The sequence below is a fragment of the Streptomyces sp. NPDC058295 genome (assembly GCF_042880655.1).
In the GTDB taxonomy this organism is placed as follows: Bacteria; Actinomycetota; Actinomycetes; order Streptomycetales; family Streptomycetaceae; genus Streptomyces; species Streptomyces coriariae.
In genome coordinates, this window is record NZ_JBHVYO010000022.1 from 1 (window position 1) to 56,739 (window position 56,739).

Annotated in this window: 47 protein-coding genes and 3 pseudogenes (1 of these 50 only partly in view); 14 read left to right on the forward strand and 36 right to left on the reverse strand. The window is 72.8% G+C overall.

From position 1 onward, the window contains the following. Window positions 1–168: 168 nt before the first annotated feature. The 8 genes from ACFVYS_RS23510 to ACFVYS_RS23545 form a co-directional block, all read right to left on the reverse strand. Window positions 169–636 carry a PhzA/PhzB family protein gene (locus ACFVYS_RS23510; RefSeq protein ID WP_389504854.1) on the reverse strand — a complete coding sequence of 156 codons (468 nt, stop codon included), beginning with the start codon at window positions 634–636 and terminating at the stop codon, window positions 169–171. Between the two features lie 158 nt (window positions 637–794). After that, window positions 795–1,487: a phenazine biosynthesis FMN-dependent oxidase PhzG gene (phzG, locus tag ACFVYS_RS23515; RefSeq protein ID WP_389504856.1), complete on the reverse strand. Its 693-nt coding sequence runs from the start codon at window positions 1,485–1,487 to the stop codon at window positions 795–797. Then, on the reverse strand, window positions 1,480–2,319 hold the full coding sequence (locus ACFVYS_RS23520) for a PhzF family phenazine biosynthesis protein (protein WP_389504858.1): 840 nt from the start codon (window positions 2,317–2,319) through the stop codon (window positions 1,480–1,482). The genes phzG and ACFVYS_RS23520 overlap by 8 nt, the downstream gene beginning before the upstream one ends. 96 nt (window positions 2,320–2,415) lie before the next feature. Next, window positions 2,416–4,335, reverse strand: a complete 1,920-nt coding sequence (locus tag ACFVYS_RS23525; protein ID WP_389504860.1) for a chorismate-binding protein — start codon at window positions 4,333–4,335, stop codon at window positions 2,416–2,418. Continuing rightward, on the reverse strand, window positions 4,332–4,955 hold the full coding sequence (locus tag ACFVYS_RS23530; protein WP_389504862.1) for an isochorismatase family protein: 624 nt from the start codon (window positions 4,953–4,955) through the stop codon (window positions 4,332–4,334). Before ACFVYS_RS23530 ends, ACFVYS_RS23525 begins: the two co-directional genes overlap by 4 nt. A 37-nt stretch (window positions 4,956–4,992) precedes the next feature. After that, entirely contained in the window at window positions 4,993–6,168 is a 1,176-nt protein-coding gene (locus ACFVYS_RS23535) for a 3-deoxy-7-phosphoheptulonate synthase (protein ID WP_389504864.1), read from the reverse strand. A gap of 45 nt (window positions 6,169–6,213) precedes the next feature. After that, window positions 6,214–6,702 (reverse strand): PhzA/PhzB family protein, encoded by a 489-nt coding sequence (locus tag ACFVYS_RS23540; RefSeq protein WP_389504866.1) that lies wholly within the window; start codon window positions 6,700–6,702, stop codon window positions 6,214–6,216. A 552-nt stretch (window positions 6,703–7,254) separates the two neighbouring features. Then, on the reverse strand, window positions 7,255–8,334 hold the full coding sequence (locus ACFVYS_RS23545; RefSeq protein WP_389504868.1) for a polyprenyl synthetase family protein: 1,080 nt from the start codon (window positions 8,332–8,334) through the stop codon (window positions 7,255–7,257). A gap of 583 nt (window positions 8,335–8,917) precedes the next feature. Here ACFVYS_RS23545 and ACFVYS_RS23550 point away from each other — a divergent pair. Next, window positions 8,918–9,679, forward strand: coding sequence for a sigma factor-like helix-turn-helix DNA-binding protein (locus tag ACFVYS_RS23550; RefSeq protein ID WP_389504870.1), 762 nt, complete (start codon window positions 8,918–8,920; stop codon window positions 9,677–9,679). 50 nt (window positions 9,680–9,729) lie between these two features. Here the strand turns inward: ACFVYS_RS23550 and ACFVYS_RS23555 are convergent, their stop codons facing one another. The 7 genes from ACFVYS_RS23555 to ACFVYS_RS23585 form a co-directional block, all read right to left on the reverse strand. Then, window positions 9,730–9,870 carry a hypothetical protein gene (locus ACFVYS_RS23555; protein WP_389504872.1) on the reverse strand — a complete coding sequence of 47 codons (141 nt, stop codon included), beginning with the start codon at window positions 9,868–9,870 and terminating at the stop codon, window positions 9,730–9,732. A 16-nt stretch (window positions 9,871–9,886) separates the two neighbouring features. Next, complete coding sequence (metF, locus tag ACFVYS_RS23560) at window positions 9,887–10,810, reverse strand: methylenetetrahydrofolate reductase [NAD(P)H] (protein ID WP_389504874.1); 924 nt, start codon at window positions 10,808–10,810, stop codon at window positions 9,887–9,889. Further along, a complete protein-coding gene (locus ACFVYS_RS23565; protein WP_389504876.1) occupies window positions 10,807–10,998 on the reverse strand; it encodes a hypothetical protein in 192 nt (63 codons plus the stop codon). The genes metF and ACFVYS_RS23565 overlap by 4 nt, the downstream gene beginning before the upstream one ends. Before the next feature lie 210 nt (window positions 10,999–11,208). Then, the gene (locus ACFVYS_RS23570) at window positions 11,209–12,030 is read right to left on the reverse strand and encodes a BTAD domain-containing putative transcriptional regulator (protein WP_389504878.1); all 822 of its coding nucleotides are present in this window, start codon (window positions 12,028–12,030) and stop codon (window positions 11,209–11,211) included. 353 nt (window positions 12,031–12,383) lie between these two features. After that, window positions 12,384–13,217 (reverse strand): BTAD domain-containing putative transcriptional regulator, encoded by an 834-nt coding sequence (locus tag ACFVYS_RS23575; protein WP_389504880.1) that lies wholly within the window; start codon window positions 13,215–13,217, stop codon window positions 12,384–12,386. Between the two features lie 286 nt (window positions 13,218–13,503). Next, entirely contained in the window at window positions 13,504–14,169 is a 666-nt protein-coding gene (locus ACFVYS_RS23580; protein ID WP_389504882.1) for a ScbR family autoregulator-binding transcription factor, read from the reverse strand. A gap of 852 nt (window positions 14,170–15,021) precedes the next feature. Continuing rightward, window positions 15,022–15,234, reverse strand: coding sequence for an acyl-CoA carboxylase subunit epsilon (locus ACFVYS_RS23585; RefSeq protein ID WP_389504884.1), 213 nt, complete (start codon window positions 15,232–15,234; stop codon window positions 15,022–15,024). A gap of 188 nt (window positions 15,235–15,422) precedes the next feature. Between ACFVYS_RS23585 and ACFVYS_RS23590 the strand changes: the two genes are divergently transcribed. Next, on the forward strand, window positions 15,423–15,899 hold the full coding sequence (locus ACFVYS_RS23590; RefSeq protein WP_389504886.1) for a carboxymuconolactone decarboxylase family protein: 477 nt from the start codon (window positions 15,423–15,425) through the stop codon (window positions 15,897–15,899). A gap of 312 nt (window positions 15,900–16,211) precedes the next feature. On the opposite strand, the gene ACFVYS_RS23595 is transcribed toward ACFVYS_RS23590, so the two are convergent. The 3 genes from ACFVYS_RS23595 to ACFVYS_RS23605 form a co-directional block, all read right to left on the reverse strand. After that, complete coding sequence (locus ACFVYS_RS23595) at window positions 16,212–16,568, reverse strand: DUF3099 domain-containing protein (RefSeq protein WP_389504888.1); 357 nt, start codon at window positions 16,566–16,568, stop codon at window positions 16,212–16,214. A gap of 186 nt (window positions 16,569–16,754) precedes the next feature. Beyond that, window positions 16,755–18,545: a cytochrome b N-terminal domain-containing protein gene (locus ACFVYS_RS23600; protein WP_389504890.1), complete on the reverse strand. Its 1,791-nt coding sequence runs from the start codon at window positions 18,543–18,545 to the stop codon at window positions 16,755–16,757. 457 nt (window positions 18,546–19,002) lie between these two features. After that, entirely contained in the window at window positions 19,003–20,547 is a 1,545-nt protein-coding gene (locus ACFVYS_RS23605; RefSeq protein ID WP_389504892.1) for an FAD-dependent oxidoreductase, read from the reverse strand. 1,364 nt (window positions 20,548–21,911) lie between these two features. On the opposite strand from ACFVYS_RS23605, the gene ACFVYS_RS23610 reads away from it, so the two are divergent. Both ACFVYS_RS23610 and ACFVYS_RS23615 read left to right on the forward strand, forming a co-directional pair. Next, window positions 21,912–22,541 (forward strand): hypothetical protein, encoded by a 630-nt coding sequence (locus tag ACFVYS_RS23610; protein ID WP_389504894.1) that lies wholly within the window; start codon window positions 21,912–21,914, stop codon window positions 22,539–22,541. Continuing rightward, window positions 22,538–22,720, forward strand: a complete 183-nt coding sequence (locus tag ACFVYS_RS23615) for a hypothetical protein (RefSeq protein WP_389504896.1) — start codon at window positions 22,538–22,540, stop codon at window positions 22,718–22,720. The genes ACFVYS_RS23610 and ACFVYS_RS23615 overlap by 4 nt, the downstream gene beginning before the upstream one ends. 636 nt (window positions 22,721–23,356) lie before the next feature. On the opposite strand, the gene ACFVYS_RS23620 is transcribed toward ACFVYS_RS23615, so the two are convergent. From ACFVYS_RS23620 to ACFVYS_RS23635, 4 genes are all read right to left on the reverse strand, one after another. Continuing rightward, entirely contained in the window at window positions 23,357–25,411 is a 2,055-nt protein-coding gene (locus ACFVYS_RS23620) for an FAD/NAD(P)-binding protein (protein ID WP_389504897.1), read from the reverse strand. Between the two features lie 77 nt (window positions 25,412–25,488). Continuing rightward, on the reverse strand, window positions 25,489–26,466 hold the full coding sequence (locus ACFVYS_RS23625; protein ID WP_389504899.1) for a 3-oxoacyl-ACP synthase III family protein: 978 nt from the start codon (window positions 26,464–26,466) through the stop codon (window positions 25,489–25,491). Window positions 26,467–27,962: 1,496 nt separating this feature from the next. After that, window positions 27,963–28,232, reverse strand: a complete 270-nt coding sequence (locus ACFVYS_RS23630; RefSeq protein ID WP_389504900.1) for a hypothetical protein — start codon at window positions 28,230–28,232, stop codon at window positions 27,963–27,965. 752 nt (window positions 28,233–28,984) lie between these two features. Next, on the reverse strand, window positions 28,985–29,821 hold the full coding sequence (locus ACFVYS_RS23635) for a BTAD domain-containing putative transcriptional regulator (protein ID WP_389505066.1): 837 nt from the start codon (window positions 29,819–29,821) through the stop codon (window positions 28,985–28,987). Between the two features lie 1,935 nt (window positions 29,822–31,756). Here ACFVYS_RS23635 and ACFVYS_RS23640 point away from each other — a divergent pair. Then, the gene (locus ACFVYS_RS23640; protein ID WP_389504902.1) at window positions 31,757–32,701 is read left to right on the forward strand and encodes a ScbA/BarX family gamma-butyrolactone biosynthesis protein; all 945 of its coding nucleotides are present in this window, start codon (window positions 31,757–31,759) and stop codon (window positions 32,699–32,701) included. Between the two features lie 693 nt (window positions 32,702–33,394). Here the strand turns inward: ACFVYS_RS23640 and ACFVYS_RS23645 are convergent. Beyond that, a complete protein-coding gene (locus ACFVYS_RS23645) occupies window positions 33,395–34,282 on the reverse strand; it encodes an NAD(P)H-binding protein (protein WP_389504904.1) in 888 nt (295 codons plus the stop codon). A gap of 304 nt (window positions 34,283–34,586) precedes the next feature. Here ACFVYS_RS23645 and ACFVYS_RS23650 point away from each other — a divergent pair, with 304 nt between their 5' ends. Beyond that, a complete protein-coding gene (locus ACFVYS_RS23650; RefSeq protein ID WP_389504906.1) occupies window positions 34,587–35,258 on the forward strand; it encodes a ScbR family autoregulator-binding transcription factor in 672 nt (223 codons plus the stop codon). A 295-nt stretch (window positions 35,259–35,553) separates the two neighbouring features. On the opposite strand, the gene ACFVYS_RS23655 is transcribed toward ACFVYS_RS23650, so the two are convergent. Beyond that, the gene (locus ACFVYS_RS23655) at window positions 35,554–36,834 is read right to left on the reverse strand and encodes an FAD-dependent monooxygenase (protein ID WP_389504908.1); all 1,281 of its coding nucleotides are present in this window, start codon (window positions 36,832–36,834) and stop codon (window positions 35,554–35,556) included. 67 nt (window positions 36,835–36,901) lie between these two features. Between ACFVYS_RS23655 and ACFVYS_RS23660 the strand changes: the two genes are divergently transcribed. Further along, on the forward strand, window positions 36,902–37,138 hold the full coding sequence (locus tag ACFVYS_RS23660; RefSeq protein ID WP_389504910.1) for a hypothetical protein: 237 nt from the start codon (window positions 36,902–36,904) through the stop codon (window positions 37,136–37,138). A 16-nt stretch (window positions 37,139–37,154) separates the two neighbouring features. Here the strand turns inward: ACFVYS_RS23660 and ACFVYS_RS23665 are convergent, their stop codons facing one another. The 3 genes and pseudogenes from ACFVYS_RS23665 to ACFVYS_RS23675 all read right to left on the reverse strand — a co-directional run bounded on the left by ACFVYS_RS23665 (window position 37,155) and on the right by ACFVYS_RS23675 (window position 38,995). After that, a complete protein-coding gene (locus tag ACFVYS_RS23665; RefSeq protein WP_389504912.1) occupies window positions 37,155–37,502 on the reverse strand; it encodes a helix-turn-helix domain-containing protein in 348 nt (115 codons plus the stop codon). Window positions 37,503–37,985: 483 nt separating this feature from the next. Continuing rightward, window positions 37,986–38,456: pseudogene (locus ACFVYS_RS23670) on the reverse strand (transposase); the annotation flags it as partial. 158 nt (window positions 38,457–38,614) lie between these two features. Continuing rightward, window positions 38,615–38,995 (reverse strand): hypothetical protein, encoded by a 381-nt coding sequence (locus tag ACFVYS_RS23675; RefSeq protein WP_389504914.1) that lies wholly within the window; start codon window positions 38,993–38,995, stop codon window positions 38,615–38,617. Here ACFVYS_RS23675 and ACFVYS_RS23680 point away from each other — a divergent pair. The 4 genes from ACFVYS_RS23680 (at window position 38,994) to ACFVYS_RS23695 (ending at window position 40,963) form a co-directional block, all read left to right on the forward strand. Further along, entirely contained in the window at window positions 38,994–39,203 is a 210-nt protein-coding gene (locus ACFVYS_RS23680) for a DUF6207 family protein (RefSeq protein ID WP_389504916.1), read from the forward strand. The genes ACFVYS_RS23675 and ACFVYS_RS23680 overlap by 2 nt on opposite strands. A gap of 145 nt (window positions 39,204–39,348) precedes the next feature. After that, entirely contained in the window at window positions 39,349–39,858 is a 510-nt protein-coding gene (locus ACFVYS_RS23685) for a hypothetical protein (RefSeq protein ID WP_389504918.1), read from the forward strand. Window positions 39,859–40,095: 237 nt separating this feature from the next. Next, window positions 40,096–40,338, forward strand: a complete 243-nt coding sequence (locus ACFVYS_RS23690; protein WP_389504920.1) for a hypothetical protein — start codon at window positions 40,096–40,098, stop codon at window positions 40,336–40,338. 340 nt (window positions 40,339–40,678) lie between these two features. Continuing rightward, the gene (locus tag ACFVYS_RS23695; protein ID WP_389504922.1) at window positions 40,679–40,963 is read left to right on the forward strand and encodes an ANTAR domain-containing protein; all 285 of its coding nucleotides are present in this window, start codon (window positions 40,679–40,681) and stop codon (window positions 40,961–40,963) included. A gap of 21 nt (window positions 40,964–40,984) precedes the next feature. Here the strand turns inward: ACFVYS_RS23695 and ACFVYS_RS23700 are convergent, their stop codons facing one another. From ACFVYS_RS23700 to ACFVYS_RS23710, 3 genes are read right to left on the reverse strand one after another with little or no spacing between them, the layout of a single operon-like run. Continuing rightward, window positions 40,985–41,374 carry an ATP-binding protein gene (locus tag ACFVYS_RS23700; RefSeq protein WP_389505067.1) on the reverse strand — a complete coding sequence of 130 codons (390 nt, stop codon included), beginning with the start codon at window positions 41,372–41,374 and terminating at the stop codon, window positions 40,985–40,987. Window positions 41,375–41,387: 13 nt separating this feature from the next. After that, window positions 41,388–41,933 (reverse strand): hypothetical protein, encoded by a 546-nt coding sequence (locus ACFVYS_RS23705; protein WP_389504923.1) that lies wholly within the window; start codon window positions 41,931–41,933, stop codon window positions 41,388–41,390. After that, window positions 41,926–42,567 carry a hypothetical protein gene (locus tag ACFVYS_RS23710; protein WP_389504925.1) on the reverse strand — a complete coding sequence of 214 codons (642 nt, stop codon included), beginning with the start codon at window positions 42,565–42,567 and terminating at the stop codon, window positions 41,926–41,928. Before ACFVYS_RS23710 ends, ACFVYS_RS23705 begins: the two co-directional genes overlap by 8 nt. 180 nt (window positions 42,568–42,747) lie before the next feature. On the opposite strand from ACFVYS_RS23710, the gene ACFVYS_RS23715 reads away from it, so the two are divergent. Then, on the forward strand, window positions 42,748–43,860 hold the full coding sequence (locus ACFVYS_RS23715; RefSeq protein ID WP_389504926.1) for a sensor histidine kinase: 1,113 nt from the start codon (window positions 42,748–42,750) through the stop codon (window positions 43,858–43,860). After that, window positions 43,857–44,531, forward strand: a complete 675-nt coding sequence (locus tag ACFVYS_RS23720; protein WP_389504928.1) for a response regulator — start codon at window positions 43,857–43,859, stop codon at window positions 44,529–44,531. The genes ACFVYS_RS23715 and ACFVYS_RS23720 overlap by 4 nt, the downstream gene beginning before the upstream one ends. Before the next feature lie 312 nt (window positions 44,532–44,843). On the opposite strand, the pseudogene ACFVYS_RS23725 reads toward ACFVYS_RS23720, so the two are convergent. Beyond that, window positions 44,844–45,004 (reverse strand): annotated as a pseudogene (locus ACFVYS_RS23725) (IS6 family transposase); the annotation flags it as partial. Between the two features lie 25 nt (window positions 45,005–45,029). Here ACFVYS_RS23725 and ACFVYS_RS23730 point away from each other — a divergent pair. Beyond that, window positions 45,030–45,386, forward strand: a pseudogene (locus ACFVYS_RS23730) (transposase); the annotation flags it as partial. 278 nt (window positions 45,387–45,664) lie between these two features. On the opposite strand, the gene ACFVYS_RS23735 reads toward ACFVYS_RS23730, so the two are convergent. The 5 genes from ACFVYS_RS23735 to ACFVYS_RS23755 all read right to left on the reverse strand — a co-directional run. Next, window positions 45,665–46,081, reverse strand: coding sequence for a nuclear transport factor 2 family protein (locus tag ACFVYS_RS23735; protein ID WP_389504929.1), 417 nt, complete (start codon window positions 46,079–46,081; stop codon window positions 45,665–45,667). Further along, a complete protein-coding gene (locus ACFVYS_RS23740) occupies window positions 46,078–47,262 on the reverse strand; it encodes an FAD-dependent monooxygenase (RefSeq protein WP_389504931.1) in 1,185 nt (394 codons plus the stop codon). Before ACFVYS_RS23740 ends, ACFVYS_RS23735 begins: the two co-directional genes overlap by 4 nt. 19 nt (window positions 47,263–47,281) lie before the next feature. Beyond that, window positions 47,282–54,697 carry an amino acid adenylation domain-containing protein gene (locus ACFVYS_RS23745; protein ID WP_389504933.1) on the reverse strand — a complete coding sequence of 2,472 codons (7,416 nt, stop codon included), beginning with the start codon at window positions 54,695–54,697 and terminating at the stop codon, window positions 47,282–47,284. A gap of 67 nt (window positions 54,698–54,764) precedes the next feature. Next, window positions 54,765–56,141 (reverse strand): condensation domain-containing protein, encoded by a 1,377-nt coding sequence (locus tag ACFVYS_RS23750; RefSeq protein WP_389504935.1) that lies wholly within the window; start codon window positions 56,139–56,141, stop codon window positions 54,765–54,767. 23 nt (window positions 56,142–56,164) lie between these two features. Then, window positions 56,165–56,739, reverse strand: partial view of a class I SAM-dependent methyltransferase gene (locus tag ACFVYS_RS23755; RefSeq protein WP_389504937.1) — the 3' portion only. 568 nt of this gene lie beyond the right edge of the window; the window shows 575 of its 1,143 coding nt (coding positions 569–1,143); its start codon lies beyond the right edge, outside the window; the stop codon is at window positions 56,165–56,167.

Here is a 56,739-nt window from a genome sequence, read left to right on the forward strand (position 1 = left end):
CGCGGTGACGGGCCGCGGCCGGCCGGGCCGTTCCCGCCCGGGGCCGGGGCCGGTGGCGCACGGCCGCTTCGCGCCGGCGGCCCGCCCGCCCCGGGCACGGTCGTGCCGGGGTGGGCGGGCCGGTGACGGCGGGGGCGGCGGGCCGGTGGTGCGGTGGTGCGGTGCGTGTCAGGAGGAGGGGATCCAGTCCCGCCGGATGTGCGGGGTCGGGATGCCGAGGGACTTCATGTGTTCGAGGGGGTTGGTGTACTCGCGGCTGGCGGCGATCTGCCCGTCGCGCAGGGTGAAGCCGTGGACGAAGTGGTTGCGGTAGCGGCCTTCGGGATAGCCGGGGAAGCGGATCGTTCCCTCGCCCTCGCACTCGGCCCAGATGACGCAGGGGTCCTGGGTCTCGTAGATGCGGGTGCCGGACCACTGCCAGTCGGGCAGCACCTGCAGGGACAGCTCGCCGTGCCGTTTGAGGTTCTCGCGGCCCGTGACGACGATGGGCCGGCCGATGTCGGTGTAGAAGAGGGCCGCGGTGCCGTCCTCGGTGTAGAGGGTGTAGCGGCTCAGCCGGGCTTCGGCGCCGGTGCGCAGGTACTGCTGCACGGCCCGCAGGTTGCGGGCCCGCAGGTCGTGGTGGTCGGTGAACACCGGCGGGCCGGCGGCGGTCTGGGGTGCGGTCGGCGAGGTGATGGTCTCTCCCGGGAGTGCGCAGGGACAGCGGTCGCAGGGGTACGCGGTGCACGGTGCGGGCGCGAGTGCGGGTGCGGGTGCGGGTGCGGGTGCGGGTGCGGGTGCGGGCGGGGGGGTCAGGGCTGCAGGCGGCTGGTCTGCCAGCCGGTGCCGGTGCGCTCGTAGCGCAGCCGTTCGTGCAGCCGGTCGGTGCCGTTGGCCCAGAACTCCACGCTGTCGGGTTCGAGCCGGTAGCCCGCGAACGTCGCGGGCCGCGGCAGCGGCCGCTGCGGTTCGCCCAGTTCGAGGGCCCTGGCCCGCAGCCGGGCGAAGTGGTCGAGGCCGTCCAGCGGGGTGCTCTGGCGCGAGGCGGTCGTCATCGCGTGCGTGAAGACGGGCCGCGCGGACCACAGGGACTCCGCCTCGGTGTCGGGCAGCCGGGTGACGGGTCCGGCCAGGGTGATCTGCTGGCTGGTCTCGCGCCAGTACAGGACGCCGGAGGCCCAGGCGTTCTCGGCGAGTTCGCGGCCCTTGCGGCTGTCGGCGTGGGTGATGAACACGATCCCGGCGCCGGTCGCCTCGGTGAGGGCGACGATCCGCGAGGAGGTGCGCCCCCGTGCGTCGGCGGTGGCCAGGGCCAGGGCGCGGGGCTCGCGCACCCCGTGGGCGGCGGCGGCGCCGAGCCACGCGGACAGCAGGCCCATCGGTTCGTCCGGCGGGGTGCGGAATTCGGGGAAGGCCACGTCGACGGTGGCGGTGAGGGTCTCGGAACGGGTGGTGGCGGCGCGGGCGGCCACCGCCGTGCCGTGGGCCGGGTGGGCATCAGACATGGAGCACTCCTTCGATCGTGATCACACCGGGGCCCGCGACCTCGACGGAGGTGACGTTCTCGCCCTCGCCGTGGACCAGTGCGCCCATGGGAGAGGGGCGGCCGATCTCGACGCCCTGGGTGATCTCTATGCGCTGCCCGTAGGCGATGAGGCCGTGCCGGGCGAGATGGATGGCGATGGGCCCGGCGGCGGAGCCGGTGGCCGCGTCCTCGACGACCCCGTAGGCGGGCGAGAACATGCGGTTGCGCCAGGACCGGCCCTGCCCGGCCCAGCAGTTGGTCGCCATGTCGGGGAAGCGGGCCAGGGCGCGGTGGTCGGGGTCCAGCTTGGACAGCGCCTCGACGCTGTCCAGGCCGACCAGGACGTGCCGGGGGCCGTTGCGGTAGATCTCCACCGGCAGTGTCGAGGCGCTGATGCCGAGTGCCTCGAGGAGTTCGTCGGTGCGTTCGAAGGGCTCCCACACGGGCACCGGCTGGCGCATGCTCGCCGAGACGGCCCTGCCGTCGGCGCGCTGCAGGGTGAAGGGGATGACGCCCATGGCGGTCTCGATGCGCAGCCGTTCGGCGTCGGTGCGGGCGCCGAGCGCGAGGGCGGTTCCCAGCAGGGGGTGCCCGGCGAAGGGCAGTTCGTTGACGGGGGTGAAGATCCGCACGTGGGCGTCGTTGCCGTCGTGCTGCGGGCGGAGCACGAACGTGGTCTCCGACAGGTTCATCTCCCGTGCGATGCGCTGCATCTGTTCGGCGCTCAGGTCGTCGGCCTCGAAGAAGACCGCCACCGGGTTGCCGGTGAGGGGCTCGTGGGCGAACGCGTCGACGACGACGTACGTGTGCATCTGTGTCTCCCGCTCGTGGTGGTGTCGTCGGGTGCCGGGCCGGCGGTCGGGGGCGGCCGCCGGCCCGGCGGTCCGGGGGTGGAACGGCCCGGGGCCTCAGGTCGGGCCGGCGGTGCCGGCCGGTGCGAGCAGCCGGGCCAGGCGGTCGCCCATGATGCGCGGGCCGTGCCGGGTCAGCACGGACTCCGGGTGGAACTGCACGGAGGCGAAGCCGGGGCCGCTCAGGGCGTGCACCTCCCCCGTGGCCGGGTCCCTGCTGACCTGGACGGTTCCCACGCCGTCCGCGGTGAAGGCGTCGTCGCCGGCGAGGAGCGTGAACGTGTTGTAGAAGCCGACGCGTTCGGCTGTGCCGAACAGGTCGATCTGTTTCTGCACGCCCTGGTTGGGCACCGTCCTGCGGCGCAGCTGCAGGCCCAGGCGCAGGCCGAGGACCTGGTGGCTGAGGCAGACGGCGAGGAAGGGGCGGTGTTCGCGCAGCAGGGTGTCGACGGCCTCGTGCAGGTGGCGCATCTTGGGGTGGGCGCTTGCCTGCGGGTCGCCCGGCCCGGGTCCCATCACGACCAGGTCGTGTCCTTCGAAGGCGTACGGTTCGTCGAAGCGGCGGACCGTCACCCGCAGTCCCAGGGCGCGCAGTTGCTGGTCCAGCATGGAGGTGAAGGTGTCCTCGGCGTCCACGACGAGGACGCTGCGTCCGGCCAGTTCCGGGCGGGCGGCGGTGGGTGCCCCGGTGCCGGCGATCCAGAAGTCGGCGATGGAGGCGTTGCGCAGGTCGAGGGCCTGGCGTACGACGGGGTGGGCGGCGAAGTGCTGTGTCTGCGCTCCGGCGCCGAGGGCCGAGACGAGGACGGCGGCCTTGGCGCGGGTCTCCTCGGCCTCGGAGGCGGGGTCGGAGTGGCGCACGATGGTGGCGCCCACGCCGATGGCGATGCGTCCGCGGGTGCTGATGTCGGCGGTGCGGATGAGGATCGCGGAGTCCATGACGCGCTCGCCGTCGGCGTCGCGGCCGATCAGTGCGGCCGCGCCGCTGTAGTAGCCGCGTCCGCCGGGTTCGTACTGGGTGATGATGCGGCAGGCGCTCTCCAGCGGGCTGCCGGTGACGGTGGGCGCGAACATCGTCTCGTGCAGGATGTCGCGTACGTCGCGGTCGGTGCGTCCCTCGATGAAGTACTCGGTGTGGGCGACCTTGGCCATTTCCTTCAGGTAGGGGCCCACGACCCGGCCGCCGTCGGGGCAGATGCGGGCCATCATCTTGAGTTCCTCGTCGAGGACCATGTACAGCTCGTCGGTCTCCTTGCGGTCGCCCAGGAATTCCAGGACGCCCGTGAGGGTGGGGCCGGAGGGCGGGTAGCGGTAGGTGCCGCTGATGGGGTTCATGACCGCGGTGCCGCCCTGGAGGCTGATGTGCCGTTCGGGTGAGGCGCCGACGAGGGTGCGGGTGCCGGTGTGGATGAGGAACGTCCAGTGGGCGCCGGATTCACGCTGCAGGAGGCGGCGGAACAGTGCGGGGGCGCTGCGGGGCCCGTAGTCGGTGATGTCGGCGAGGAAGGTGCGCCTGATGACGAAGTTCGCGCCTTCGCCGGTGCCGATCATCTCCTTGACGACGCGGCGCACGATGTCCTCGTAGGCGGTGTCGTCGACGTCGAAGTCGGCGCCGGCCAGCGGGGTCGGCACGTCGGGGATGCGGGCCAGCGCCTCGTGCAGCGGCAGCCGCTGCTGGCCGGTGACGGTCATCGCCACCAGCGGGGTGCCGTCGTCGGCGCAGGCGAAGCCCCGTTCGGTCAGCTGCCGGTAGGGCACGACGACGAGTACCTCGTGGTGTGCGCCGGTGCCGTCCTGGGGGCGGGCGGGCAGCGGGATGTCGGCCAGGGTGGCGGGCCGGGTGACGTCGCCGGTCAGCACCTCCACGGTGTCGGGGCCGCTCGCGCCGGGCCGGTGCAGCAGCGCGTACGGCTGTCCCGGTGTGTTCAGGGCCCGGGCGAGGAGGTCGTCGGTGTTCGCGGGCGGGCCGTAGGTCATGCGAACACCTCTTTCGCGGTGACGACGCGGGCGCAGCGCTCGGCGGCGTAGGTGAGGGCGGAGCGGTGGTACTCCTGCGAGAAGTCGGCGGTGGCGTCCGCGACGAAGAAGGGCTGGATGTCGTGGCTGAAGGCCTCGACGGCGGTGGCCAGGACACCGACGTGGGCGTACACGCCGCACAGGACGAGCTGGTCGCGGCCCGCGGCCCGCATCCGCTGGAGCAGGTCGGTGCGGAAGAAGGCGCTGTAGCGCCATTTGGTGAGCAGCCAGTCGTGTGCGGCCGGGGCGAGGGCGTCGGTGACCTGGCGGTCCTCGGGCGAGGTCCGCATGCCGGGGCCCCAGAAGTCCTTGAGCAGCCCGCGCTGCTGTTCGCTCATGCCGCCGGGCTGGGCGGTGTAGGCGACCGGGACGCCAAGGCCGGCGCAGCGTTCGCGCAGCTGTGCCGCGTTGCGGACCAGGTCGTGGCGCAGGGTGTCGGGCAGCGGCTTGAGGAAGTAGCGCTGCATGTCGTGGACGAGGAGGACCGAGCGGTCGGCGTCGGCCTTCCAGGACACGGCGGCCGGCGGCAGGTCGCCCTCGGCGGGAAGCGGGTAGGCGGAGATGGGGGGTATGCCGGTCATGGCTTGGGGTTCCTGTCCTGCTCGGTGCGTCGGGTGCTCAGGCGGTCCAGGACGCGATCACGGACATGGCCTGCCGCGGGGTGAGGCGGGGGTCGCACAGGGAGGTGTAGCGCTCGCCGACCGAGGCGAGTGCGGCTTCGGTGTCGGCGCACTCGGTGACGTCGTCGGGGGTGGTCTCCAGGTGCAGGCCGCCGGGGATGCCGCCCGCGTCGCGCACGGCGCTGACGAAGCGGGAGACCTCGAGCGCGACGGTGTCGACGAGTCGGGTCTTGTGGCCGCTCGGCGCGGTGACGGTGTTGCCGTGCATGGGGTCGGTGAGCCAGATGGCCGGGTGGCCCGCGGTGCGCAGGGCTTCGACCAGGCGCGGCAGCCGGTCGGCGACGGCGTCGGCTCCCATCCGTGCGATCAGGGTGAGTTTGCCCGGGTCGCGCCAGGGGTCGAGGCGTTCGCACAGGGCCAGCAGTTCGTCGGGTTCCATGGTGGGGCCGACCTTGCACGCCACCGGGTTGGCGACCTGGGAGAGCATGGCGACGTGGGCGCCGTCGACCTCGCGGGTGCGTTCGCCGATCCACGGCCAGTGGGTCGAGCCGAGGAAGAGCCGTCCCTGCTCGTCGGTGCGGAGCATGGGCACCTCGTAGTCGAGGAGCAGTGCTTCGTGGCTGGTCCACACCAGGGGGCTCACGACGTCGCGGCCGGCGCCGCGTTCGCGCCAGCCCAGGTGGCCGACGACGTCGCTGGCGGCCATGTAGCCGGTGAGGATGCGCAGCGGGTCGGCCCGGCGGCTCTCGGCGTCGGGTTCGGGGCCGTTGACCATGTGTCCGCGGAACGTGGGCAGTTCGGTGCCGCCGACGGTCTCGGTGGGCTTGGAGCGGGGTTTGGCGAACTGCCCGGCGATGCGTCCGGCGCGCAGGACGGGCTTGCCGGTGATCAGGCCGAGGGCCCCGGCGAGCAGGTCGAGCACCGCGGCCTTGCGGGCGACGTCGTGGGGGCGGCATTCCTGCGGGTGCTCGGCGCAGTCCCCGGACTGCACCACCAGGGCCTGGCCGTGGGCGACGGTGCCGAGCAGGGTGCGCAGGGTGGCCACGTCGTCGGGCTGTACGAGGGTGGGGCGCGCGGTGAGTGCCTCGCCCACCCGGCTCAGTTGGAGAAGATCGCTCCATTCGGGCTGCTGCAGCGCCCCGCGGACGCGAATATCGCGGATGACGTCCTTCATGCCGTACTCCGATCCAGCGGTGGCGTCGTGCCCGGGCGGGCCTCGTCAGGTGGGGATTCCCGTGCGCTTGATCTCGGGGACGGCGATGCCCAGGGCCCGCAGCTGCTGGAACGGATTCATGAACTCGCGCTGGCGTTTGATCTTGCCGTTCTCGAACTCGAACGAGTGCAGGAAGTGGTTTTCGTAGTAGCCCTCCGGATAGTCCCCGAAGCGGATCTTTCCGTGGCCGTCGCACTCCACCCAGAAGTGGTCGGGGTCGTCCGTCTCGAAGATCCGGACGTTGTACCACTCCCAGTCGGGGAAGCACTTCAGGGACCAGACGGCGTGTTCGGCGAGCCGGTCGCGGCCGTGGGTGGCGACGGGGGCGCCGGTGTCGGTGGTCCACAGGCCGCCGATGCCGTCCTCGGTGAACAGTTCGTGGCGGCGCAGCCGGTCCTGGCCCCTGGTGTTCATGTACTGCTCGACGACGGCGCGGTTGCTGCGGCGCAGTGCGCTCGCGTCGGTGACTGCGCGGGTGTCCACGGATTCGGACACGATGACCCCCTGGGTGTCTCGGGAAACGGGATGAACGCGAAAGCTGTCCGGGCGGCCGGAAGGAACGCCGGCAAGGTGGCGGGCGGGCGTGCGCGTCGGGGCGCGGCGGCCACGGGCCGCGGCGGTGGGGCCGGCGGACGGCGGCGCGCACCCGTTGCGCGTACGGGTGGTGCGCCCCGGGCCCGGTGGCGGCGTCGGTCCGCCGGGGCGGGGCGTGCGTGACGGCGGCGGCCGGCTTCGTCGCGGCTGTCACGCGGGAGTTCGCCGGTGGCGTCCCGCCCGTCACGTAGGTGCGCGGCCCGCGCACGGGCGGCGGTGCCGGGATGCGGGGGGCCGGTGCCGGAAGGGGCGGTGGTGCGGGCCGGCCCGCACGGGCCGGCGGGCGGGACGTCGGCTCACTGCCGCACACACGGTCTCATATGTGTTTTGGGCAGGAAATACGTGCACTCATAGTGACACGGAGGAAACGTGCGGGCCAGAGCGCCCCGAGGTGACCTGGGTCACTCCAACTGCCTTGTGCGGTACGGGAGTTGAGGGGAGCGGGCATGGCGGTCACGAGGTTCGCTGGGTCGCGCTGACCGCCATGGCGGTCAGCTGCTCCTTGGCGTGGTCGGTGGCGCCGCTCGCCCGCAGCACGGCCAGGGCCCGGTCGGTGCGCCGGGTGATGTCGCGTTCGACGTGGTCGACCGCTCCCACGTCGGTGATGACCGCGCGCATCGCGGTGAGTTCGTCGTCGGTGAGCTGGGTGCCGATCCTGGCCCGCAGGAACTTCGCCGCGTCGGGGTCCTGTGCGTCGGCGAACTGCAGCGCGGCGGCGAACAGCACGGTGCGCTTGCCCTGGACCAGGTCGCCGCCGGACGGCTTGCCGGTCTCCTCGGCGGCGCCGAACACGCCCAGGAGGTCGTCGCGCAGCTGGAAGGCGACGCCGATGTCGTGCCCGAAGGCGCGGTAGGCGGCGACGAGGGCATCGTCCGCGCCGGCGATCGCGGCACCGATGTGCAGCGGGCGCTCCACCGTGTAGGAGGCCGTCTTGTAGGTGTTGACCCGCAGCGGTGTGTCGAGGTCCTCGGCGCCCGCGGCCTCGGCCGTCACATCGAGGAGCTGGCCGCACAGCACCTCGGTGCGCAGGGCCGACCACACCGGCGCGACCCGCGCCTGGGCCGGCGCCGGCAGCCCGCCGGTGCGGATCAGGTCGTCGGCCCAGCCCTGGGCGAGGTCTCCGGCCAGGATCGCGGTCCCGGTGCCGAACAGCTCCGCGTCACCGTTCCAGCAGCGGTCGCGGTGCCGGCCGGCGAACAGCACGTGCGCGGCGGGGGCGCCGCGGCGGGTCAGGGAGGCGTCGATGACGTCGTCGTGGATCAGGGCGGAAGCGTGGAACAGCTCCAGCGCGGCGCCGGTGCGCACCACCGCCTCGGCGGTGGCACCGTCCGGGTCGCCGCCGGCGCCGAGCCAGCCCAGCCAGACGAAGGCCGGGCGCACGCGCTTGCCGCCGCGCAGTACGTAGCTCTCCAGCTCGGCGACCACCTCGGCGCAGGCCGGGCCGATCGCCGCGGCCTCGTCCCGGCGGGCGGCGAAGAACCGGCGAAGCGCGTCCTCGACGGCCTTCCCGGGGCTGGTTCGGGTGCTGGTCATGGAGTCAACTTCCCTGGTCGTCTGCGGAGCCGGACGGCGGCATCCGGCCCTTCGGCCAGGCACTGCCGCTTGCCGTACGGCTGGAGTCGGTGCTGCTTCTCGCCGGCCGCCGTCGGGCCGGCGCCGTGGCGGGACCTGCCGTCACAAGACCTCGTTGCGCGATGCCCGCCGGAGCCTTCCGCTCTGCGGGGGCCGGCCCGGGGGCGGCGTGGCCGCCGAACGCCCGTGCGGCCGGGCCGGCAGGTCCGTGCCGTTCATGGGCCTGCGCGTACGGCTCCGAGTATCGAAGAGGGGACTCAAGGTCCGGTCGAGTTCCGGCGAGGCGCGTGCCGTGCCCCGACGGTGCTGGAACCGCGCTGCAGACGGACTCGAACTTCCGCCGCGGGCACGGGACCCGGAGACCGGCCGCTCCTAGGATGCGCCGTGAGCCCCCGCCCGCCGGCGGGCCGTTCACCGGCGGGCGTTCACCGTCCCGCCGCCCGCCGCCCGCCGCCCGCCGGGCCGATTCGCCACAGGCCGTTCGCCGTCCCGTCGTTCGCCGTCCTTATCGTCCGCTGTCCCGTCCCGTCCCGAGGAGCCTTGGGTGAGCAGAGCCGAGGAGTTCGCGAGGCTGCGGCCCCTGCTGTTCGCGATCGCCTACCGGATCGCGGGTGACACGCCGGCGGCCCGGCACGCGGTGCAGGCCTGCCGGCTTGCCTGGATGGCCGCCCCGGCGCGGCCCGTACCGGCCGAGGCCCACCTGGCGGCCGAGGTCACCCGGATCGCGGTCGGGGCCCTGCACGCGGCACGCGCCGCGCGCGGGGAACCCGTGAGCCCGCTCCTGGCCGCCGGCCAGGCGGACCCGGACCGGCCGGCGGACCTGGCGGACGCGCTGTCGCTGTCGGCGCTGATGGTGCTGGAGCGGCTGTCCCCGCTCGAACGCGCCGTCTTCGTGCTGCGCGAGGCGTTCGGGTGCGGCGATACGCAGATCGCGGCGGCGCTGGGCTGTTCCGTGCCGGCGTGCCGTCAGCTCCTCGCGTCCGTCGCGGTGATCAGCGACGGCGGGCGGGCGCCGCTGCCCTGGCCCACCTGCGTGGCGGGCGACGGGAACGTCGCCGCGCTGGTCGCGGCGATCGTCCCGCCGCTGGTGCGGGTCGGTGTCACGGTGCGCTGGTGCCAGGTCGGCGGGCGGCCCGGCTGGGTCCTGCGCGACCGGCACGGCGCTCTCCTGCACACCCTGCTGCCCGAGATCCGCGACGGGCGGATGCACCGCCTGCACCTGGTCGTCCATCCCGGCACGGCCGCGCACGACGGTCCGGCCAACCGGTCCTGCACCCTCCCGCGCCGGGCCGGCCGCGCCCACTGAGCGGCGCCGCGGGGCGCGGCCGTGCCGGGTGACGGCGGCGGCCGGTGCGTTCAGTCGATGCCGCGTACGACGTGGGGTTCGGCCAGGTCGTCCTCGTCGACGCCGGCGAGCCGCAGCGGCGGGACGGCGGCCGGGGTGAGGTCCGTTCCCTCACCGGCGGGCCTGCCGTCCTCCTGCGTGATGTCGTGCACCCGGTGCCTCCCGCTCTCAGCCGGCCGGTGACGTGGAGCGGTGCCGCGCGAGGGCCGGCCGGGCGCGGTGCTCCTCCCCCAGGGCCCGGTGGATCTCGGGCGCCGCCGTCGACCGGTTGAGCGTGATGTAGTGCAGTCCGGGGGCGCCCTCGGCCAGGAGCCGCCGGGCCATGGCGGTGGCGTACTCGACGCCGATGCGGTGCCCCTGCGCGCTGTCGTGGCGCGCGGCGTGCAGGCGGTGTGCCAGTTCCTCGGGGAAGGCGGCGCCGCTGAGTTCGGCGAAGCGGCCGATCTGGCGGGCGTCGGTGGCCGGCATGATCTCCGGGATGATCGGGATGTCGCAGCCGGCGGCGGTCACCCGGTCGCGCAGCCGCAGATAGTCCTCGACGTGGAAGAACATCTGGGTGATGGCGTAGTCGGCGCCGGCCCGGCACTTGGCGACGAAGTGCCGGATGTCGCTGTCCCAGTCGGGCGAGCGCGGATGACGCTCGGGGAACGCCGCGACCCCGATGCTGAAATCGCCCAGCTCCCTTACCAGGCGGACCAGTTCGTGGGCGTGGGTGAAGCCGTCGGGATGCGCGCTCCACGGTGCGTTCGGGTCGCCGGGCGGGTCGCCGCGCAGGACGAGGACATCGCGCACGCCGGCGTCGGCGTACTGGCCGATGATCTGGCGCAGCTGCGCCACCGAGTGCCCGACGGCGGTGAGATGGGCGACGGGGCGCAGTGTCGTCTCGGCCACGATCCGTTTGGTCACCTCGACGGTGCGTTCCCTGGAGGAGCCGCCCGCGCCGTAGGTGACCGAGACGAAGTCCGGTGCCAGCCGCTCGACCTGACGGATCGCCTGCCACAGGGTGCGCATCCCGGCGTCCGTCTTCGGCGGGAAGAACTCGAAGGAGACCGTGGGCGCCTGCCGGGCGAGAGCCTCGCGCAGCGCCGTCACGGCCGGCCTCCGAGGCCGCTACCGGTACCGGCCGGGGCGGGCGCCCGGCCGGGCGCGTGTCCGGGCGCGTGTCCGGGCGCGTGTCCGGGCACGTGTCCGGGCGCGCCGGGCAGCAGCAGGCGGGCGGGCCGCCGGGGCCCGGCCGGTAAGGGGCCGGTGGTGAGGGAGCCGGTCACCGCGATGCGCACAGGAACTCCTTCGGTCGCTCGGGCGCTCCCACGATGCAGGACACCGAACGAGACGCGCTCGAAGCGCACCGGAACGGGCGTGGAAGGGCGGGCGCCCCGCGTCCCCGAAACGGGGGCGCGATGGCCGGCGACGGCGCGGCGCGGGCGCGTGCCGTACCCCGTGTCCCCGTGTCCCCGTGTCCGGGTCATGACCGGCCGGCCGGCGGGGCGTCAGGCGGCGTAGCGGTCGAAGGTGGAGCCGCGGCGGGGCCCTGCGGCCACGTCGAGCGCCGGGTCGACGGCGAGCATCGCCTGGTGCATGCGCTGCAGCTGCGGCGCGGGCTCCACCCCGAGCTCCTCGACCAGGCGGGTGCGCACCCTGCGGTAGACGTCCAGGGCGGAGGCCTGCCGCCCGGACCGGTACAGGGTCAGCATCGCCTGGGCGTGCAGTCCCTCATGGTGGGGGTGGCGGGCGATCAGCTCGGTGAGTTCGACGAGGAGTTCGGTGTGCCGGCCCAGCCGCAGATCGGCGTCGATGCGCCGCTCGACGGTCACCAGGCGGGACTCCTCCAGCCGCATCGCCTCGATCTGCAGGACCGGCCCGAGCCTGACGTCCACCAGCGCGGGCCCGCGCCACAGGGCCAGTGCCTGGCGGAAGCAGCGGGCGGCCCGTTCGTCCTCGCCCCGGTCGAAGGCCTGCTGCCCTTCTGCGACGAGCAGCTCGTAGACGTTCACGTCCACGGACTCGGCCGGGACCTGCAGCAGGTATCCGCCGTGTCCGGTGGCCAGTACGTGCTTCTCCGCGCCCGGCGTACCGGGGCCCAGCGCGGCACCGATGCAGCGGCGCAGCTGCATGATGTACGTCTGGAGCGTGGTCATCGCGCTCGGCGGCAGGTCGGCCCTCCAGACCTCCTCCATGAGTGTCGAGACCGGCATGACGCGGCCGCAGTACAGCGCGAGCAGCGCGAACACCTGCCGGGGCTTTCCCGCGGTCGGGACGATCGTCTTGCCGTCCACTGCGGCACGCAGCGGCCCCAGAACCTGAATCTCCATGACTTCCTCCGATCGTCGCCAGCCCCATGGCGGAAAGTCGTCAGGGCACTGGCACGCTAGCCACGCTCATGCGGAATTGCGGATTCCTGTAGTGGTATTCGAGCGGGGCTCAGCAAGGAGCCGCACAAAGGCAAAGAAGTGCAACAGCGGAGCGAAAGCGACGGTAAAGCCTGCTGTACCGGGGCGGGGTGGGGAATTTTTCCGGCCCGGCCCGAGAACGGCTTCACCCGGACGGGATCACGGACCGCGTCCCGGCCGCGATACGCGGTCCGCGGGAAGACGCCGGGAACGAAAAGAGACGCGGCAACATGCGGTAAATCCGCATATTGCCGCGCCGGGTCCGGACGCCGGGTTCAGCTGCGCACCAGGCGGGACTGACGGCCGCCGGCGGTGCGGGCGGGCCCGGTCTCGGGGCCGGCCATGAGGATCATCTGCTGCACCCGGCGCAGCACGGCGGACGGCTCGAGTCCCAGTTCGCGCACGAGCGTGACCCGGATGCGCTGGTACGCCTCCAGGGCCTCGCCGCGCCGTCCGGAGCGGTGCAGGGCCAGCATGTACTGCCCGTGCAGGTTCTCGTGGGTGGGATAGCGGTTGACCAGGACGGTGAGTTCGACGAGCAGGTCACGGTGGCGGCCCAGCCGCAGTTCCGCCTCGATGCGCTGGTCGAGTGCGCACAGCCGCATCTCCTCGAGGCGCCTGGCCTCCATCTCGAGCTGCGGCCCGGCCTGCACATCGGCGAACGCGGGCCCGGTCCACAGGGCCAGCGCCTCCCCCAGGTGGCGCGCCGCGCCCTGGAAGTCGCCGGCGCGCATCGCCCGGTAGCCGACACCCGTCAGGCGCTCCAGCTCCCGTACGTCGAGGGTGCCGCCGGCACTGTCGAGCAGATAGCCGCCGGGCTGGGTGACCAGGACCTCCTTGGCGGTCCTGGCCGCCCCGTCGCCCTCGCGCCCCTTGCCCAGGGCCGCCGTGATGAGTTCGCGCAGCTGGAGCACGTAGGTCTGGAGAATGGTGCGGGCGGTGCGCGGCGGGCGGTCGCCCCACAGTTCCTCGGTCAGCGACGCCACGGGCACCACCCGGCCGGCGTGGAGTGCGAGCAGGGCGAGCAGCTGCCTCGGCTTCGGTGCGGTGGGCATCACGGCGGCACCGTTCAGTGTGATCTCGAAGGTGCCCATTAACCGGATGTTCACGTGGTCTCCCCCAGTCTCGTGCCCAAGTGCTCCGGATTTCTTGCGAGCATCAACAGACGGCACCCCGGGAAACAAGCACCTCAAAAAACAGGGCGACCGGTCTGTTGCTATTAAAGCACACACCTGTGCCCATCAACGAATGATTCATACACGCAATTCCGCGGGCCGCAAAAATGCATTTTTCTGATGCGCTACGGACCCGAAAGCGGTTTCTCGCGCAACATCACGGAGTCCGGCCCCGGGGAAACCGCAGCCGGTGACGGCGATAAATAAACCGTATGGTCGGCTATGCGGGGCGGTCGGTCGGCGCCGGCGCGCGGCGCGGCGGTGCCGTCCAGGGACCCGATCCCGCGCAGAGCAGCCGGTCCAGGCAGTGCTCGGCGGCCAGCCGCGGCAGCAGCAGCTCCCACAAGCGGGTGACGCTCTGCGCGGACAGCCAGCGGGCGTCCGCGCTGCCGAGCACCTGGAAGCCCGTGGTCGCCGCGACGATGACGCGGGCGGCGTCCGCGGCGCACACCCCCTGCGCGAGAGCGCCGCTGCGCTCGGCCTCGCGCAGGCTCTCCTCGATCCAGTGCTGCCATTCGCGGCGCAGCGGGGAGTTGGTGCGGCGTGAGATGTCCCCGGCGAGTTCGAAGCCTCCGCAGGCCACCGCGTCCTGGGCCAGGTGGTGCATCAGCGCGTGCGTGGCGTCCACCACCGTCTGCAGGATGCCGCCGGGCCGGCTGCGCGCCGCGCGGATGATGCTCCGGACCACTTCGGTGGCCTCCGCCTCCACCGCCTCGGCGAGCGCCCCTTTGTGGGCGAAGTGGAAATGGAGGGCCCCGCTGCTGACACCGGCCCGCTCGCTGATGGCCCGGAGCGAGGCGTGCACGAAGCCCTCCTCGGCGAACACCTCCGCCGCGGCCTGGATCAGCGCACGCCGCGTGCGCAGGGCACGCCCCTGTCCGTCCATGTGCCGCCTCCTTCGCTCCGGGTCCCCGCGCGTCCGACGGCCGCGCGGCTGCTGCGGGGGCTGCCGTGCCTGCCGCAGACCGGCCCGGCCTGCCCGGTGCGCAGCACCGGACAGGAAACGGGCCCCCGCCTCGCGGGTCTCGCCTCGCGGGTTCCGGCCCTGCGGATCCGAGCCTCGTGGGTCCCCGCTTCTCGGGTCCCCGCCTAGCGGATTCCGATCCTGCGGATCCGGGCCTCACTGATCCCCGCTTCTCGGGTCCCGCCCCTCGGATTCCGGCCCTGCGGATCCGGGCCTCGGCTTCCGGCCGGACCGCTCACGTCACCGGCCGCGGCGTGCCCGGCGGCGCAGTACGGATGCATCGGCCCGGCCCGGTGCCTCTCGGACCCTGTGCTCCTCGGACCTGCCTGACTGGCCGTCGTCCGGCGCATGGCCTCGGGGTGACCGGCCCCGGCCGCCCTGCCGCCGGGCCGGGCGCCGGGGCCGGGCAGGCGGGTCCGATCGCCGGAGCCGGGCGGGCAGGTCCGATCGCCGGAGCCGGGCGCCGGGTCCGGGCGGGACCAGGCTCCGGGTCCAGGTGGGGCCGGGCGCCGGGGCCAGGCGGGCTGATCCGGGCGGGTGGGGCCGGGTGCCGGGGCCAGGCAGGCGGGTCCGGGCGGGCAGGGCCGGTCGCGGATCGCGGCGCGTCGCGCCGGCCGGCCTCGCGCCGGGCGGCCCGGTCCCCGGCGGGGCGGATGCGCCGGTGTCGCACGTGTCCTCCCCTCCCCCGGGTGCGGGCAAGCCCCGCGTGAGCGGCCGCATCCTGCCGGACCGCTCATGCGGTCGGGTGGGGAGGGGCCGGCGCGCTCTGCTCCGTCATCTCCAGCTGCGCGGGGACAGGTAGGAGGGGCTCCTGTCCCAGCGCTTCCAGCGCGCGGCCCGGTGCTGTTCCTTGGCGTCCGGCTGCCCTTCGCCGCTGCGTCCGGCGGCCAGCGCGACCAACGTGACGGTGACCGCGGCGAGTTCCTCCGCGCTCGCGCGCCCCCGCTCGATCCTGAACAGGCCGGCCGCTTCTTCGCTACCGCTCATCGGCACCTCCCTCGCCTCGGGCTCAGCGTCCGGTACCTGGCTCGAGGAAGGCTCGGGACTGTCTCGACGGGCGGGGCGGCGGGCGGGCGGGTGGGCGGGGTCCGGTGTGCGTCCTGGCCGCCGCCGTCACATCCCGCGGGGCGCCGTCGTCGTAGAGGTGTATCTGCCCACAACGCAAGGGACACGTCATGGAAGCCCGTCTGAACCTGTCCGCCGACCCGCTCGCCGGCAGGGTGCTGCGGCACATCAACACCGCGAGCATGGTGATCATCAAGGAGTCGGCGCTGCCGAGGACGACCCAGAACCTGGTGATGCTCCGCGCCAGTCAGGTCAACGGCTGCGGTTACTGCACCGACGTACACAGCAAGGACCTCGCGCACGCCGGGGAGAGCGCGGTGCGCGTCAACCTGGTCGCGGCCTGGCGGGAGTCGGACGTCTTCACCGAGGCCGAGCGCGCCGCGCTGGAACTGGCGGAGCAGGGCACGCGGATCGCCGACGCGGCCGGCGGGGTCACGGACGAGGTGTGGGCGAACGCCGCCGCGCACTTCGACGAGGAGCAGCTCACCGCGTTGACGCTGCTCATCGCTCTCATCAACGCCACCAACCGTCTGCTCGTCATCAACCGCCAGCCCGGCGGCGGTTACCGGCCCGGCCAGCTCGGATAGGCAGGAGCACGCGGCCGGACGGCCGGGCACGGCCGGGCGCCCGGCGGCCGGGCGCGGCGGGCGCCGGTCGTGCTGGTGCCGGAGCGGGAGTGGCGTCGGCACCGGAACCGGCCCCGCCCCGGGGATCCCTGCGCCTGCCCGGCCGGCGGGCCGCAGGCCGGGCAGGGCCGTGCGGTGCGTCGCACGGCAGGAGACGGGCTGGGGTGGTGCGTTGCGGGTGCAGGCGTGTCTGCGGGTGGAGCAGGTGCTCATCGGGCCCGGCGGGTGTGGGGGCCGGTGTGCGCGGTGCCGGTGTGCGGGGCCGGTGCCGGGTCAGGCCGCGGTGTCGTGTTGCGGCGGCAGGATCAGGGTGGGTTCGAGGGGGACGCGGACGGCGGGCTCCTCGCGGGCCGGTACCGGTGCCAGGACGGGCCGGGTGCCCCGTTGCCGGCCCCATCCCGCCTGGGCGGCCACCACGGCGACGTAGGGGATGACGAGCCCGCCGGCCAGGGCGCAGACGGCCAGGGCGGGCCAGCGGTTCCAGGTGGTGGCCATCACGACCACGCAGGCGGTGCGTACCAGCATGGCCGCGAGGTAGCGGCGCTGGCGGCCGCGCACGTCCTGTGACAGGCCGGGGCGTGCCCGGGTGATGGACGCGGGCCGGGGGCCGTGCCGGGGGGTGGGGTTCATCGGGCCTTCCCTGAGCGCTTCGGCGGTGGCTGTGGCGCCGGACGGGCCGGACGGGGAAAGCGGGCTCCCCGCCGGGCTCCCTGCGGAGCCGGGCGGGCAGCCCGCGCTGTGCGGAGGTGTCGCCGGTGCGGGCCGGCGGCGGTGGCGGGGCGGGGGGTCTGTCCCCTGGCCGCCCGCGCCGCCGGGTCAGTGCTGTTCCTGGTCCGGTTCGCGGCCGTGGAGGGAGGGCTGACGGCCGGTTTCCAGCTGCCCCTGCGATGAGCCGTGCCCGTTGGCCGAACCGTGGCCGTTCGCGGAGCCGTGTCCGTTGGCCGAACCGTGGCCGTTGGCGGAGCCGTGTCCGCCTGCGGCGTGGTCGAGGTGTTCCAGGGCCTGCCGCATCTCCTGCGGGGTCGGTTTGGGGACCTGTCCGGCGTGCAGCCAGTGGCTGAGCCGGTGGCGCAGCATCTGCTTGCGGGCCTGCGGGTTGCTCACGCCGTCGTGTTCGGCGGCGGGGGCCGGCAGCGGCTCGGGGATCTGCCGGGACAGCAGCATGTATTCCTGTCCGCGGTCCAGGCGGGCGTGGACCTCGACGAATTCGCCGTGCGGCAGCCGCTTGATCTTCCCGGTCTCGCGGCCGTGCAGGAGCTTGTCGCGGTCGCGCAGCTGCAGGCCCAGGCAGATCCGCCGGGTGATGACGTACGTCAGTGCCGGGACGAGGAAGAACCCGATCCGTACCGCCCAGGTGATCTGGTTCAGGGACAGATGGAAGCGTTCGGCCAGGATGTCGTTGGCGCCGCCGAACAGCAGCACCAGGTACAGCGCGACGAAGGCGCAGCCGAACGCGGTGCGGGCGGGATGGTCGCGCGGCCGGTCCAGGAGGTGGTGTTCCTCCTTGTCGCCGGTGATCCAGGCTTCCAGGAACGGCCACAGGCCGAGGACGAGCATCATCACCGTGGGCAGGATGACGGCGGGTATCAGGACGCCGAAGCTGACGGTGTAGCCGCCCGGGACGGTCCATTCCCAGGCGGGCATGGCCCGCAGGGAGCCTTCGAGGAAGCCCATGTACCAGTCGGGCTGGGAGCCCTGGGAGATCTGGTCGGAGCGGTAGGGGCCGTACGTCCACACGGGGTTGATCTGGGCGATGCCCGCCAGCAGCGCGAGGACCCCGGAGACCAGGAAGAAGAAGCCGCCGGCCTTGGCCGTGTAGTGCGGCATCAGGGGCTGGCCGACGACGTTGTTCTCGGTGCGGCCCGGGCCCCGGAACTGGGTGTGTTTGTGGTAGAAGACCAGGATCAGGTGGATGACGGTCAGGGCCAGCATGATGCCGGGGATCAGCAGGATGTGCAGGCCGTAGAACCGGGGCACGATGTCGGTGCCGGGATACTCCCCGCCGAACAGGAACAGCGTGGCGTAGGTGCCGACCACCGGGATGGCGAGGGTGACGCCCTCGGCGATGCGCAGGCCGGTGCCCGAGAGCAGGTCGTCGGGCAGTGAGTACCCGACGAAGCCCTCCAGGATGACCAGGACGAGGATCACGAAGCCGATCAGCCAGTTGACCTCGCGCGGCTTGCGGAACGCGCCGGTCAGGAAGTGGCGCAGGGTGTGCGCGCACAGCGCGGCGATCATGATCAGGGCCGACCAGTGGTGCAGCTGGCGGATGAACAGGCCGCCGCGTACCTCGAAGCTGATCTCGACGGTGGAGGCGTAGGCCTGCGACATCGGGATGCCCTGGAGCGGCACGTAGGGGCCGTTGTAGACGGTCTCGGCCATGCTCGGATCGAAGAACAGGGTGAGCCAGGTCCCGGTCAGGATGAGGATGATGAAGCTGTAGAGCGCGATCTCGCCGAACATGAACGACCAGTGTTCGGGGAAGACCTTGCGGGCCAGGAACCCGAAGTTGTAGATCCCCAGCCGCCCGTCGGCCCAGTCGGCGACCCGCTCCCCCTTGGGCGCTTCGGTGCGCCCGCTGGGCGCAGCCTCCTCGATCGTGCTCATACCCGCGCGCCCTCCTGTCGCCGCTCGGCTGTCACGGGCACGCCCGGTCCGGCCGCCGGGCGGCCCGTGGCGGGAGCGGCCCGCCGCGGCGCAGGCGGGCCCGTGCCCTGAAGCGGTTCGAACGCTATCCACGCGTGAGGAGGGCGAACAACCGGGCTCAAGCGATCCTCAAGCGGTAACTCGGGGTGCGACTGCGGCCGCAAGGGGGCTGGTGTGCGGGCGAGTTGGCAGCCGGCCGGGCGGGCGGCGCTCCTGTGCGGGCGCAACGGGCCCTGCGGTGCGGGCGGGTTGGCGGTGTGCGGGCTCCGCCGGATGGCCAAATTGGTTTGCGTCGGGGCTGGTTGCTGCATGCCGGTCATCTTCGAAGCGTAGGACCGCACCCCTGCGGCAGGCGACGGTGCGAGGTGGCCATGCGGCGGGAATCCGCCACCGGGCGGACCGTCGGCGCGGCGGGTGTTCACGGCCGGTGCAGTTCGCCGGCCGGCGCCGCGGCCGGCGGGCCGGCGGGCCGCGGCCGGGCGGTGCCGGCAACGGCGCCCGTCCCGGCGGCGGGTGCATCCGGTGCGGCGGGGCGGCGCTTTCGCGCCTGCGGGCCGTGGGTGAGGCTGGGCGGCCCCGGCACCGGCTCGTGCGGGGCGCGCAGTGCGGCGCGCAGCGCGCCGGGGCGCAGTGCGGCGGCGGGCGGGGCGGGCGTCTGGTGCTGCTGGAGCAGGAGTGTCGCCGCGTAGGGGTCGGTGGTCGCGGCGGCCGCCATCCGGGCCGCGTAGCGCCGGCCGAGCCGGGTGCGCAGGCCGGGCGGGCGGGCGGGGTCCTCACGTGGCGTGTGCGGGCCGCGGATGCTCGCCTGCCAGGCCGGGGCGACGCGGTGGGCGAGGGCCCGGCGCAGCCGGTGGCCGAGGCCGACGGCGGTTCCGTGGGCGGTGAGCATGTGGTCCAGGACGAGGGCGCACTGCACGGCGAGCGTCATGCCGTGACCGGGGCCGTGGCCGTGGGCCGGGGGGAGGTCGGCGAGGGCGTCGCCGACGACGAGGAACTGGTCGGGCCAGCGGCGCAGTTTCTCGTAGTGGTGCCAGCGGTGGGTGGTGCGGGCGCAGCCGTAGACCGGGCCGAGCGGTGTGGCGGCCTCGAGGAGGTCGCGCAGCAGGGGGTGGGGCAGGGCGCCCGCGGCCCGCAGCAGGCTCTCGTGGTCGGTGGGCGGCGCGGTGGCGTCGGCGCAGCTGAGCGAGACCGACCAGCGGCCGCCTTCGACGGGGTCGAGCGTGCCCTGGCGGGGGTTGCCGGGCGAGGCCATGAGCAGCAGGCTCTTGAAGTCGGCGACATGGCCGACGGGCGGCGCGAACACGGCGGTGGCGCGGGTGGCGGTGGCGGTGGCGGCGGTGTGCGGGGGCGGCGGGTAGCCGAGTTCGGCCAGCCAGCGGGGGGCGTGTGAGTGGCGTCCGCAGGCGTCCACGACGAAGTCGGCGCGGATCAGTCGCCGGGGTGTCCAGCCGCCGGGTGCCTGCCGGTCCCGGCCGCGGGCCCAGACGCCGGTGACGGTGTCGTTGCCGCCTTCCTCCAGGGCGACGGCCTCGTGTCCGGGCAGGAAGGCGACTTTGGGGTCGGCGCGCAGCCGGTCGCGCAGCACCGAGTCGGTCAGGTCGCGGCCGGCGCTGAGCAGCGACAGGCCCGAGTCGAAGCGGGGCAGCCAGCCGCCGGGGCCGAGCAGCAGCATGTCCTCGGGCATGCGCACGCGGACCGCTCCGGCGCGGGTGAGGTCGGCGAGGACGCCGGGGAAGAGCTGCTCCAGGCCTTGCTGGGCGGGGGTGGTGAGGCTGTGGGTGTGGCGTGCCTGGGGCAGGCCCCGGCGGCGCCCGGGGCCGCGGGGAAGCCAGTCGCGTTCGATCACGGTGACCCGGTCCATGAAGTTGGCCAGGGCCCGTGCCGCGGTGAGCCCGGCGAGGCTGGAGCCGATCACGACGGCGTGGCCGTGGCCACCTGCGTCCAGATGTGCGTGCGGACTCAACTCGGCGGCCCTCCCTGAGCGTTGTGGTTGCATCATGCGGTGCGTGGCCGTCCGCGGGCAGGGCGCGTTCCGGCCGCCCGCGGGCCGCCGGCGCCGCCGCGCTCGTACGGAAGACGGCCCTGCAGCCCGGGGCCGGGCGGGCGACATGCCTGGTGGGGCGGGTACGCCGGGCCGGCGGGCGGCCGCGCCCCGGACGGCCGGACGGCGCCGGGTGGCGGCGGCCGCCGGGCCGGGGGTTCAAGCCGATGTCGAGCGATTCACGAGCCGGACCCGAGCACGCGTCGAGCGCACGGCGTGCGGCACATGGCTCAGGGCGTGCGGCACACGGCGTGCGGCACATGGTTCACGGCGTGCGGCTCACGGCGTGCGGCACATGGTTCACGGCGTGCGGCTCACGGCTCACGGTGTGCGGCTCAGCGCCGGGGGCGGGCGCGGAGGCCTGGGTCGAGGGGTGGGCGCGTAGGCCGGGGCCCAGGGGCCAGGCACGGCGGCCGGGAGCGGAGGCCGGGGGCGGAGGCCGGGGGCGGAGGCCGGGGTTGGGGCGCGGGCGCAGAAGCCGGGGCCGGGACCCGGGGGCGGGCGCGGAGTCCGGGGATGCGGTTGGGGGTTGGAGGCCGGGCACGGCGGCCGGGGGCCCGGGGACGGGTGCCGGGCGCGGAGGGCCGGGGGTCTGCCGGTGCCGGCCGGATCGGGGAAGGCGTCCGGCACTCAACCGCCCCTCCCCCGGGCCGGGTACGGGAACCGGGGAGCCGGAGACGGGTGCCGGGCGCGGAGGGCCGGGGGGCTGCCGGTGCCGGCCGGGCCGGGAAGGCGTCCGGCACTCAACCCTCCCTCCCCCGGGCCGGGGCGGGAGCGATCGGGCGGGAGCACCGGAGCGGCGGCCCTCGCCTGCGCCGGGCCCGTACCTGCCGCGTACGGCGCGGCGCGGCGTGCGGCGGGTGGTGGTGCGTGCCGGGGAGGGGGCGGGGGGCGGGGGGTCTGGAGTTCCCCTTTAGACGCGATCCATTGCGAATGGTGCGCGTTGACACTCTCATTTGGCCCGTGGAAGTCTCCCGAGTGCACCCATAGTCACGTCTGGGCAGCATCGGGGGGTCGGAACGCACATGGCGTGTTTTGTCCGCTGACACATCAGGGCCGGTATCCGCCGGGCCGGATCCGAATACTTTCTGCCGGGATTTCCCGGTCCAGACCGTCCGGTCGTCACCGCGGCGCTTGTCCGTGGTCCCGGTGCGGGTTCCGGCCGCAGCGGCCCTTTTCCCTCTTTTTCTGAGGGTCACCGATCCGACATCGAACGCAGCGATCAGCACGGGGAATCGATGTGATCCGTGCCGGCTGCCGGGTGAGCCACCTCATGAAGGAGATTCATGGAGTTTCACGCATGCCCCGGACATCACACCCCACAGCTGCGCGCGGCGGCCGGGTCCGTCCTGTGTGCCGCGTGCATCGGGCAGGTGGAGTGCGGCCTGCGTACGCTTCCCGGGCTGTACCGGGAGAGTCTGCACAGCGTATCGCCGGTGTCCAGGCGGCCGAGCCGGACGAAGGTGTCCGGGAGCCGCAGCGGGGACCAGCTGAACGTGTCGGCGCTCGACACCCGGCAGAACATCCTCGCCGTTTTGGAGTCGTGGTCGGAATTCGTTGTGGAACAGCTCGGGAAATCCGCCCCGCAGCGGTCGGTTCCGCAGCTGGCGCGGTTTCTGCTGCTCCATGTGGGGTGGCTCGTGGCGCAGCCGGCGGCCGGTGACTTCGCGGAGGAGATCGAGGCTCTGCGGGCGGAACTGCTGGGCGCGGTCGATCCGGGACCCGGTGATTTCCGCGCCCTCATCACGGAGTGCGTGGTGGACAACTGCCCGGGGACGATCAGTACCTCGTCGCATCGCGCCGGGAACACGGGCGGGAGCAGCATCGGGTGCTCGTCGGGGCATACCTGGGAAATGCATGAGTGGATTTTGCTGCGGCCGCTGGTGGAGCGGCGGCGGCAGGCGGTCAGCGCATGAGCAGGCCGCCGCGTCACCGGCTCGTTCCCACGAATGTGGCCGCTCTGGCGGCGGGTGTGTCCGAGGCGACCATCCGCAAGTGGGTGAGCCGGGGGAAGATCACGCGCTACGGCACGCCGGGCCGCTCGGAGTTCGACATCGACGAGCTCACCCAGATCGCTCTGCGGCGCCGGCCCTGACACCGTAGCCGTCCCTGCGGTGCGGCGGCCGTGGTGTCGCGCGGGCCGGCGGGGTATGCGGGTGCGGGCCCCGCCGTGCGGGGGCGAGCGCGGCCGTGCGGGTGCGCGCGCCGGGGACGGTGCTTTGCCTGACCGGCCGGGAGGGCGGCCCTGGGCCGGGGCCGCGGGCCGCGCCCGGTCGCGGTCGCGGCCGGCGCCGCCCAGGGGCAGCTGCCGGGAGGCGGTGCAGCCGCGGTGTGCCCCGGCGGCGTCGACACCGTCCCGTCCTGGGCAGCTTCCGGGCGGTGGGCTCCCCCTGCTCTGCCGGCGCCGCCACCGGGCGGGGCCGGCGGACTTGCCGGGCCCGGGCCGTCAGGAGGGAGACGGGCCGCCATGCCCGGCGCGTGCCGGGCAGTGGGCGCCACCGGACCGGTGCCGGACCGGTGCCGCGCCTGGACCCCGCACCCTGTGCCGCCGCGCTGTTACCGGAGTTGCCGCGGCGCCGGGCCGGCATGGCCCGCGGCCGCGCAGCGTCGGACGGCCGCGGCCGGGGGCCCGCAGCGGCGCGAGCGGCGCGGAGTCCGGCTGCCGGCCGGGCCGGCAGCCGGGCCAAGGGCCGGCCGGGGTACAGGCCGGCCGGTGGTGAGGTGGTCGGTGTCAGTGGGCCGGTGTGAGTCCTGGGTGTGGTGTGGGGCTCTGTCCGCCCGGTGGGTTCGTGCCGGTGGTGCCGGTGCTGTGCTGCGGGCCGGCGCCGGGGGTGGTGGCGGTGCAGACGAGTGCGGCGCGGGCGATGGCGTCGGAGTCGGTGAGGGTGACGGAGTTGACGCCGGGCCGGATGCCCGCGGCCGTCACCCAGTGCACCGACTCGGTGGGCACGCCGAAGGCGAACCGGCGCGGGTGCGGCCGCCCGGCCGCGTCGATGAGGCGGAACGGCCGTGCGGTGACGGCCAGTCCGTCGCTTTCGTAGGCGTCGGCGCGGCGGGTGCGGATGCGGTAGGCGGTGCACTGGCCGGTGGCCAGCAGGTGGCGCAGGAGCGGGTCGCCGGTGCGGCTGAGGGTGATGTCGGGCAGGCGGGCCTCGACGAGGGCGTCCACCCGCAGCGCCGAGCCGGGTACCAGTGGTGACCTGACGGTGTATCCGGCGCGGCCGGCCCCGGCGTCGGCTTCGGCGCCGTCGTCGATGTCGATGTCGATGTCGACGTGTACCTGCGGTCCGACGACGTGCAGCACGCCGGCCTCGATCAGCGCGATCATCTCCTCGACGCGCCGGGCGGGCGGTCCGATGGAGAGGTAGGCGTTGAGCGGGGTGTACCAGCGGTCCAGGTCGGTGCGGTAGGAGTCGCCGTGCAGGCCGCCGTGGTCGACGGCGAGGCGGATCTCGTTGCGCAGGTCGCGCAGGACGTCCAGGGCCGCTTTGAGGGGGCCGCTGACGTTGCCGCAGTGGGCTTCGGCGACGTCCTCGCGCAGGTGGTCCAGGAGCCAGCCGGTGAAGTCGCCGGGGCCGGTGAACTCGCGGTCGCGGTAGGGGCGGGCGATCAGTTCCCAGTCCCAGCGGTCCTTCTCGCCGATGCCGTAGGCGGCGATGACGGCGTCGGTGTGCCGCTGGTGCGGGCCGGCCGCGAGGTAGTCGTCCTGGAACTGCTGTGCCTCGGCGGTGTAGCCGCGGGAGGTGAGCAGGGTGCGGTAGTAGACGGTCTCGACCTCGCGGGAGATCAGCGGCCACAGCTGGTCCTTGAAGTCCAGGCCGGTGCTCTCGTGGGTGCGGCGCAGCCGGGCGATGCGTTCGGCGCTCAGCAGGAGGGGTTCGTGGCGGCCGTGGGGGCCTTTCTCGTTCTCGCCGCGGGCCTGGTAGGGGATGCCGCGCCGGGATGCGGCGTGGATCTGCGGTTCGTGTCCGCTGGGGTGGTAGACGAGGTGGCCGCCGACGCGGGAGAAGGTGCCGCCGCGGCCGGCGGTGAGCTGGGCGAGGTAGTCGAAGAAGTTCAGGCCGAGGCCGCGCAGCAGGACGGGCGTGCCGGGGGGCAGGACGTCGAGGTCGACGTCGGCGGGGTTGGCGGGCGCGATGTGGAGCAGTCCTGCCTGCCGGGCCCGGGCGGTGAAGTCGCGTTCGGCGGCGTCCGCGCGGGCCGGGAGGTGTCCCTGGCACAGGATCACCGCGTCCAGGCCGTCGAGGACGGTGTGGTCGGCGAGGGTCACCCGCTGCAGGGTGGGGTCCTCGGTGTCCGGGTCGTCGTCGAGGGCGACGGCGAGGTGGGGGTGGGTGCTGAAGGTCAGTCCTGCGGGTGCGCCGGAGGTGACGCGCTGGTAGGCCCAGTGCAGGTAGCGGCCGTAGAAGGCGCGGGTGGGGTAGGTGTCGGGGCCCAGGCGGCGGGCTTCGGTGAGGGCTTCGGCCGGGTGGTCGTCGCCGAACTCGCCCGCGCCCAGGGCGACGGCCCACTCGTGCAGGCTGGGTCCGGGTTCCAGGGGGCCGCGCAGGTCCACGCTTTCGTCGGTGAACACCGATATCTGTCCGGCGACGGTGTTCATGAGCAGGTGAGGTGACTGGTCGGTGCGCCACACCTTGCCGGGGCCGGGCGGGTAGGGGTCGACGACATGGACGTGGACGGTGCTGGGCTCGGGCTGCGAGCGGAAGTTGGCGCACAGCCGCTCGAGAACCGACAGTCCGCGCGGGCCGGCGCCGATCACGCACACAGAGCGATGTCTCGTTGTCATGTTTCCTGTTTCTGCCGATGTCGAGCAACAGAGCGAGGGCTGGCGGGCGCAGGGCTGCGGGGGCTCCTGGGGCCCCGTCACCACTCGAGGAGCGCGAAGCCCGCCGCCATGCCGCCGCCGAAGCCGGCCAGCAGGACCAGCTCGCCCGGGCGCAGGGCGCCGGCGCGGGCGGCCTCGTCCAGGGTGATCGGGACGGAGGCGGCGCCGGTGTTGCCGTAGCGGGTCAGCGTCAGGTGCATGGTGGCGCGGGACAGGGCCAGTTCCGCGAAGACGGTGTCGAGCATGACGCCGTTGGCCTGGTGCGGGACGAAGTGGCTGATGTCGTCGGGGGCGACGCCGGCCTCGTGCAGGAACTGCTTGGTCAGCTGCGGCAGGCGGTCCTCGACGAAGCGGCGTACCGCTCGCCCGTCCATGGTGAAGTACTGTCCGCCGGCCTGCAGGGCCTCCTGGCCCAGGGGCAGCCGGCTGCCGCCGGCGGGCACCTGGATGAGGTCGGTCAGTTCGCCGAAGGTGTGGTGGGCGACGTGCCGGACGCGGGCGCCGTGGCCGGTGCGGCCCAGGACCATCGCGCCGGCGCCGTCGCCGAACAGGACGACCGTCTTGCGGTCGAGGGGGTTGAGGATGCGCGAGTACAGGTCGGCGCCGATGACGAGGGCGTGGCCGCCGTGCCGGGCGAGGATGCCCTCGACCGCGGTGAGGGCGAACACCTCGCCGGAGCAGACGGCGTTGACGTCGAAGGCGGCCGCGCCGGCCGCGCCGAGGCGGTGCTGGACGTAGGCGGCGGTGGGCGGCTGCGGCCGGTCGGGGGTGGAGGTGGCGACCACGATCACGGACAGCTGGCCGGGGGTGATGCCGGCCGATTCCAGCGCGGCCCGTCCCGCGGCCGCCGCCAGGTCGGAGGTGGCCTGGCCGTCGGCGGCCCAGCGGCGCTCGCGGATCTGTGTCTTGCCGGTGATCCAGGCGTCGTCGACCCCGGCCGCCGCACCGGCCTCGTCGTTGGAGACAACCCGGTCCGGCACATAGGCGCCCGTACCGAGGATCCTGACGTCGGTCATGCTCCTGCCCTCCTCTCACGTGGTGGTGCGCTGGCTGTACGAACGGCCGGCGGGTGCGCGGCCGTGACTGACCCGGACGCGGTCGGCCCGCGGGGGCCGGCGCCGGTCCTGGTCCTTGCCGATCCGGCACCCGGGACGTCACTTGACGGCGCCGGGACGGCCCCTGCAGGTATCGGGGCGGCGTGTGCCGGCGGCCATCGGGGCGGCGTGTGCCGGGAAGCTGTGCGGCCGTGTGCCGGGAAACTGTGGGGCCTGGCCGCTCCCGCTCAGGCAGGTGCGGAGCCGGCCGGGCGCCGGGGGGTGCTTGTACCCGTGGTCGTGCCGGGCTTCGTGCCGGGCAGATGCGGATGCGGGCGCGGGGCGGCCGGGCGGGTGGCCCGGACGGCTTCGCCCGGCCGCACAGTGATCCGCCCGGCCTGCCGGCCGCGTTCACCCCCCGCAAGGCCGTGGCGGCAGCGGGGCGCAGGAGCACGCCGGCCGGGGTGATCGGGGTGAGGCGGGGCGGCGGGTGCGGCCCGGCGGCCGGCGGCGAAGGCGCCGGGCCGGACCGGGCGCGGCCGGGCTGACGCGCGGTCACCGGGCTGCGGCGGCGCGGGCCGCGAGCATGCCCGGCGCGGCCCCGGACCGGCGCGGCAGCGAAGCGGACTGCCGCCCGCCTGCCGCCTGCCGCCTGCCGCCTGCCGCCTGCCGCCTGCCGCCTGCTGCCTGCTGCCTGCTGCCTGCTGCCTGCTGCCTGCTGAACGCTGCCGGTCCGGTGGCGGTTCGTGTGCGGGGAGGTCCGTGCCGCGGGCAGGGTGGAGCGTCCCCGGGCGGGGCCACCGCCCGCCGCAGTCACGGCAGTTGCGGGGGCGCGCCGTGACCGGCCGGGATCCGGCGCGGCGCCGGGCCCCGGCCGGTGAACGGGGGCGGTACGCAGCTGGGGCGGCTGTGAACACAGCTGCCCTGAAGGGAAGTCGGCGTCCGTACGGTGCCGGGGCCGGCGCCTCGGGGCGGGGTGCCGTTGTGGCGGTGTGCGTGAAGTCCGCACGGCACGGCGGGAGTTGCCCCCGCATGCAGGCCGCCCGGCGGCGGGCCCGCCGTGGCATGCGGGCGGGGACGCACGAGGGGGAAGGGCGGTGCGGTGGCGGGCTGGGGTGGGTCTCGCCGGCGGGAAGGCGGCGGCTGCGGTACCCGGCCGGACCGGAACGACTTCCGGGCAGGGGTAGCGCCCGGGAATAGTGACACGGGTGGCGTCCCCACGCCAAGAGCCTCTCGAAGTGATGCAGGTCACCCGGGTGGTGTTCGCGGGGTGCCGGGAGTGCGGCGCAGCGGCGGCGACGGCGGGTCCCCCGGTCACGGGCGGGCCGGGCACGGACCGGGTGAGGCTGCGTCAGCTGCGGGCCGGCCGGCCCCCTCCCCCTTCCCTCCTCTCCCTTCCCTCCCCCCTCTTCTCTCCCCCCTCTTCCCTTCCGTCTTCCCTTTTTCTGGGGCCGGGGAGGCCGGCTCGGGGGCTGCCGTCAGGAGGAGTTGGCGGGGCCGGCATCGGCCGCCGCCTGGTGGGCGGCTTCGGCGACCGCGTCGCGCGGCCTGAAAAAGGCCACCTTGTCCATCAGCAGCAGGACGAGCACGGCCGCGGCGCCGAGTACGCCGACGGCGCGCAGCGCCAGGGCGTGTCCGTCGGTCTGTGCGCTCCGCGGAAGGATTCCGTCCGCGACGCGGCCGTCGGCGTGGCGCAGGGTGAGCGGGACCAGGGTGGCCAGGCCGAGCAAGGCGCCGATCTGCTGCATGGCGCCCTGCACGCCGGAACCCAGGCCCGCGTCCTGGCCGGTGACCTGGTTCAGCGCTCCGCCGGTGAGGCGGCAGGGCGGCCGGATCCGCCCTGGCGGAAAAGGCCGGCCGGCTCGCCGTTGGGCACCTGCGCGGGCGGCTGCGGCTGCGGCACAGCGTGACGCGGCAGGACGGCGCGGTGCGGCGGGACGGCTCTACGGGCGTGCCCTGCGGCCGGGTTGGGGACGCAGGAGCCTACGACGTGCACGATCGCGTCGGCCGGCCGCTGGATCGTCGGGTCGGGGCCGGGTCTCCACGGAGGTGGTCGGCCTCGCCCTCTTTGAGAGCCTGCGACGGCCGGCACCGCGAGTGTCCCGGCCGCCCGGCAGACGTCCCCTGCCGCCCCGGCGGCCGCCTCGCGGCCGGGCCAGGTATGCCGACGGCCCGCGAGGGTCCTGGGCCCGAAGCCGCGGGCACTGCCGGCCGTCATCCCCCCGGGCCTGCCGCCAGAGCTCCGCCCCGGCGCACCCGGCGGCAGAGAACGCGCCGGGCGGCCCCTCGCCCGCCCGGCGCACGGCAGCCCTGCCGCGCGCGGCAGGGCGGGCAGGCCCATCGGGCGCGGAGCCTGCCCGGGACACGGCCGGAGCGGGCCCGACTCCCACCGGGCCGGGCCGGGCCGGTGGGCGGTGAGAGGGGTGACGGCCGGCCGGGGCAGGCGGGCGGGCGGGCGGCAGCCGACGGTAACGGCGGGTGGCGGGTGGCGGGTGGCGGGTCAGTGTGTGCGGGCGACCAGCCGGCGCTCGCCCGCGTCCGAGGTACCCGCCCCTGCCGGGGGCGTCTCGGCGCGCGCCATCAGGATGGAACGCTGCAGGCGGCTCAGCGCCTCCGAGGGCTCCAGGCCCAGCTCGGAGACCAGTGTCGCCCGCAGCCGCTGGTACACGTCCAGCGCCTCGCTGCGCCGCCCCGAGCGGTGCAGCGCCAGCATGAACTGGCCGTGCACGCTCTCATGCATCCGGTACTGATTGACCATCACCGTCAGCTCCGGCAGCAGCTCCCGGTGGCGGCCCAGCCGCAGATCGGCCTCGATGCGCTGGTCGAGCGCGCACAGCCGCGCCTCCTCCAGCCGCCGCACCTCCATCTCGGTGCGCGTGCCCGCCTGCACGTCCGCCAGCGCGGGCCCCTTCCACAACGACAGCGCGTCCGCCAGCAGCTGGGCCGCGCCCGTGTAGTCCTCCGCGTCCATCGCCCGGTACCCCGCGGCGGCGCCCCGCTCGAACTCCCGGTAGTCCACCCGCCCCGAGCGCACCACCAGCCGGTACCCGCCGGGGACCGTGGCCAGAACGTCCTTGGCCGTGTGCTGCTCGTCCCCGCCGTGTGCCAGCGCCCCGCCGATCAGCTCACGCAGCTGCAGCACATACGTCTGCAGCGTCGTGCGCGCACTGCGCGGCGGCACCACCCCCCACAGCTCCTCCACCAGCGCCGGCACCGGGACTATCTGACCGGCGTTCAGCGCCAGCAGCGCCAGCACCTGCCTCGGTTTCGGAGCCGTCGGCACCACCGACACCCCGTTCTCGCGCACCGACAACGCACCCAGCACTTCGATGTCCACAAACTCCCCCATGAGTCCAGGCCACAGACCGCAGCTCCCGGGCAACACAACTACCGCCGCCAAGGGACCCGGTGCTCTGTTTGTCACTCGAACCCCCCGATAAAAAAACAGCACAGTCGGTCTGTCAATCTTGGGCGGTCATCAGCCTCTCCCGACGACAGGATCCAGCCAGCTAAATATCAAACTGACGTTCACTCAACCCTGCCCCGGCCAGGAGAAACCGCAGGGCGAGGGGGAAGTTCCGATTCCATGACGCACAGAGCAGCGAAAACAAGGAGCCATTGGAAGTCCGGATTGGTGCGGCCGGAAACATGCGCGCCCCCGGCCCCGCACAAAGCCCTCCGGGAGAGGAGCGGCGGCCCTCCTCGCCACAAGGTCCGGATCCGGCCACGGCACGGCCCCGTCTCCGCCAGAAAGATACCCACCGGTCTGCTTGTCCGCGGTACGGCCGGGCCCGGGCGCCCGGCACAACGGGGCAGGCGGGGCTGCCCCGCTGCCGTGACCCCTATTTGGCGCGGAACACCCCCTCATGCCGGCCGGCCCGACCCACCGCGCCGACCGCTGGCCGCAGACCACCGACCGCTGGCCACGGCGCGCGGGCTGCGGGTGACGGGCTGCGGGTGACGGGCGGAACCTGCCCGGCCCGCCCTTCGCCGAACGGCGCGCCGAGCCGGCCCGGGGCCGGCACCCCACCGCCCGCTGCTCCCGGCCCCGGACACACCTGCCGACAGGGACGCACACCCCGGCAGCCGCACCCCACGACGACGACGGGGCAGATACGGCAGGACACGGCAGCCGCCTCACCACCACCGCGCCCGGCGGCCCGCACATCCCGGCCGCCACCGACGCCCCTCTCCCCTCCCCCGCCTCCCCGCCCGGCCCGGCACACCGCCCACCGGCGCCCCCGCGCACCGCCCGGCGCCCGCACCGGATCCGGGACGCACCACCCTGCGCCGGCCGCACCCGGCACATCCCGGAACCGGACAGCCACGGCCCGGCGTGCCACCGCTCCCCCGCCCCACAGCGCCCGGCGTGCCACCGCTCCCCCGCACCGGACGGCCACGACACACAACACCCCAGGTAGAGCGACCCGTTCGCCCGCCCGCGTACAGCGGGCACGCAGCACCCCGGGTACCGCCGTCCGTTCGCCCGCCCGATGCAGAGCGGGCACGCAACACCCCCGGGTACCGCCGTCCGTTCGCCCGCCCGCGCAGAGCGGGCACGCAACACCCCCGGGTACCGCCGTCCGTTCGCCCGCCCGCGCAGAGCGGGCACGCAACACCCCGGCTGCCGACGCCCGTTCGCCCCGGGCAGGCCGGGCGGGCCGGGCGGGCCGCGTCAGGCTGGTCGCGGCCCGCGCCGGGCCAGGTCGGGCGGCGCCAGGCCAGGGCGGGCGGGACCCTCGCGCCGTCGCGCCGTCGTGCCCTGCGCGACGCGCCCGCCGCCCGTACCGGTCCGGGTACGGGCGTGCGGCGCTGCGGCGGGCCTGCGGGAACCGCGGCCGGCGCCTGGCCGTCCGCGGGTTCCCGCCGTCCTTTGTCTTTTCCGGCCTTTTTCTGGACCCGGTCCGGCACTTCGCTCAAGAATGGCTCTGCGATCGCTCAAGATACGCAGCGGAAGGCTTCTCCCGCGTCACGGCCGGCGGCGTCCGGCCCGCGGCCGGGCGGCCCGCACCGCTGCGCAAGACCCGCAGCTCCAGCACGCCTCGCGGTTCAGCGGACGATCACTTGAAAATCCGGGAATACATCACTCCATTTATCGTGCGAGCGGAGCTGCCCCTTCCCGGTGGAAAGTAAACCGGCTGGTATGTATCTTCGGTTTCCGAGGGGGCTGCCCCTCGCAATTCAAGGCCGAGGCGGCTCAGGGGGAGCTATGTCTGCGAGCGTGTTCCGCATACACCGCGCAATATCCGGCGCAGTACACACACAGGTCGGCGTGGCCGTGCCGGCCGGGGCCGGTGAGGCCCTTGCGCCGCCGTCCCTGACCACCACCGTGCCCAAGGAGTTCGTCCACCGCGCCAGTGTCGCCGAGGTCCTGCTCACCGACTGGGCGCGGGTGGAGGATTCCCGCTTCACCGTCGCCGCCCAGTGGCCCCGCGCACACAGCTTCTTCGCCGCCGTGGACGGCTGCCACGACCCGCTGATCGCCGCCGAGACGATCCGCCAGACCGGGATCCTGCTGGCACACGCCGAGTTCGGCGTGCCGCTGGGCCATCACCTGCTGGTGGAGGACCTGGACGTGCAGGTGCGGCCCGCGCACGTCCAGGTCGGCCTGGCGCCGGCCTCGCTCGACATCGACGTACGGTGCTCACAGATCAGACGGCGCCGCGGCGGCGCCCTGAACGGCTGCCGCATCGAAGTGGACATCTACCGCGAGGGCCGGCTCGCCGCGACCGGCGGCGGCTCGTTCACCTGCGTCGCCCCGGCCGTCTACGCGCGGCTGCGCGCCGGCCGGACGGCGGACGGCCGCCACCACACCCCCGCTCTGAGCGCCGCACTGCCCCCGCACAGCGTGGGCCGCACATCGCCGGCGGACGTCGTCCTGTCCCCCTCCCCCGCCGGCCGGCCCGGCCACTGGCAGCTGCGGGCCGACACCCGCCACCCCGTGCTCTTCGACCACCCCGTCGACCACGTGCCCGGCATGGTCCTCCTCGAAGCCGCCCGCCAGGCCACCGCCGCCACCCTGGAACGCGCCTGCCTGCCACTCGCCCTCACCAGCGAGTTCCTGCGCTACGTCGAACTCGACACACCCTGCACCATCGAGGCACACCGCACCGCACCCCCGCGCCCCGACCGCGAGGAGAGCGTCCAGGTCAGCGCCCACCAGGACGGAACACCGGTGTTCCGCTCCACGGTGACCATGGCACCCCGCACCATGTGAAACACCCCCCGCCGGCCCCGGCCGCGCACAGCGTGCCCGACACGCCGGCGCGGCCGGCACCATGCCACACCCCACCCGCCCCACCCGCCCCGGCCACCTCCACCACCGCGCCGCACCCCGCCCCTTGGGCCGGGACAGCCGCCACCGTGTCCCGCCCCGCCGCTCCGGCCGGGGCGGCACAGACCACGCCCCGCCCCACCCCGCACCGCCGGCGGACATCACCGCCCCCGCGACCTCCCGACAACCGCCCGCCCCGGCACAGCAGCCCCGGCAGACCCAGCAGGCACGGCCCGCCCTGCAAGTCCGGCGGGCGCGGCGGGTCCCGCGGGCGCAGCAGGCGGGGCGGGTCCCGCAGCCACGGCAGGTCCAGCCGGCCGGCAGCCCCCACAGACCCGGCAGGCCAGCCGGCCGACAGGCCCGCAGGTCCAGCAGGCGCGGCAGGCCCGGCAGGCGGGGCAGGCGGGGCAGGTCCCGCAGGCACGGCAGGTGGCGCGGGTGCAGCCGGCAAGGCAGCTCCCGCAGGTGCGACAGGCGTGGCAACTCCCGCAGCCACGGCAGGTCCCGCAGGCACGGCAGCCCCGACAGACCCGGCGGGCCCGCCCCGCCCGCAGGTCCAGCAGGCGCGGCAGGTCCCGCAGGCGCGGCAGCCGCGGCAGGCCCCGCCGGCACGGCAGCTCCGGCGGGCCCGGCGGGTCACGCAGGCGCGGCGGGTCCAGCCGGCGGGGCGGGCGTTGCGGGCGGGGTGAAGGCCTCGAGATGATCCGCGGCCCACTGCGCGAAGGAACGCGCCGGGCGGCCCGTCACCTCACGCACCGTGTCCTCCACCCGGGCCTTGGCGCCCGCCCGCTGCCGCCCGGCGCTCTCCAGCAGCGCCTGCGCGACCGGCTCCGGATAACGTTGCGCCCAGGCGGTACGGGCCTGATCCGCAGTCAGTTCCACAAACCGCAAAGGGACACGCAGGAGCCGCCCGAGCTCCTCGCTCTGCCCGGCCGCGGTCACCGCCTGCGGCCCGGTCAGGGTGTAGGCGCGCCCGGCGTGCCCCTCCTCGGTCAGGACCCGCACCGCGACCTCCGCCACGTCCCGCGGATCCACACAGGCATGGGGCGAGGTCCCGTACAGCGCCCGCACGGTACGTTCGCCGCGCACCGAGGCCGCCCAGGCCAGGGAGTTGGACATGAACGCACGCGGACGCAGCAACGTCCACTCCAGGCCGCAGCCGCGCACCTCCTCCTCCGCCGCCCGCTGCCAGCGGGTGATCACATCGTCCGCCCCCGGATCCAGGACCGCCGCCGCGGACAGCTTCACCACCCGCCGCACCCCGGCCCGCCGCGCCGCGGCCACGAACGCCGCGTCATCCCCGCCCCCGACCCGGGTCGTCACCAGGAACGCGGTACCCACCCCCGCCAGCGCCCGGGCCAGCGAACCGGGATCCTCATAGTCACCCGCCACCGTCTGCGCCCCCGCCGGCGCACCCGTCACCCTCCCCGGATCCCTGGCCATGATCCGCACCCGCACACCCGCCCCGAGCCGGCGCACCACTTCCCCGCCCACCCTCCCGGTGGCACCCGTCACCAGAACCACCCCACCCCCCACAGCCCCGGACGCCCCCGTAGCCGCAGCCGCAGCCCCGGCTGCCGGCGCAGCCCCGGATGCCCCCGCCCGCCGCGCCTGTGCCCCCGCAGCCCCGGACGCCCCCGCAGCCCGCCACGCCCGTGCCCCCTCGTCATGCACGCCCGTTCCTCCCCGCTCCCGCCGCGCCCTGCGCACGGTTTCATTGAATCCAGTACATCCAGGGGTGCTGTGCGAAACACACCCCCTGTAATGTACGAACTGGACGGTTTTTTTACTGGGTCTCCGGGCTCAACGACGACAAGGAGGCCGGGCATTGGTGAAGCAGGACCGGGCGATCCGCACCCGGCAGACGATCCTGACGGCAGCGGCCAAGGTCTTCGAGGAACGCGGCTACCAGGCCGCCACGATCAGCGAGATCCTCCTCACCGCCGGCGTGACCAAAGGCGCCCTGTACTTCCACTTCCCCTCCAAGGAAGACCTCGCCGAAGGCGTGATCCACGAACAGGACCACGACCTGCCCATCCCGCTGCGCGCCTGCAAAGTCCAGCAGCTCGTCGACACCGTGGTCCTGCACGCCTACCGCCTGCGCACCGACCCCCTCGTCCGGGCCGGCGTCCGCCTCGCCCTCGACCAGCAGGCCCAGGGCCTCGACCGCAGCGGCCCCTTCCTGCGCTGGAGCGACGTCGGCATCGCCCTGCTCCAACAAGCCCAGGCCCAGGGCGAACTGATGCCCCACATCATCCCCGCCGAGACCGCCGACGTCCTCGTCGGATCCTTCGCCGGCGTCCAGGCCATGTCCCAGGCCATGTCCGCCTACCAGGACCTCCCCCACCGCGTCACCGCCCTCCTGCGCCACGTCCTGCCCAGCGTCGTCGTCCCCTCCGTACTCGCCGCCGTCGACATCACCGAAACCAGAGGAGCCCACGTCCACACCGAACTCGAAAACCTCCGCACCACCACCCCACACCCCACCCCCGTCAGCTGACCCCACCCCACACCCCGCCACCGGCCACACCCCGCCCCGGACGCCGTGCTTCCGGGCCGCGCTCACTTCCCCGCAGCATCCCCGGACGCCACGCCTCCTACTGCGCGCCAGCCACCGTGCCCGCGGACGCCGCGACGGGCGCCACGTGCCGGGACACCCCGCACCCGGACGCCGGGTCTCCGGACTGCGCTCAGTCCCCCGCAGCGTCCCCACGGGACTGCACGCCAGCCACCGCGTCCCCGAACGCCCTGCTCCCGGACACCTCGCCCCCGGACGCCGTGTCCCCGGGCCGCGCTCAGTCCCCTGCACCGTCCCCGGACACGGGCTGCACTCCAGCCACCGCGTCCCCGAACACCACGTCCGCCGTCGCGCCGGACGCCTTGCCCCCGGCCGCCGCGCCCGACACCACGCCCCCGGACACTCCACTCCCGGACGCCACACCTTCTGACTGCACGCCAGCAGCCACCGCGTCCCCGGACACCGTGTCTGCGGCCCCCGCCCCGGCCGCCGCATCCCCACGCTGCGCTCCGGGCGCCTGGTCCCCGGGGCCGAAGTACGCCCGCAGGGCGTCCTCCAGCTCGCCGCCCCCCGCCGCCCACCCCGCATACCCGTCCGGACGCACCAGCAGCGCCTCACAATCCACTTCCGCCACCGCAGCCGCCCGCACCACCCGCACCAGCCCCGCCCACGGACGCGCCCGGCACGCGAAACGCCCGGCCCCCTCACCGAACAGCAGCAGCAACGGCCGCCCCGCACCCAGCAGCCCCACCACATCCGTACGGCCCTCACCGGTATCCAGCACCACGTTGGGCACGAACCGCCCCTCCCAGGGCGAACAACCCCCACCACGGGCAGGCAGCACCGTGTCCTGACCACTGACCATCGACGCCAGAACCGAACCCTCCGACCCCCCACGGACCATCAGCTCACCGAACAGCTCACGCAACGGATCAAGCCCCGGATCCGGCCGCATCAACGCCAACTGAGCCCGCGTCTGATCAATGACCCGCTGCGCAGCAGGCCGCCGCTCCGCACCATACGTATCCAGCAGACCCCCGCCCGCGGTCCCGGCCAGCGTGAACGCCAGCTTCCAGCCCAGATCCAGCGCATCCAGCAGACCCGCACTCAGACCCTGCCCCCCGATCGGGAAATGCACATGCGCCGCATCCCCCGCCAGCAGCACCCGCCCCCGCCGATACGAAGACACCAGCCGGGCAAAATCACTGAACCGGCTCAGCCACCGCGGCTCCCGCACCGCCACCTCACGCCCCGCGATGAACGACACCTCCCGACCGAACTCCTCCAGCCCCAACGGCGCATGCCGGTCCGGATGCGCACCCGAACAGTTCAACGTCCGAAGACGCATCACCCCACCACCCACATCCCTCACCAGGATCCAGCCCCGCCCCGTACGGTGCCAGCCCGCACCCAGCCCCTCCCCCGGCCCCACCCGCACATCACCCGCCATCGCCGACACCGTCGCCGGATACGACCGCGAACCAAACCCCCCCAACTCACGCACCACACTGCGCGCACCATCCGCCCCCACCACAAACCCCGCATCAAACCCCACCACACCCTGCGGCCCCTCGGACGGCGCCTCGCCCGTCGGCTTCTACAGCCGTGAGGGTCTGGCCGACCAAGTGGGCACAGACCAGGAAGGCAGCGGCTTCAGCGGACTGGTCCTGACCTACGTCGTCCGCAGTGAGACGCGGGTCAACGAGATCATGGCGGAGGTCGAGAAGGCCAGCGCCACGGTCCTCAAGCCCGCCGGTGCTCTGCCATGGGGCGGGTACGGCGGCACCTTCGCCGACCCGGACGGCTACATCTGGAGTCTCGGCTACAGCGCCCAAGGAACCGACCAGCCCTACGCGGAGTAGCCGCGCTCTCTTGCCTTCACATCGTCGATCCGCCACTCCTGGGAGGCGGCGGAGCTGTCGGTCTGCTGCTCGGCGGCGACCCACCCGCCCTGTCCGTTTTGGCCGTGTCCGGATTCTCCGCCGCGGTCCGTTGCAGCTCCAGCAGCTCTTCCACCGAGAGCTTCAGCGTGCGGGCCAGTGCAGCCACCGTCTGTTCGGTCGGCGCAGGGGCTTTGGGCGAAATCGCCTGTGACACGGTCGTACGGCCCAGCCCGGTGCGATCGGCGAGCTGGGTTTTATTCATCCCGGTCCGTGCCAGCCCGCCGGCCAGCTTCTTGCGCAGTTCGGTGAGTGCCGGACTGTGGCCGTTCTGCTCGTCGTGCACGAACCCGCCCCGAGTTGGTGTGTTCGCTGGCGTTCATCTTCCTCCCGGCGAACCACGGCGCACATCACTTCCTCGAGCGTCGACCACGCCAACACCCCAACCTGTAGTGGGAGCTTGCCGTGACCGTTGCCGTCGTTCTTCTCACCGCTGCCGTCGTGCTCGTCGTCGCGCTACTGGCCGCCGCCGGTGCGGGCAAGCTCGCCCGCCTGGACGGCGCCCCCTATCCCGCCGCCCTGACCCGCGCGGCCACCGCCTTCACCGCGGTCATCACCCTCGCCACTGCCGTGAGCGGCGCCCTCGCCGAACTTCCTCACCTGACCCGTGTGGGGCGGCCCGGAACAGCCAGCCGCCGTCGAAATGGTCGGCCCTTCTTCACGTCGCCGGTCTCACCGACGACCAGCACCGCTGCTTCGTCGTGGAGGTGTTCGACGACGTATTCGCGTACGTGGTCGCGGATGGCGCCGGCGTCCCAGACAGCCACCAGACCCCGTCGACGTCCACGGTCACCGTCCCGCCCGCATCAGGCGCTTCCCGGTCGGCCAACCGCCAGACATGTTGACGGACTTCAGCCCACGCGGCACGGATGGCCCGCAGGGCCTTCTCTCCGGAGGCTGCGAGGGCGTCGATGAGGCGGGAGACCGTCGGGTCGGAGGCCACCGGCCCGAACACGGCCGGCTCGGCCCGCAGCATGGCGACGTCCGCGAGGCAGTCCCCGCCCAGCGCGACCGCCAGGGCCACGTCCAGCAGGATCTTGCCCGAATCGTGCATCGCCCGAGCCTTCTGCCACGGCGTCAGCGCCCCTGATATCGCGGTGTCCAAGCCAGCCTTGCGGACGGTCTCGACCAGCAGCACGCCCCCGGCCTGCGAGACCACCGCCCGGCCGCCGCCCTCGATGCGGACACGCGGGTACGACCCGAGACCGGACCTGGAGAGTGCTTCTTTCCGTGCAGCCAACAGGACCCTAGACAAGCCCCATCGTTGCAGGTCAGGAGCACTCTCCGCTTATTTGATCAGGCCTCGGCCACCCCACATCGTGAAAGCGCGAGGCTGGCGCGGCGCCAGCAAAGGACCCAGTCCACGACGGCAGTCTCCCGTGCTCAGACAGAGAAGGTTCAGCTGGTCCACGTCTTGATCTGGGCCGCGACCTCGCGTACTGGGAGTCCGTCCCTGGCCGCCCGGGCCAGGGGGATGACGGTGTTGAGACCGGGGCTGACCGGCAGCCCACACGCGGCCAGATACGCGGCGGTCACGGTGGCAGCGAACAGCAGGTTGCGGACCTCCAGACTCGGCTGCCGCGCCAGCTCGCACAACAGCGCCGCGGCCCTGTGGTGCGGCTCGGGGTAGACCTCCTGGCCCAGGATCTCCGCACGGTGCCGGGCCTCGGCGGCGACCGGCACGCCGTAGTCGACGACCTGGGGATCCCCCGGGATCTGCTGCGCCACCGCCAAGATCCACGCGAGGTCGACCGGGCCCCGGCGCGTAGTGCCAGGCATGAGGGAGATCACTGACGCGCACGTGGCAGAGCCGGGCCTGGCCGTGGTGGAGGTCGCGGCAGCCGATGACGTGACCGCGCTCGCGGTCCAGGAGCTGCTCGCCGCGCGGTGCGCGATCGCACCGGCGGACCGTACGACCCGGGAGCCCGACGAGCCCGGTGTACGGCTGCGCTGTTTCCTGGACCTGCGTCAGGAGCCCGGCTCGTAACACTGTGGGTTGCCGCGTCCCGCTGACGAGCCGTGGTCGGGCTCATGACCGGGCCGGTTGTCGGGTGGGCACGCGCCCGCTCGGTTTGCGGACGGACGGGCCGGGTGGAAGGCATGGGGCTGTGACGTGGACGCTGCCGGAACCGATGCTCGCCACCCCTGTGTCCGACCGGGTTCTGCGGCCCGGGTGGGCGGGAGAGCCGAAGTGGGACGGATTTCGGGCTCTCGTCTCCGTCGACGCGGGCCAGGTAGTGCTGCGCTCCAGGCGCGGCACCGAAATGGGGCCGGCATTTCCGGAGGCCGTGGCCGGGGCCGTGCAGCTGCCGGACGCGACCGCGTTGGACGGCGAGCTGGTCGTATGGGATGCCGCAGGACGGCTCGCCTTCGAGCAGCTGCAGAACCGGCTTCAGCGGCGCGGCGCCGGGGCGGCCCGGGCGGCGGATGAGCGGCCAGCCCACTTCGTCGTGTTCGATCTGCTGCGGTTGTCCGGGACCGACGCGACCAGATGGCCGTATCGGCGGCGCAGGGCCCGCGCTCGAGTCCGTGTTCGCCGCCCGTCAACTGTCCGCCCCGTGGGCGCTGTGCCCGTCGACTGTCCGCCCCGTGGGCGCTGTGCCCGTCGACCACCGATGCCGACGTCGTGCGCGAGTGGCTGACGTGGGCGTCGGTCGGGATGGAAGGCGTGATCTTCAAACGGCTGGACGGCGTGTACGAGCCGTCGGTCAGGGGCTGGTTGAAGTACACCGGTCCGTGAGACGAGCGAGGCGATCGTCGGCGCGATCACCGGCTCTCTGGCCGTTCCCCGCCCGCTGCTGATCGGCAGGTACGACGACGGAGACCGCTTTCAGTACGTCGGCCGCACCACCACCCTCGCCCGGGCGGCAGGTGCTGCGGTGGCCGGCCTGCTCGCTCCGGGGCGGCGCGGTCATCCGTGGACAGGCTGGTCGTTCTCCGCCGGGTGGGGCAGCCAGGAAAAGCTGAACGTCACGCTGGTGGAACCCGAGGTGGTGGTGGAATTCGGCGTCGACGTCGCCCGCGACGCCTCCGGCCGGTGGCGGCATCCCGCACGCTGGCACCGTGCCCGCCCCGACCTCTCCCCCGCCGACGTTCCCCGCCTGACGTCACCGCCGCGCTGACGGCGGCCGGGCGCGGCGGCCCCGCCAGCGCGCACCCGGCTGAGCGCGCCCCGATCCCCGGCTGCGTCCGCGCCGCCCATCCCGCCCCCTCTCATCCTCAACTCCAGCCAGGCATGGGCGCTCGTCCCCAGTGGGGTTGGGAAGCAAGCCCCCCGCAGGTGTCCTCCGGAAAGCTACTGCCGGGGGGTTCACGTGTAGTGACGCGCTGGAATCGGATGGATGGTGGCAGGGAACCGGGGCAGGCGTGTGAGGGTGCTCCTGTCCGCTGTCTTTCTCGGTGATTGCCTTGGCCTCATCCGTCCATCCCCGTCCTCAGTCCACGGCGTCGGCCGATGAGCTGGTGGAAGAGCTGGAACGGTTGCAGGCGCAGAACCGGCAGTTGCAGCAGGCTCTCGCCTCGCACGCCGTCGTCGACCAGGCCATCGGTGTCCTGACCGTCCTGGGACAGATACCCCCGTGCGACGGGTTCACGGTGCTGCGGGAGGTCTCCCAGCACACCAACATCAAGCTGACCCAGGTCGCTGAACAGGTCCTCAAGCACGGTCAGGGCGCGGCGTTGCCCGATGTCCTTCTCGGGGAACTGCACGCGGCGCTGGCCCGCCACGCTGCCTCACGCCTCGTCTGACAGGGAGCGGCCCGCGTCGTCCTACAGGGGCGGGCGTCCGGCGATGGCGTCGCCGGGGTCGTCCGGGAGGGGGATGCGGGCGGTGATGCGCTTGCCGACTGGCTCGCGCTGCGCTGCGAAGCCCTGGGCGACGGCCATGACGATCTCCAGACCGTGCTGGCCCACCCGTCCCGCGTCGGCGGCCCTCGCCACCGGCAGCACCGGATCGCAGTCCCACACCACCACCTCGACCGCGTCGCCGACGATGCGCAAATCCATCAGCGCCGGGCCCGGCGCGTACTTGCGGGCATTGGTGACCAGCTCGCTGACCACCAGCTGGGTGAGGTCCACGGCACGCTGCGAGACCGGCAGGCCGTACTCGGCCTGCACACGGGCGAGGAAGCCGACGGCGAGATGGCGGGCACGGGCGATGGACGTACCGGACTCAGCGACCCCAACGCCGACGTCGGTAGTAGGCCACCGTGACCACCGCGAGCAGCGGCCCCCAGGCCAGCAGTGGCAGATAGCAGGCGGTCATCAGCCAGTAGTGGGTGCCGTCGGGTGATCCGACGGCACCCATGTTGTCCGCATCGTTCCAGCCGAATGCACCGGTGAACGTGATGAGGGTGACGAGCGCCGCACCGAGCGAGGCAGGGATCACCGCGGCCGATACGGGAATTCTCCGGCCGCCCAGGACCGGTACCCAGCGCGGAAGTTCCTCGCCCCATGTGTGGACCAGGCCCAGGGTGAGCAGCCCGAGTGCCTCGGCGAACAGGCTGAGTCCGATCAGATAGGGGGACCCTTCGCCGGGAAAGTTCTCCGGGCGAAGGACCTCATCGGTGAATCCGGAGTCCCAGCCCAGGGCGATGGCGACACGCCACAGCCCGGACGGCACCAGGGTCAGTGCGGCGGCGTGCGCCGCTAGGCGGACGGAACGGGGGACCTGGGGCGCGGCCGGTACGGGCGTCCCGGCGGCCAGGGTGTCAGCCACGGCGGATCGCCGCCTCGGGCTGCGCGGGAGACTTGGTGATCTCGGCGTGGACCACCTTGAAGCCGCCCTTGATCACGGTCGTGAACGGTGCGGGGGCCATGCACGTACCGGCCTGCGGCCTTACGGGCTGGCCGTTCTCGTCGACGTGCTCGGGGTCGACGTTCACCACTCCCCAGGAGAAGCCGAGCCGGTCCGGCTCGCCCTTCCCGCCCTGCTGGACGCTGATGCCCAACCGGGCGCCGATCTCCTCGACGTTCGACTTCGTTACGACTGCGGTCAGGGTCGCCGTCCGGCCGCTGGTGACCAGGCAGTCCACCTGGGCCTCCGCCCACCCTGTGGCTCCGCCCCGGGGGGTATGGGAGATCTTCAGTGTGCCCCGGGCATCTGTGGGCAGTCCCTCGGGAGCCTTGGGGGGCACCGGCCGGGTGAACGGTGTCTGTTCGGCGTGGATGGTGAAGCGGATGTCGTCGTTGATCGACTCGATGTAGGAGATTTGCGCTTCTCCATGGACGCTCGCGGTCTTCGCCGGCTTCTTCTCGACGGACGCAGGCGGGGCTGCAGGAGCGGGCCCGGCAGCTACCAGTCCGGCGAGGACGGCGACGGCTGCTGTAGCGCCGATTGCGGCGTTGCGCATGATGAACTCCCTTGCTTTGCAGGGTATTTGTATTGCCGTGGTCGGTTGAACGGCTCAAGCTTCACCCCTGGTGCGCCTCGTTCCCATCCGCCGATCGGCACAAGGATCGCGCCGCCACCCGGCCCTCCTATGCCGTTCGGCAGAGAGCCCCGCCACATCCGCATCCGTACGCTGATCACCATGTGGGAATCAACCGGCCCGGCCGTCCAGGTGCTTGGCGCTCTGCCGTCGCTCGTGGCCGTGGGCACGCTGGTGTGGGCCGTTGCCCGCCCCCGTGCCGCAGTTCGTCAGCGGCTCGGCCGCCTCGCCCGCCCGACCACGGTCTGTGCGGCCCTCTCCCTGACCGCCAGCTTCGCTCTGCCGAAGGCTGGTTTCGACTCCGGCTGGAAGCTGGCGGAGACCGCCCTCCTGCTGCTCCTGCTGGCCGTGGTCACCCGCTGGTCACCCCTGCGCGAACTCAAGTCGGCCCTCCCGCTGACCGCCCTTGCGGTGACCCTCTGGCCGCTGCCGCTGGTCGACGGGGAGTCCTTCCTGGAATCCATCGGAATCGCCGCCTTCTGGCTGCTTCCCGTAGCCGCCGCGTTGGTGGCCGGCGCCTACCCCCGCCGCCAGGAACTGCGTCGCCGCAGCGCGGTGGCCCAGGCCCGCAGCGCCCAGCGTCTTCAGCTGTCCCGCGACCTGCACGACTTCGTCGCCCATGACATCAGCGGGATCGTCGTCCAGGCCCAGGCGGCCCGCTTCGTCGCCTCCACCGACCCCTCCCACACGGTGCTCGCCCTGGAACGCATCGAAAAGGCGGGCCTGAGCGCCCTGGCCGCGATGGACCGGTCCGTACAAATGCTGCACGGTCCGGAGGCGCCCGCCACCGAGCCGCTCCCCGACGTGTCCCAACTGCCCTCGCTGATAGCGGACTTCACTTCAGCGGGAGCCACCGAGGCGCATCTGGACCTGCCTCGCCGGGCCACGGAGGCGCTCTCCCGCGAGGTAGGCGCAGCCGCGTACCGCATCGTCCTCGAGGCACTGACCAACATCCGCCGGCACGCTCCCGACGCCCCCCGCGCCACCGTCACGTTCACCCCCACCGCCACCACCGTGGAGATCCGGGTCACCAATGACCGCGGCGCCCGCCCCGCCCCGGCCCGCCGCCGCGCTTGGCGGGGCGGCCTCGGCCTCCCCGCACTCACCGAGCACGCCCAGGCCCTCGGCGGAACCCTCTCGGCGGGCCCGCACGGCGACGGCGGCTGGCAGCTCACCGCCGTCCTGCCTGCCACGCTCCCGAAAGCGACCTTATGACGACGCCCCTCGGCCCGACCCGCATTCTGATCGCCGACGACCAGGAGGACGTATGCAGCGCCTTCCGCCTGATTCTCGGCTCGCAGCCCGACATGACCGTGGTCGGCGAGGCGGCGGACGGTCTCACCGCCGTTGACCTCGCCCGCACCCTGCGCCCGGACCTGATCCTCGCCGACATCCGGATGCCGGGCCTGGACGGCCTCGAACTCACCCGCCGCCTCGCCGGCCCGGACGTACCCGACCCGATGCGTGTCCTCGTCGTCACCACCTTCGACCACGACGACTACGTACGCACGGCACTGCACGACGGCGCCTGCGGGTTCCTGCTCAAGCGCTCGGGCCCCGGGCTGCTGATCGAGGGTGTCAGAGCGGCGATGGCCGGGGACATCCTCATCAGCCCCCAGATCACGGTCCGCCTGCTCCAGACCCTTGCCGCCGCCCCAGCAGCGCCCACGGCTCTGTCGCCTCTCACCGCCCGGGAGCAGGAGATTGCCCGGCTGGTCGCCGAGGGCCTCACCAACGCCGAGATCGGCAAGAAACTCTTCATCTCAGCGGGCACAGCCAAGACCCACATCGCGAACGTCCAGGCGAAGCTGAAGGCCCGCAACCGGGTGGGCATCGCCGCCTGGGCCTGGGAAAACGGTCTAGCCGGCCCACTCCCACGGGAGTAGGGCGCATGCCCGAGACGTTCTGGCAGAAGTGCGGGTGAGACGGGCGCATGAGTGACCGCGTCTTCGGCCTCCTGCACCGCCCCCTGAGCGCGTGGCGCATCCGTCGGCAGGCGTTGCTCGGCTTGGACCACAGTGGATCCCCTGCGCCGGACCTCCCTCAACGCCGTCCAGCGCGAGGCCCGGCGGGATACGGCAGCAGTGCGCGGCCTGTTCCTTCGGCCCGTCATGCACCAGCGCGCGAACAGTATCGCGGCCACCGCTGACAATGCGCTGGCGGCATAGACCTCATGACCGGCCACTGGCTCCTCCTGTCCGGCGACGACGTAGTCCGTTCGCGTAGGCCTGGCCGAACTTGGCGCACAGCGGCGGATGGTCTCGTACGAGACGATGATCCCGCGCTCGAACATCAGCTCCTCGACCTCACGGAAGCTGAGCGGGGACCGGAAGTACAGCCACACGCAGTGGGAGATCACCTCGACCGGGTACCGGTGCCACGCCGCCTTCCAGCAGCGCGACCTCGCCGACAGCGACTACGTGTACGTTTGGGCGGACGGGGTGCACCCCAAGGTCCGGCTCGGGCAGACGCACTCCTGCGTCCTGGTCCTGCCGGGTGTGCGCCCGGACGGCACCAAGGAACTGATCGCGCTGGCCGGGGGGCTGCGCGAGTCGACCGAGTCGTGGGCCGACCTGCTGCGCGACTGCCGCAGGCGCGGCATGCGCGACCCCGAACTGGTCGTCGGCGACGGCGCGATGGGGCTGTGGAAGGCGCTGGCCGAGGTGTTCCCGGCCGCCCAGCACCACCAACAAGCCCGCCCCCGATCGCTTACACCACGAAGCAACTGGCCAGGTTCCGTGCGCTGCTGATGAGCACGAAACACATCCCCGAGTCCCCCTTGCCTGGTCCCTGGGGGCGCCGCGTTAGGGGAGGCGGGACGAGCCCGGGGCACCTCAGTGGGCTCGGCGGCCGGAGCGGAGGCCTCTGCGGCGGGGAAACGGCCGGAGAACACCGTGGCTGCAGCGTCGTCTGCCGACGCTCGTCGTACTCCCACCGGGGGCACGATAGGGCTCATGATCGGGGATACCCACCCGATCGCCGACGACCGCCATGCAGCCACGAGCCTGTTCGACAGCTTTCAGGCAGTGGGGAACAGCATCCGCACGAAATACTGGGTGTCGTAGAACTCTCGCATGGCGCTGATCTTCCCGTCCTGGACAGTGAAGTGGACACTGGACTCGATGGTGTATGGCTCCCCGCTACGGGCCGTCGAGCGGGCAGCACAGTGGACCACGACCCGGTCACCTTGCGTGATCGTCTCTATCACCTCGACTCTGTACGCGGCCTCGGGTGCAAACAGTCCGCCCATCGGGATCATGAACTTCTCAATGATCTCGGTGATCCCCTTCCAAGCCCCCGCCAGAGGATGGTCCCCAGGAATGGTGAAGACGGCATCGGGCGCGATCATCGCGAGCAGCGCGTCCATGTCCCGGTCGTTCAATGCCTGGAGATACCGCAGGACGGTGGTCTCGGCTTCGCATGTGGAAGAAGTCATGACGATGTCTCCAGGGGGGCGAGGTGAGGTTTGAGGGCGTCTTCGAACGGGCGCATGAGCACGGACTGCGGGGCGAATCTCAGGTACAGATTGCGCAGAGCACACAGCACGGGATTGTCGAGCTGTTCGACTGTGGTGAACTGGCGTGAGGCTTTGACCAGGCGGTAGGTGCGTTCCCGCCGCAAGCTCTCGTAGGCGCGCAGGGCGGCGACCGGCTCCGGGTACGCCTTCAGGCACTGGGCCAGGACCACCGCGTCCTCGATTGCGCTGCTGCCGCCCTGCGCGAGGCTGGGCATCATAGGGTGCGCGGCGTCGCCCAGCAGAGTCACCGGTCCGTCTCCCCACTGTTCGAGGAAGGGACGGTCCCGGGCGGGCACACCCAGGATGTCCTCGGCCCGCGTCGCCCGGATCACTTCCTGCACCTCGTCGGCCCAGCCGGCGAATGCTCGGACGATCTGCTCCTTGTCGCCCTCCCAATGGCGGGCCGAGTCGGCGGACATGTTCTGTGTGCCCCACCAGTAGGCGCGTCCGTGGCCGACGTCGTGCAGTCCGAAGCGGCGTCCCCGACCCCAATAGTGGGCGTTGAAGCCCGTGGTGAGTTTCGGATGCCGAAACGGCGTGACGGAGAGCCAGCAGATGAACTCGCTGTCCCTCGGTGCCTCGGTGCCCGCGCGGGCACTGCGGACCACCGAGTTGATGCCGTCGGCTCCGACGAGGACGTCGCCGACAGCCTCCCTGCCGTCCTGGAACCGAACCCGGACCCCTGTCCCGGTCACCTCGTAGCCCGTGGCGACGGCGCCGAGGGTGACCCGGCCCTCTCCCCACGCGTCCAGCAAGGCGGCTTGCAGGTCACCCCGATACAGGGCGACGCTCGGTGCCCCGATCCGCTCACAGGCTGCGCGGAACGGCAGCGACCGTAGCAACCGCCCGCGCGCATCCAGAAGGTCGCTGCGCAGTACGGTCTGGCCTCGCTTCTCCAGGCCGAGGTCGATGTCGAGGGCGCGGAGCGCCAGTACGGCGTTGGTCATCACGGACAACCCCGAACCTGCGGGCCGCAGGACTTCGGCGCGTTCGTACACTTCCGCCTCGATACCTACGCGTTGCAGGGCGACGGCGGCCGCGAGGCCACCGATCCCCGCTCCGATGACGAGGACGCGGGGCGATGCGGTGGGCTGTGGCATGTCATCCTCCTTCCGGTGGTCAGGGATGCAGCGGTTGCAGCCTCGAGTGGGCCGGGTGGTCGTCCCGGCTCGGACCGGTCACGCGGATCAGGGAGCCCGCGATCCGGGCCACCTCTCGCACATGCGGTTCCTGCATCAGAGTGAGGTGGTCGCCCGGCACGGAGACGACGTCGACGGTGCCACTGGTCATGGTCCGCCAGCCGTTGGCCGGCTCCCGGTGCTGCGAACTCGCGGCGCTGTGCATGCTCAGCAGCACTTCCGGCAGTGGTTCTTCGGCCCGCAGCAGGGTGACGTCGATGGACGTGTCGCGCGGCCGGTACCGGAGGACGGAACGCCAGTGTGCGGCGTACATGCGGAACAACCGGCGTACCAGGGCCTCGTTTCCGTCCGCTGACAGGACGCCCGTATCAGCCGCGATCCGGGCGATGAAGGCGAACTTCTCGTCGAGGGTGGTCAGTTCGGGGGGAAATCCTGCCAGGACGGAGGTGTCGTCTCCGCCGAGCAGGAGCAGTTCCCAGAAGAACCAGCCGATCAGCGCCTCGTCCGGGTAGGCGTCGCGTCGGTCTCCGGTGGCGAGCGCCACAGTGTCCAGCAGCAACACGGGGCGGATGCTCTCGCCGGACGCTCGGAGCCGACGCGCCATCTCGAAGGCCACGAAGCCACCGAAGGACCAGCCGCCCAGGGTGTAGGGGCCCTCCGGTTGTACTCGGCGCAAAGCGGTGAGGTATCTGTCGGCGAGGTCTGGTATGGAGTCCGATGGTGTGCTGCCCGGCTCGGCGCCGACGGCCTCGAGCGCGTACAGGGGCTGGTCCGGCGGCAGGTGCCGGGCGAACGGCAAGTAGCACAGGACGTTGCCACCCATGGGGTGGACGAGGAAGAGCGGCGGCCGGGTTCCGCCCGTGCGGATCGGCACGACGGGGTCGAAGGATGGGGCCGCACCGGTGGACCGGAGCAGCTCGGCCAGCGCCGCCACCGTGGGAGCGGTGACGAAGGCTGACAGGGGGACGCTCCGTCCGTAGCGCTGTTCGATCTGGGCGACGAGGCGCACGACGGTGATCGACGTGGCGCCGAGGTTGAAGAGCGACTCGCTTCGCGCGATGGCGTCGCTGCCGAGCAGGTCGCCGGCCATGGCCGCGAGTGCGCGCTCCAAACGGTCGCGGGGTGCGTCCTTGGGCGCCACCGTGGGACGGGTCAGAGGCATGCCGCGCAGGGCTCTGTCGTCCCGCTTGCCGCTGGGCGTCAGCGGCAAACGGGGTAGCCACTCGAAGTGCGCGGGCACCATGTACTCGGGAAGGGTGGCGCGCAGCGCCTCCCGGAGCGTATGCGCATCCGCACACTCGCGCCGCCCGGCCAGGAAGGCGACGAGAACGCTCTCGCCGTGCGCCCGCTGCCGAGCCACCACGGCCGCCTCCGTGACGTCGAGGGCCGGGTGCCGGGCAGCGATCCGGCCGATGGCCAGTTCGACCTCGGCGGGCTCGACACGGTAGCCACGGATCTTCACCTGCTCGTCGTCGCGTCCTGCGTAGACCAGGGTGCCGTCGGGGCGAACCAGTGCCAGGTCACCGGTCCGGTAGACGATGCCGCGGGAACCGGACGGCGAGGCAAGGGACACGAAACGCTCGGCGGCCGGGCCCGGGTCACCCAGGTAGCCATCGGCGAGAGCGACTCCCCACACACACAGCTCGCCCCGCACGCCGGTAGGAACAGGGCGGCCCCACGGGTCGAGCACATGGACCTCGACCCCGTCGATGGGAGTACCGATCGGCACGATCGCCGGGAAGCCGTCAGGGTGGCCGGTCAAGGTGTGGCTGGTCACCACGTGCGTCTCCGTCGGCCCGTACTGGTTCTCCAGCAGGGCTCCCGGCAGGGCGGCCAAAAAGTGGCGGATCTCCTCGGTCACGCGCAGCTGTTCGCCCGATGAGATCACCACGCGCAGCCGCCGGGGGGCGACGCCGTGGGAGGCGTACGCCTCCGCGAGCCGTTGGAGGACCACGTAGGGCAGGAAGATCCGCTCGACGCCGTCCTCGTCGAGCAGTCGCAACAGGGCGGCCATGTCGCCTCGTTCGGCCTCGGACACCAGGCGCAAGGTGCCGCCGGAACAGAGGGTGGAGTAGATCTCCTGGAACGAGACGTCGAAGCTGAGCGGCGCGTACTGGGCCGTCGTGGCGCCGACGGCGCCGCTGCGTCGGCGCATCTGCCAGCCGACGAGGTTCGCGAGGGAACGGTGCGGCATGGAAATGCCCTTCGGGCGCCCCGTGGAACCGGAGGTGAACAGCACGTACGCGGTGCGGGCGGGGTCGGGGCAGACACGCGGCACCGGTGCCCCCGTGGTGCGCGTGAAGAACAGTTCCTCGACCGTCAGGATCGCCCTGGAGTCCGGGACGAGGTGGCTCTGTTCTTCCCGCACAACGACCCGCACCGGACGGGCCTGCTCCACCATCGCCGCAAGTCGCGCCGGCGGGTATCCGACGTCGAGAGGGACGCAGACGGCGCCTGCCATCGCCGTCCCGAGGACCACCGCGATCGCCTCGGGTGAGCGGTCCATGGCGATGCCGACACGGTCGCCGGGCCGGATGCCGACGTCGAGCAGCCGGGCCGCCACTCCTTCTGCGGCCCACGACAACTGACGGTACGTCCACCGTCGCTGCTCGCGGCCGTCGGCCAGCACAGCGACCGCGTCCGGGGTCTCGGCGGCCTGGCGGCCAAAGAGGGTGACGACATCGTCCGACCACTCCGTCGAAGCGCCCCTACGGGGCTCCGCGGGGGGCAGGAAGTCGCAGCCGACGGGCTCGTCGGGATGCGTGACGATGCGGTGCAGCACTTTACGGAACGTCTCGGCCAGAAGCGCCGCCTGGGCGGGTGTGACAACCCGGCCGTCACCGTCGATACGTATGCTCATTCGGTCGTCGACGGGGTCGACGAAGGCATTGACCAGAAGCTGAAAGTTCGTCTCCTCCCAGGTGCGGAAGGATTCAAGCCGGACCTCGGGACGCCCCAGCACGTCGGACAGTACGCGGAAGTGAACGTAGTTGAAGGCGGTGAGCACGACGGGGGAACCATCACGGTCCTCCTGCATGGCACTCAGTGGATAGTGCTGATGGGCCCGGCCGCACCGTTCCTGGTGGAACACATCGCGGACGGTCTCGATCCTGCTGGCCGAGCCTCCGTCGCCTGCCAACCGAACGGGAACCGTGTTCAGGAACAGACCCGTCATACGGTCCGCGTCTTCCCTCTCCGGCCGGCCGTGCGTGATGACCCCCACCGTGAGATCCCCGTCCGGGGAGGTGAACGCCAAGAGGGTCTGGCAATAGGCGGCGAGCAGCACCGACTTCACCGGCAGGGCCTGCCGACTGGCGAACTCCCTGACACTGTCTGCCAGTTGGTCCGGGAGGCGAGCGTGGTACACGATGGCACCCGCCTCGCGCGGTGGCTCGTGACTCGCGAAGCCGTCCAGCCGCAGAGCGCGGGTGCCCGCAAGCACGCGCGCCCAGTGTTCCCGCGCGGCCGGATCGGCGAGAGCGGCCCGTTCGTCCCGCACATGGTGCGCCGCGCTGGGCAGGACCCCGTCCGGGGCGGCTTCGACGGCCGCGCCCATGGAGTGCAGGTAGTCCTCGATGAGTTCCGCCAGGAGTACGGCGACACTACCGCCGTCGAGCAGCGCGTGATGGAAACTGAGCATCAGATCGATGGCATCGTCGTCTCGGACGTAGACCCGGAATCGGTACAGCGGTGCCTCGTCGAACCGGTAGTGGTGGAAGCGGCGTTGCTCGACGTAGGCGCCGATCACCTCCTCGGCCTCGGGCGCGCTGCAGCCGCGCAGGTCCACCGTGTCCAGGCCTCCGGCCACTTCGGCGTACACGATCTGAAGGGGCTCGGCGAAGCCCCCCAGGGCGAAGGAGGAGCGCAGCGCGGGATGGCGGGCGGTGAGCCGGTCGAAGGCCTGGCGGAACCGGTCCTGGTCCCAGGGCAGGATCAGGCGGTACCGGAAGACGTCGTGGTAGACGGCGGACTTGTCGTGGCGGCGGCTGTGATAGAGCAGGCCGAGCTGGAGCCTGGTGAGGGGGAAGGCGTCGACGGCGCCGGACAGCCGGGCCCGGTCCACCCGCGACACGAGCGCGAACGGGCCCGGCTCGGTGGCCTGCTGGGCGGAGGACGTCGTGGTGGCGACGGCGGCGAGTGCCGCCACGGTGGGATGCCAGACCATGTCGCTGAGGGTGAAGTGAAGGCCACGTCGTTCCGCCAGAGCGCGGATGCGGAGCATCTGCAGGGAGTCTCCGCCCAGCGCGTAGTAGTCGTCCTCACGGGATATGGGTCCCGTGCCGAGCACCTCGGCCCAGATCGCGGCCAGCGCCTCCTCCGTCGGTGTCCGGGGCGGTGTCAGGTCACCCGCCGTGCCGGGCGCTTCGGCTGGGTCGGGGAGTGCCCGGCGGTCGGCCTTCCCATTCGGGCCGACTGGGATCCTGTCCAGGGCGACGAGCCGCGCCGGGATCATGAACTGCGGCAAGAACTCTGCCAGTTGCTCTCGCAGCAGCGACGGGTCCGGGATGCATCCGGTGTCGGGCACGTAATAGCCGGCGAGATACTTCTCCCCGTCCGGGCGGGCGCGCGCGACGACGACGGCGTCGCGTACGCCGGGCTGTCGGGTGAGCGCGGCTTCGACCTCGCCGGGTTCGACGCGGTTGCCGCGGATCTTCACCTGATCGTCGAGCCGGCCGAGGTATTCCAGCGTTCCGTCGGCGAGCCATCGCGCCAGATCGCCCGTGCGATACAGGTGGCCGCCCGGTGCGAGGGGATCGGCACGGAACATCTCCTGTGTCAGTTCCGAACGGTTCAGGTATCCGCGGGCGACTCCCACACCGCCGATCCACAGCTCGCCCGCCACGCCGACGGGCTGTTGCCGGCCCGCGGGGTCCATGACGTACAGCTCGATGTTGTCGATGGGGCGCCCGATCGGCACCGTCGCGGTGGGGCCCACCCCGGCGGAGCACTCGTACACCGAGACGTCGACAGTGGCTTCCGTCGGCCCGTAGAGGTTGACAAGGGCCGGTCGGACCTCCGCCGTCCCGTTGACTCGGAAGATCCGGTGGAACTGCTCGACGCGGGCAGGCGACAGCGCCTCGCCGCTGCTGAAGACCTGGCGCAGCGTGCGGGTGGCCGCGACGAACCGCGGATGCTCGTCCAGCAGGTCGAGAAAGGGGCCGAGCATGGACGGCACGAAATGCAGGGTGGTCACCTTCCGTTCCTCGATGCACCGCAGGATCGCGCGGGGGTCCTTCTCGCCACCGGGCTCCAGCAGGGCGGTCCGAGCGCCGGCGATGCTCCACCACAGCAGTTCCCACACCGACACGTCGAAGGTGGCGGGCGTCTTGTGGAGGATGACATCGTCGGCTGTGAGCGGATGGGCACGCTGCATCCAGGCGAGCCGGTTCACGACCGAGCGGTGTTCGACCATCACGCCCTTGGGCCGGCCCGTGGAACCCGAGGTGTAGATGACGTAGGCGAGGTCGCGGGCGTTGCTCCGCGACTCCACCGGGCTCGACGGCCCCTGCAAGAGGTCGACCACCCGGAGGACGGGGGCCGGCGCGGCAGCGTGCGCCGTCGCGTCGACGTTCGCGGCGGCGGACTCGGCTGTGGCGAACCCCGTGGGAAGGTCCTCCGCGGTGTCGGCCAGTACGGCCCTGGCCCCGCAGTCCGTCAGTATGTCGGCGACACGACGCTCCGGGTACGCGGGGTCGACCGGCACATACGCGCCGCCGGCCTTGAGGACGCCCAGCAGGCCGATGAGCATCAGCGGGCTCCTGCGCATCAGCAGAGCAACCCGGTCGTCGGGGCCGACGCCGTGCCGTCGCAGCGCCCGGGCGACCTGGTTGGCGCGGACGTCCAGCTCGGCATAGGTGAGGCCGCCCCCGTCGGCGGCCACGATCGCGGGCCGGTCCGGAGTACGCCGGGCCTGCTCCTCGAACAGGCCGTGCAGGGTCTGGTCGACGGGATGCCGTACCCGGGGCCCCTGGCTGTTGCACGACAGCCTCTCCTGCTCGGCGTCCGTGAGCAGCGGCAGGTCCCGAGCGGGCAGTCCCGGTTCGGCGAGCCCTCGGGTGATGAGCTGCCTCATGTGTCCGGCGACCGAGACGATGGGCAGATCGGCGTCGAACACGTCGAGCGCGTGGTTGAGGTCGACGGTCAGGTCCGTCGTGCCCGGAGAGACCGTGACATGCACGGCGAGCGCCTCCTGGACGTGCGGCGGCGCGAAGTGCACGGGTGGTTCGGTTTTCATGCCTTCCGGCGTGACCCGCTGTCTCAGTTTCAGGTAGGAGAAGGTGACGTCGAACAGGCGCCGGTCGCGGGAGCCGCCGGCCGTCAGGTCCCTGACGATGTCACCGGACGGCACCCGCTGGTGTTGTTGCAGTTCGGCGAGCGACTTCCGAACGTCGTGGGTGATCTCGCCGAGGGTCCTGCCCTCCGGTACGTCGATGCGCAGCGGCAGCGTGTTGGCGTAGGAGGCCGCGACATCCAGTTCGGCCCGGGTGCGGCGGTTGAGCAGAGGTACGCCGACCACGACGTGATCGGCGCGGTGGAGTCGGCACAGGTATACACCGAGCACGGCGAGCAGGTATGCCGGGATCGAGCCGCCCTGCTCCTTCATGCGGTCGGCCAGCTGTGCCGGCAGGCGAAAGGCGTGTCGGCCGACGGCAGAGCGACCGGACGCACCAGTCTCCCCGTCTCCGAGGGTGCGGCGGGGAAGGAAGTGCGGCTCCGTGCCGGAGAGAGCGGCTCGGTGGAAGGCGAGATCCTGCCGGTGCTCGGCGGAGCCGAAGTAGGAGGCACGTTCCGCGGCTACGGCGAGCGGGGACGGCTCCGGCTCATCGGCCGTTCGGGACTGTCCTCGTACCCGCGAGGCATAGTCCGCGAGTATTTGGTTGCGCAGCCTGTCGACGGCCCAACCGTCGACGAGGAGGTGGTGGCACTTGAGGAAAAGGTGGTGGGTACCGGGGCCCTCGACCAGGACCGCGGCCTGGAAGAGCGGGCGGTCGAACACCTCGAACGGGACGATCATGGCTCTGTCACGCCACGAGCCGCACACGGCCCGGGGGTCGCGCTCGGCGGTGAAGTCGACGACGTCCACCGCGTCGTCACCGCGTTCGGCTCCGGGCCGGTCGACGGTCCACTGGAAGGGGACGCCGTCGCGTTCCGCGAAGCGGAGGCGGAATGTCTCGTGGCGTTCCAGGATGCGGGCGAAGCAGTCGCGCAGCAGCGCGGTGTCCAGGGAGCCGGTCAAGGTCTGGTACATGACCGTGATGAACTGCGGGCTGCCTGGCGCCTGGGCCTCGGCCGCCCAGATGTCCTGCTGATACGGCGTCAGCGGGTGGTGTTCGGGCGCTCGGTCCAAACCGGCGCACGCCGTCTCGGCCCGCGTGGCACGATGGTTCCCTGTCATGGTCCCCTGTTCCCTCGACTAGGTACTGGGCGGCTGCTGTTCGCTCGGGACGGCGTCCCGGATCGGCTCAGGCGCCGGACGACCAGAGCGTCGAGGCCGCTCGCTCGACGATTTCGTGCACGCGGTCCAGCGGGATGCAGGTCTGGTCGAACGACATGCGGACGGAGAGATCGGTCCGGTCGGAGCCAATGTGGAGTCCGAACCGCACGGCGCTGTCCTGCTGGGGCGGCTGTTCGGCGAACACCGGCCGATGGTCTGCTGCCCGGTCCCGGGTGCCGGCTGGTCCTGGGCGCGTTGTGCCGCTGCCGGGATGGGGGAGGGGTTTGTCGTCCGTCGGCAGGTACTGGAAGTTGACGAAGTTCGCGACGGGGCCGAACCAGTCGCTGTTCTCCTGACCGTATCTGCGGCCGATCAGTGCAAGGACGTCGCTCGTCTCGTAACAGGCATACCGGTGGCCGTGCAGCAGAGAAGTCCAGATGTGCCGGGCAGCCCTGTCCAGGCGGGAGTCGCTGCCGCTGACGCCGATGACCCCGTGCTGCGCCAGGGTGCCGACGTAGCCGTGGGACCAGGGCTGGACCCGGTTGGAGAAGGTGACGCCGAGCGTATGGCGATCTGTTTCCGCGCAGGCGGAGAACGCCAGGGAGAAGGCGGCGACGCACACCGCGGACGCGGACAGTCGCAGCCCGCGGGAGATACGCTCCACGTGATCTCCGAGGCCGTGGACGGTCGCCTGTACGACCGGGTATCGCGGTCCCAGGTAGGGGAGGTCACGGCTCGGGAAGAGCGGGTCCGGATGGTCGTCGAGCGTCTTTTCCCAGTAAGCGACGGCTCGCCGGTGCTGTGCCCGCCCGACGTCCGACTGTTCGAACCGGGCGCGGTCCAGCGGTTGGCACACGCCCGGTGTCAGCGGCCGCTCGCGCAACAGTGACTGGAAGTCGCGCTCCAGAACGGCACAGGAGTCAGCGTCCGCCACCATGTGGGACACGGCCATGGTCACCCATTGCGGAACAGCCCCGCAGGTCAGCACTTCGAAACGGACCGGCGGTTCGGCGTCGGGCAGGAATCCGTCCGCACCCGACCAGCGGGCGGCCTCGACGGCGGCGGTCCGGGTCCACAGTGCGCGTGACTCCGTCACCCGGCAGGGGACGACGCCGTCCCCGTCGACGACCTGCCGCGGAGCGTTGTCGCCGGCGAGGAGCCTGGTCCGCAGGGCTGTGTGCCGCTCGACGAGTCCGCCGAGAGCGCTCAGGACGTCCGGGATACCGGTCCCCCCGGGGACCGGCCAGGCCCGGACGAGCACGAAGCGGGCCGGGTTTCCTCGGTTGTCCAGATACGACGCCCAGATCTGCCGTTGCCCCCAGGTGCTCGGCCCGCGTGCGGAGTCCAGGCCGCGGAAGACGATGTCCCGAGCGTCCGTGGTGTGGGCCGTCTCGTGGGTCGTCATGCCGGTTCCGTCTCCCTCGCCGCTCACCGAGCCCACTCCACCGGGGCCGGTCCGTCGCCGCTGTCGTCGAACACGATCGCCAGGTCGCAGGTCTGTCCGCTGCCATCGCGCATCCAGCTCGTCCGCACCTCGGCACCGTGCTCCCGTGCCGCCGCGCACAACGCGCCGAGGGGGTCGGGGAGCGTGGGGCGGTCGTTAACCGCGCGCAGTTCCCCCAGGGGCATGTCATCCGGGGCATCCCTCAGGCGCCGGGCCGCCGCCAGCGGCAGGGCCAGTCGTGGCACGGGTGCATCGAGGAATCCCACCGGTCGCCGGCTCCGCCAGTCGATCCGGCGCTCGGCTCCGGTCTCCCAGGGATGCCAGTCGGTAATCCTTATGGAGGGACGCCCCGGGCCGACGTGGCACACGGCGTCGTAGCGGAAAAGGTTCATCTCCGTGGCATGCGTCCCGCTCTTGAGGCGGATCTCGATGTGCTCGGCGCCCGTGGCGGCCCGCACGAGGTCGACGAGGTCAGCCGGAGCGGCGCTCCATTCCCGGTCCGTACGCAGTCGCCGGAACACGTTGTGGCGCGCTTCCCCGGCCGTCATCTCGTCGTGCC

Bases quoted from the DNA above. Each gene is read 5' to 3' on its own strand.
- phzG (WP_389504856.1), bottom strand. From the start codon at position 1,487: ATGTCTGATGCCCACCCGGCCCACGGCACGGCGGTGGCCGCCCGCGCC.
- ACFVYS_RS23520 (WP_389504858.1), bottom strand. From the start codon at position 2,319: ATGCACACGTACGTCGTCGTCGACGCGTTCGCCCACGAGCCCCTCACC.
- ACFVYS_RS23525 (WP_389504860.1), bottom strand. From the start codon at position 4,335: ATGACCTACGGCCCGCCCGCGAACACCGACGACCTCCTCGCCCGGGCC.
- ACFVYS_RS23530 (WP_389504862.1), bottom strand. From the start codon at position 4,955: ATGACCGGCATACCCCCCATCTCCGCCTACCCGCTTCCCGCCGAGGGC.
- ACFVYS_RS23535 (WP_389504864.1), bottom strand. From the start codon at position 6,168: ATGAAGGACGTCATCCGCGATATTCGCGTCCGCGGGGCGCTGCAGCAG.
- ACFVYS_RS23545 (WP_389504868.1), bottom strand. From the start codon at position 8,334: ATGACCAGCACCCGAACCAGCCCCGGGAAGGCCGTCGAGGACGCGCTT.
- ACFVYS_RS23570 (WP_389504878.1), bottom strand. From the start codon at position 12,030: ATGGAGATTCAGGTTCTGGGGCCGCTGCGTGCCGCAGTGGACGGCAAG.
- ACFVYS_RS23580 (WP_389504882.1), bottom strand. From the start codon at position 14,169: ATGGACGGACAGGGGCGTGCCCTGCGCACGCGGCGTGCGCTGATCCAG.
- ACFVYS_RS23585 (WP_389504884.1), bottom strand. From the start codon at position 15,234: ATGAGCGGTAGCGAAGAAGCGGCCGGCCTGTTCAGGATCGAGCGGGGG.
- ACFVYS_RS23590 (WP_389504886.1), top strand. From the start codon at position 15,423: ATGGAAGCCCGTCTGAACCTGTCCGCCGACCCGCTCGCCGGCAGGGTG.
- ACFVYS_RS23595 (WP_389504888.1), bottom strand. From the start codon at position 16,568: ATGAACCCCACCCCCCGGCACGGCCCCCGGCCCGCGTCCATCACCCGG.
- ACFVYS_RS23600 (WP_389504890.1), bottom strand. From the start codon at position 18,545: ATGAGCACGATCGAGGAGGCTGCGCCCAGCGGGCGCACCGAAGCGCCC.
- ACFVYS_RS23610 (WP_389504894.1), top strand. From the start codon at position 21,912: ATGGAGTTTCACGCATGCCCCGGACATCACACCCCACAGCTGCGCGCG.
- ACFVYS_RS23615 (WP_389504896.1), top strand. From the start codon at position 22,538: ATGAGCAGGCCGCCGCGTCACCGGCTCGTTCCCACGAATGTGGCCGCT.
- ACFVYS_RS23620 (WP_389504897.1), bottom strand. From the start codon at position 25,411: ATGACAACGAGACATCGCTCTGTGTGCGTGATCGGCGCCGGCCCGCGC.
- ACFVYS_RS23625 (WP_389504899.1), bottom strand. From the start codon at position 26,466: ATGACCGACGTCAGGATCCTCGGTACGGGCGCCTATGTGCCGGACCGG.
- ACFVYS_RS23630 (WP_389504900.1), bottom strand. From the start codon at position 28,232: ATGCAGCAGATCGGCGCCTTGCTCGGCCTGGCCACCCTGGTCCCGCTC.
- ACFVYS_RS23680 (WP_389504916.1), top strand. From the start codon at position 38,994: ATGAGGGAGATCACTGACGCGCACGTGGCAGAGCCGGGCCTGGCCGTG.
- ACFVYS_RS23675 (WP_389504914.1), bottom strand. From the start codon at position 38,995: ATGCCTGGCACTACGCGCCGGGGCCCGGTCGACCTCGCGTGGATCTTG.
- ACFVYS_RS23685 (WP_389504918.1), top strand. From the start codon at position 39,349: ATGCTCGCCACCCCTGTGTCCGACCGGGTTCTGCGGCCCGGGTGGGCG.
- ACFVYS_RS23710 (WP_389504925.1), bottom strand. From the start codon at position 42,567: ATGCGCAACGCCGCAATCGGCGCTACAGCAGCCGTCGCCGTCCTCGCC.
- ACFVYS_RS23715 (WP_389504926.1), top strand. From the start codon at position 42,748: ATGTGGGAATCAACCGGCCCGGCCGTCCAGGTGCTTGGCGCTCTGCCG.
- ACFVYS_RS23720 (WP_389504928.1), top strand. From the start codon at position 43,857: ATGACGACGCCCCTCGGCCCGACCCGCATTCTGATCGCCGACGACCAG.
- ACFVYS_RS23735 (WP_389504929.1), bottom strand. From the start codon at position 46,081: ATGACTTCTTCCACATGCGAAGCCGAGACCACCGTCCTGCGGTATCTC.
- ACFVYS_RS23740 (WP_389504931.1), bottom strand. From the start codon at position 47,262: ATGCCACAGCCCACCGCATCGCCCCGCGTCCTCGTCATCGGAGCGGGG.
- ACFVYS_RS23745 (WP_389504933.1), bottom strand. From the start codon at position 54,697: ATGACAGGGAACCATCGTGCCACGCGGGCCGAGACGGCGTGCGCCGGT.
- ACFVYS_RS23750 (WP_389504935.1), bottom strand. From the start codon at position 56,141: ATGACGACCCACGAGACGGCCCACACCACGGACGCTCGGGACATCGTC.